Raw genomic sequence first — 54,224 nt, forward strand, 5'->3', positions numbered from 1 at the left:
ATCAAACCGCCTCCAAACAAAGACGACTGAATCACAATCAGCCAATTTTGCAACGATCTCCACAAGGGGGAGGGATACAGGGTGGGGGTCCCGTTCGCAAAAAATGTTCACATCCGGTGCACTCCCTGTGCAAACACGGTGGACAAACTTCCCGAACGTGACCCCGAAACCCACCCAACCGGAACAGACCATGAATCCCCCGAGTCAGCGATTCGGTCCCGGTTCGTTCGGGACTCGTTCCGGTTGCACGCACACCGGCACTCTGGCGAATGACACCACGACACACTATGTGGGGCCGGCATCCCGCCCGGCCATTCACTTGCGCCCACCGCGATGCTAACCGTTCTCGACGACAGTCGGCCGGAAAGGCCCTATTGATTAGATGAACATCCAGCCCCGCCCGTCGCAGCCCCTGATCCTGTCTGGCCGCGACGTGACCGCGATTCTCGGTCCGACCAACACCGGCAAGACCCATCTGGCGATCGAGCGCATGGTGGCGCACGAGACGGGCGTCATCGGCCTGCCGCTGCGGCTGCTTGCGCGCGAGGTCTATGCGCGCGTTTGCGAGAAGGTCGGCGAGAAGAAGGTCGCGCTCATCACCGGCGAGGAGAAGATCGTGCCGCCCGGCGCGCGCTATTCCGTCTGCACGGTCGAGGCGATGCCGCGCGAGACGGACGCCGCCTTCGTCGCCATCGACGAGGTGCAGCTCGCCGCCGACCTCGAGCGCGGCCACATCTTCACCGACCGCATCCTCCATCTGCGTGGCCGTCAGGAAACGCTTTTGCTCGGCGCCGCCACCATGCGCGGCATCCTGGAAAAGCTCCTGCGCGGCGTCTCGGTCGTCACCCGCCCGCGCATGTCGCATCTGGCCTATGCCGGCTCCAAGAAGCTGACCCGCCTGCCGCGCCGCACGGCCATCGTCGCCTTCTCGACCGACGAGGTCTACGCCATCGCCGAGCTGATCCGCCGCCAGCGCGGCGGCGCCGCCGTCGTCCTCGGTGCGCTCTCGCCGCGCACCCGCAATGCCCAGGTCCAGCTCTACCAGTCCGGCGACGTCGACTATCTGATCGCCACAGACGCGATCGGCATGGGCCTGAATCTCGACGTCGACCACGTCGCCTTTGCCCAGAACCGCAAGTTCGACGGCTTCCAGTATCGCGAACTGACCCCGGCCGAGATGGGCCAGATCGCCGGCCGCGCCGGCCGCCATCTGCGCGACGGCACGTTCGGCGTCACCGGCCAGGTCGATCCCCTGCCCGACGAGCTGGTGGAGCGCGTCGAGGCGCACAATTTCGACAGCGTGAAGGTGCTGCAATGGCGCAGCGCCGAGTTCGACTTTTCCTCGCTCGATGCGCTCAAGCGATCGATCGACGCCGTGCCTCCCGTCGAGGGCCTGACGCGCGCGCTGCCGGCGGTCGACGCCAAGGCGCTCGACTTCCTCTCGCGCGACGCGCGCGTGCGCGATCTGGCGAATTCGCCGACGCGCGTCGCCATGCTGTGGGACGCCTGCGCCCTGCCCGATTATCGCCGCATCGCGCCGGCACAGCACGCCGAGCTCATCGGCTCCATGTTCATCGACCTCGCCACAAAAGGTCATGTCGACGCCGACTACATGGCCGAGCAGGTGCGTCGGGCGGATTCGACCGTCGGCGACATAGACGCGCTTTCGCACCGGATCGCCCAGATCCGCACCTGGACTTTCGTTTCGAACCGGCCGGGCTGGCTTGCAGACCCGGTCCACTGGCAGGAAAAAACACGCGATATCGAGGACAGATTGTCCGATGCGCTTCACGAGCGATTGACGAAACGCTTCGTAGACCGCAGGACATCCGTGCTGATGCGGCGCTTAAGAGAAAACAGTATGCTTGAAGCTGAAATCAATCCGACCGGCGAGGTCCTCGTCGAGGGCCACCATGTGGGCGAGCTCCAGGGCTTCCGCTTCACCGCCGACCAGAAGGCGGAAGGCGAGGACGCCAAGGCCGTTCGCACCGCCGCGCAGAAGGCGCTGGCGACCGAGTTCGAATCGCGTGCCGAGCGCTTTTCCGCATCCGCGAACGGCGATTTCGCGCTGACGGCGGATGGCCTCGTGCGCTGGATCGGCGCGCCCGTCGCCACGCTGACGGCCGGCGACGACGCGCTGCGCCCGCGCGCGATCCTGCTTGCCGACGAGCAGTTGACCGGCCCTGCGCGCGACAAGGTCGCCGCCCGCATCGAGCGCTTCGTCAACTACCAGATCGAGACGGCGCTCAAGCCGCTCTTCGATCTCCAGGCCGCCGAGCAGCTTTCCGGCATGGCGCGCGGCATCGCGTTCCAGCTCGTCGAGAATTTCGGCCTCCTGAACCGCCGCGACGTCGCGGAGGACGTTCGCGGTCTCGACCAAGAAGCCCGCGCCGCGCTGCGCCGCCTTGGCGTACGCTTCGGCGCCTTCCACGTCTTCGTGCCTGCGCTGCTCAAGCCCGGCCCGGCCGGCATCGTCACGCTCCTCTGGGCGCTGAGAAATGACGGCAAGGACAAGCCAGGCTTCGGCGACGTCGTCAACGCGCTCGCCTCGGGCCGCACCTCGGTCGTCGTCGACCAGGCGATCGACAAGGAATTCTACCGCCTCGCCGGCTACCGCAATCTCGGCCGCCGCGCCGTCCGCGTCGACATTCTCGAACGCCTCGCCGACCTGATCCGCCCCGCACTCGGCTGGAAGGCCGGCAGCGGCGCCCGCCCCGAAGGCGCGTTCGACGGCAACGCCTTCCTCGTCACCCCGGCGATGATGTCGATCCTCGGCGCGACGTCAGAAGACATGGACGAGATCCTCAAGGGCCTCGGCTATCGCGGTGAGACCAAGCCCGAGGCGGAGGTGAAGGCAAAGCTCGACACGTTCGACGCCGAGGCGCGCGCCAAGGCCGAAAAGGCTCCCGAGACTCCGGAAGCGGCTCCGGCCGAAAGCGCCGATAGCGCTGAAGCCGTGCCGGAAGACGCACAACCGACCGAGGAACCCGCCACCGAGCCGGTCGCCGAAGTCGTAGCGGAACCGGTGGCCGAAGCGCCTGCCGAGCCCGCAGCCGAATCCCCGGCAGAGCCTGCCGCCGAAACCGTCGCCGAACCTGCGACTGAGCCGGCCGTGCAGGAGCCTGCCGCCGGCGAAGAGCCAGAGGCGCCGAAGACCATCACCATCTGGCGGCAGGGCCGCTTCGAGGGCCGTCCGCGCCGCGAGCAGGGCAACCGCAACGAGCGCGGCAACGCCCGCAATCGCGGCGCCGCTCCGGCCGAGGGCGAAGCCCCCGGCGAAAAGCGCGCCTTCCGCGGCAAGCCGCGCGGCGACGCACCCGGCCGTCCGGAGCGTGGTGCCGGCAACGGCCCGCAGCGCGGCCGCGACGAGAGGCAGCGCGGTGGCAAGCCCGGCGGCAAGCGCGATGGCCAAAGGGACGGCAAGCCGTCCGGCGAGCGGCGCTGGGAAGCCCAGCCTCCGCGCGACGCCAAGCCGGCGAAGCTCGACCCGGATTCGCCCTTCGCCAAGCTTGCCGCGCTCAAGGAGCAGTTGAAGAAATAGATGGAAGGAACCGCCCGCCAGCGGATCGACAAATGGCTGTTCTTCGCCCGCGTGGTGAAGTCCCGTTCGCTGGCGGCGAAGCTCGTCCAGGCCGGCAAGGTCCGGCTGAACCGCGAGAAGATCGACCAGGCGGCGCAGGCCGTGAAGCCCGGCGACGTCCTCACCATCTCGCTCGACCGGCGCATCCTCGTCCTGAAGATCCTGCTTCCCGGCAAGCGCCGCGGCCCCTTCGAGGAGGCCCGCACCCTCTACGAGGACCTCTCGCCATCGCCCGAGGCCAAGGCGGCCGCACCGGCGCCCGTCGCCGAGCGCGATCCGGGGTCCGGCCGGCCGACCAAGCGCGAGCGCCGCGAGATCGACCGTTTCGAAGGCCGGGATTGAACCGGAGAAATTCATTCCTCGGCGGCCGGTGCTGGCGCAACGCCCGACCCTTGTCACGGCGTCCCGAACTCGCTACGTGACCAGCCGACAGACTTTGCAGCGCCTTTGGAAGGCCGGAGCCGGCACGTATGACCTACCTCGTCACCGACAATTGCATCAAGTGCAAGTACATGGACTGCATCGAGGTGTGCCCGGTCGACTGCTTCTACGAAGGCGACAACATGCTCGTCATCCATCCCGACGAGTGCATCGATTGCGGCGTCTGCGAGCCGGAATGCCCGGCCGAGGCGATCAAGCCCGACACCGAGCCGGGGCTCGAGAAATGGCTTGAAATCAACACCGAATACGCCCAGAAGTGGCCGAACATCACGGCCAAGAAGGAGCCGCCGGCGGACGCCAAGGAGTTCGACGGCGAAGAGGGCAAGTTAGAGAAATATTTCTCGGCCGAGCCCGGAACGGGCGACTAAATCTGAGAAGCCGGCCGGCACCGGCGACTGAGTCGCCGCTTCTGCCCGATCTGCGGCATCGCGCCGCAGCCGATGCGAATCACGACGCGCCTTAGCGGCGCTGGCGTTGCCCGCCTAGTGCAAATGGTTGATTCTGTCCACATTTTGTGTTACACAATCACGACATGCCGGTGACAAACGTCGATTCATTGCGCAAGCGCACTAATCACTGAAGGGTGGGACAAAATTCGGACCAGGGCGATCTGGGCCGCGCTTCACCCTTTCAGGTGAGTATGGCTCTATCCTTGGCACCCGTGTCCCACTTTCTTGTCCCGACACCATGCTGGCCGGTTTCACCGGCCGTTTCCGGATGACCGGCCCCTTCAGAGGCCGGTATCGCAACAGGGAGTATCGGGCGTATGGCAACCCAGCAAAAGAAATCCGCGGCGCGTAACGGTTTCAAGACCGGTGAGTTCATCGTCTATCCTGCCCACGGCGTGGGCCAGATCGCGACGATCGAGGAACAGGAAGTCGCGGGCCACAAGCTGGAACTCTTCGTCATCGATTTCCAGAAGGACAAGATGCGCCTGAAGGTGCCGGTCGCCAAGGCCGTCTCCATCGGCATGCGCAAGCTGTCCGAGACCGATTACGTCGACCGTGCGCTCAAGGTCGTCCAGGGCCGCGCCCGCGTGAAGCGCACCATGTGGTCGCGCCGCGCGCAGGAATATGACGCGAAGATCAATTCGGGCGACCTGATTTCGATCTCCGAAGTCGTGCGCGACCTCTACCGCGCCGAAAACCAGCCCGAGCAGTCCTATTCCGAGCGCCAGCTCTACGAAGCGGCCCTCGACCGCATGGCCCGCGAGATCGCCGCCGTCAACCGCGTCTCCGACACGGAAGCCGTGCGCCTGATTGAGGTCAATTTGAACAAGGGTCCCAAGCGCGGCGCCAAGGCCGACAATGAAGAGACCGAGACCGAGCAGGAAGAAGCCGCATAAAGCGCTTCCTACCTCGCATCCCACAAAAGACCCGGCCTCGCGCCGGGTCTTTTTGTTTCTCGCCAGGCGCATGATCACGAAAAGCTGAGGGCGCAGATCGCCGCCCATGACGCTCCGCATGGAACCGCAGCGCAGGCGCCGCGTTTGAAACGTGCGCGCAAAAATTCGTGCGCTGCGTCAATACCGGACGGCAGGCAGGGAGGGTTCATGCTGCTCGATGATCCGAAATTTGGTGCGGCTCGTAGAGATTACAAGACCACGCTGCAACATTGGGAGCGGTCCGGCCATGGAAAGTAGCTCAAGAAGTTCGATGATCCGGGCAGCCATGAAGGCACCCTATCTCGCCCGCGAGGAGGAGCTCGAACTGGCGATCCAGTGGAAAGAGAACCGCGACCAGAACGCGCTCCACAAGATCACCACCGCCCACATGCGCCTCGTCATCTCGATGGCCTCCAAGTTCCGCCATTTCGGCCTGTCGATGAGCGACCTGATCCAGGAAGGCCATGTCGGCCTGCTGGAGGCCGCCGCCCGCTTCGAGCCCGACCGCGAGGTCCGTTTCTCCACCTATGCGACCTGGTGGATCAGGGCGTCGATGCAGGACTATATCCTGCGCAACTGGTCGATCGTGCGCGGCGGCACGTCGTCGGCGCAAAAGGCGCTGTTCTTCAACCTGCGTCGCCTGCGCGCCAAGCTGCAGAGCGGCCCCGAAAACCTTTCCAACGCCGATCTCTACCGCCAGGTCTCCGCCGCGCTGGGCGTCAACGAGGCCGACGTCGCGGTCATGGATGCACGCCTTTCCGGCCCCGACACCTCGCTCAACGCGCCGGTGATGGACGATTCCCCCGGTGGGACGGACCGCATGTCCTTCCTTGTCTCCGACGCGCCCCTGCCCGACGAGGTGGCGACCGAGACGATCGACACGGAGCGCCGCAGCCAGTGGCTGTCGGGCGCACTGTCCGCGCTCAATCCACGCGAGTTGAAGATCATCCGCGAGCGCCGACTGCGCGAAGACGGCGCGACGCTCGAATCGCTCGGCGAACGGCTCGGCATTTCCAAGGAGCGCGTGCGTCAGATCGAAAGCCGCGCGATCGAGAAGCTGCGCACCGCCCTCGTCAACGGCAACCCGCACATGGCCGCCAGCGCTTGATCAATTCCTGATTTAGCGGTCGGAGACGATCTTCACCCGGTCACCGACCGAAAGACTGGCGCCCGGCCCGAGCCCGTTGAGCAACTGGAACAGTTCCATCGGCCGGTCCGTTCCGACCATCCGCCCGGCCATCGAGGCGACATTGTCGCCCGCGCCGACTTGAACCACGCGAATGCGCAGCGGCCGAATCTGCGCCTTTTCAGCATCCGACAGCGTCCGGAAGCTCGCCGCGACCGAACCCGCGACGCTCTGCAGATTGTTGCTCGCCAGCGGCGCGGCGGTCAACAGCCGATACACCTGCCGCCCCGAGCGGATCAGCGTCACGTCGAACTGCCAGCCCTCGGCGCGCGCCTCCGCGTTCACCGCCTCGTTGCCGTTGATCGTCGTCTGCCGCACCGATGCCGGGTCGAGCCCCGCCACCCAGCCGGACTGGACGTAGGCCGTCAGCGACTGGCGCGGCTCCACCGTCACGCCGTCGAAACGCACGGCCATGTCGCCCGGCCCCGCGGCGGTGACGGCGGCGGCTGAATTGTCGATGACGAAGCCCTGCGGCACGTCGAAGGAGATGCCGAGGATCGGATGGACGAAGGACGTGCCGCGCACGAAGCCCTCTTCGGGCGTATCGCCGAACAGCATCCCGTCGACCCCGTCGAGGAACAAATTGCGCTCGCGGTTGCCGACGCCCGGCATGCCGAACTGGCGCGCATGGCGGGTGGCGAGGTCGATGCGCTGCGGCGGATTGGGGTGGCTGGCGAGGAAGTCGAGGCTGCGATTGGCGGATGATTCCACCGTGCGCGATTCCGCATAGGCCGCCATCGACTGCAAAAAGCGCGACGCCGCATAAGGGTCGTACCCGGCGCGACCGATCGACTTGATGCCGATCGCGTCGGCCTCGAGTTCCTGGTTGCGCGAGAACTGCGCAAGCCGCAGCTTGCCGCGGATCAGCGCGACCTGCCCACCCGTGTCGCCGCCGCCCAGAACGTCGGAGACGACGCGCGCGGCGAGCACCTCCTCGGCTTCCTTTTGCTGGCGCTGGATGCCGTGATTGGCCGTCACATGCGCCATCTCGTGCGCGACGACGGCTGCGACTTCCGCCGAATCATTGGCGAGCGCGAGCAGCCCGCGCGTCAAATACAGGAACCCGCCCGGCAGCGCGAAGGCATTGATGTTGGGCGAGTTGAGGATGGTGATCTGGTAGGTCTGGTTCGGGTTGTCCGGATCGAGCGTCAGCGAGCCGACAATGCGCGCGATCGAGCGCTCCAGCTTCGGGTCGGAATATTCGCCGCCATAGGTGGCGAGGATGCGCGGATGCTGCTCGCGCGCGATCGCCGCCATGCGGTCGTCTCGCGTCACGCTGTCGACGGTCACCGGATTGGCGGAGGGGCGGAACGCGTCTTCGTTGAGGGAAGCGGCGTCGAACGCCTGGCAGGAGGTCAGCGCCGTCGCCAGCATCAGCGCGATCGCCAGCCGGCCGAGGCTTTTCGGCCCGGCCTTCATGCCAAAATCAGGTTCGATCGCTCGTGCGGCCAGATCGGCCTCCCCACTCTTCGACGGGACTCGGGCGCATGCGGTGGCGCGATGCCGCGCAGACAACAGAATCCTTGAGGAAAGACAAGTCCCCTTCAGCCTCACCGCTCTGTGCCTCGCGAATGTGGTCTTATGCGGGCGTTTTGCCGTCAAACCGCAGGCAGGCGGCCCGCATAGTCGCGGAAAACGGCCGGCGCTCCGGTTCCGAAGAAGCTTTCGGCGGGCCCGTCCGCCGCAATCGCGCCATCGGCAAGAAAGATGATTCGGCCCGCCAGCGCACGCGCATCCTCCGGCTGGTGGCTGACGAAGACGATCGTCATCCCGGTCTTGGCCGCAAGACCACGCACCAGACCCACCATCTCCGCCCGCAGCGCCGGGCCGAGCGAGGCGAAGGGCTCGTCGAGCAGCAGCAGAGGCCGCCGGCGCACCAGCGCGCGGGCAATCGCGACACGCTGCCGCTCGCCGCCGGAAAGCTCGGACGGCAGCCGTTCTTCCTTGCCCCCGAGCCCGACATCGCCCAGCGCCTCGCCGATGTCCGTCCGGTCGTGCGCCGAGAGTTTCAGCGCAGGCGAGCGCCCGAGTCCGACATTCTGCGCGACGGTCAAATGATGGAAGAGATTGTTCTCCTGAAACACCATCGAGACCGGCCGCTTCGCCGGGTCGAGCCCCGTCACGTCCGCGCCGTCGATCAGGATGCGCCCATCCCGCGGCTCCTCGAAGCCGGCGACAAGGTGCAGCAGCGTCGACTTTCCCGATCCGCTTGCCCCCAGCAGCGCGACGACGCTCCCCGCCGCGATATCGAGATCGAAGCGCATCGCCGCCCCGCCCGGATAGGCAAAACGCACCTTGTCGAGTTGCAACCGCGCGCCCGTCATGTCCGTCTTCGCCCAAACCATTCGGCCGCCAGCATGAGGATCAGCGTCAAAAGCGCAAGCATCAGCGCGATACCCGCCGCATCCGCCGTGCGATAGCTGCCCATCCGCGCCAGCAGGAGATAAGGCAGCGTCTGCACCGCATCCGAACCGAACAGCGCGATGACGCCGAGATCGCCAAGCGACAGCGCCATGGCGAAGGCGAAGGCAGTGCCGAGCGGGCGGCGCATCAGCGGCCAGTCGACGAGCCGCAATCGCGAGAACCCGCTCAGGCCCAGCGAGGCCGACAGCCGATCATAGCGCGCCGCCGCCGCATCATGCTCCGGACGAATGACCCTCAGCGCAAATGGCAGCGCCATGACGGCGTTGACCGCCACCACCATCGGCGCCGCCAGCGCCAGCACGTTGCCCGATTGTCGCAGAAGGATGAACCACCCCGCCCCGACGACGATCGGCGGCACGACAAGCACGAAACCCGCGCCCGTATCCATCGCCCGTTCCAGCATCCCGGCCGACCCGCCGCGCCGCGCCGCTTCCATGCGCTGGCGCGCCCGCACGAGCGAGACGGCGAGAAGCAGCGTCCCGCAGGCGGCAAGCGCGGAAAGCTGCAGGCTGGTCATGGTCGCCGCATGAACGGCCGGATCGCCCGCAAGCCGCATCAAATCCGCCCGCAGCCCGGAAATCACGATCGCCGCCATCGGCGCCGCGACGAACAACAGGGCGAGAATGATCGGAACCCCGTCGGCACCCCCCCCGGCCCAGCCGCGCTGCACCGGGCGCCGAGCGGCAATTCCGATCGTCGCATCCGCCACCAGATTGCCGCCCACCCTGCGCAGCGCGAGCACCGCGGCAAGCGTCAGCGCGACCTGCACCGCCACCAGCGCCACCGCCCGCGCCGGGTCGAAATCGAACCGCAGCGCCTGGTAGATTGCGACCTCCAGCGTCGTCGCACGCGGCCCGCCGCCAAGGATCAGGACGATGGTGAACGACGTCACGCACAGCATGAAGACCAGCCCCGTCACACCGGCAAGGCTCGCGCGCAGCACCGGCCATTCGACGAAGCGAAACGTCGCCCACGGCCCGAACCCGAGTTGGCTCGCCAGCCGCCAGCGGTCGTTCGGCACGGTTTCGAGCGCCTGCAGGAGCAGCCGCGTCGCCAGCGGCAGGTTGAAGAAGGCATGCGCGACCAGGATGCCGGACAGTCCATAAATCCCCTGCCACCGCGCGCCCGTCAGCGCGGAGAGCGGCTCGGCCAGCAACCCCGCTCGCCCGAGAAGCGCCAGCACGCCCAACGCCGCGACGATGGCCGGCAGCGCAAGCGGCACGGCGAAGAGCGCCAAAATCAACCGCCTTCCGATGAAATCCGGCCGCCGCGCAAGTGCCCGCGCAACGAAGATGGCAGGGATGACGGAAACGAGCGTCGACAGCGCGGCCTGCCAGAGCGTGAACCGCGCGACGCGCAACAGATAGGGATCGAACGCACCGACCGCGCCGGAAAAATCTCGTCCCGCTTCGACGATGAGGCCGACGAACGCGCCCCCGACGAGGATCGCGATAGCGACGAGGGCGAGAATGCCGGGAAAAAGGCGCGAAGTCATTTCGTTCCGGCAATGTAACGCCCTACGTTGCCCCCCTCTGACCTGCCGGCCATCTCCCCCGCAAGGGGGGAGATCACGCACATCAAAGCCCGCGCGAACGGCTTTTCAGGACGAGCAGGACGCCAACGAGAATGATCTCCCCCCTCGCGGGGGAGATGCCCGGCAGGGCAGAGGGGGGCGCGAAGGAGGTGCCTCATCAAGCAAAGCGTCCGTATGGCACACACGCCCACCCCTACCTGCTCATCACCCCCAACCACTCATCCACCCACGCGCTGCGCTTCCCCGCAATCTCCTCCGCCGGCAATTGCAGCGCGTCCTCCGGCGCCACCGCATCCTCGAACACCGGGTTCAGCGGCTCCGAAGTCGGCCCGGCGGGAAACATCCAGTTGTGCTCCGGAATCGCATCCTGGAACCCCGGCCCCGTCATGAACGCCAAAAACTCCTTCGTCAGCGGGTTCTCCGCCCCCTTCACCGTCGCCGCCGCAACCTCCACCTGCAGATAATGCCCTTCCTCGAAGATCGCCGCCTGATAGCGGTCGGTGCGCTCGGCGATCTGGTGATACGCAGGCGACGTCGTATAGGAGAGCACCATCGGCGCTTCGCCGGAGGTGAAGAGCCCGTAGGCCTCGCTCCAGCCGGGCGTCACGGTCAGCACACGTGCCGACAATTTCTCCCACGCCGCCTCGGCCTCATCGCCATAGACCGCCTTCATCCAGAGCAGCAGGCCGAGGCCCGGCGTCGATGTGCGCGGGTCCTGGATGACGATCTTCTGCTCCGGATCGCCATCGACGAGTTCGGCAAGGCTGGCCGGCGGCGTGTCGATCGCCTCGGTGTCATAGACGAAGGCGAAATAGCCATAGTCGAACGGCACGAACATGTCGTCCGTCCAGCCGCCCGGCACCGAGACGTTCTCCAGCGAAATGCCATGCGGTGCGAACAGCCCGCTTTCCCGCGCCTCATGCGTCAAATTCGTGTCGAGCCCCATCACGATGTCGGCCTCGGTTCCTTCGCCCTCGAGCTTCAGCCGGTTCAACAGCGCGACGCCGTCTGCGGCGGAGACGAAATTCACCGTGCAGCCGCACTCGGCCTCGAATGCGGACTTGACCAGCGGCCCCGGTCCCCATTCGGCGGTGAAGCTCTCATACGTATAGACCGTTAGTGTCTCCTGCGCGGTTGCGGGCAGCGAGATCGCCATGGCGATGGCCAGAACGGGAATGGATTTCATCATGCACCTTCCTTTCAAACATGGGTTGAAGGACAGGCGCTAAAATGGTTCGCGTCTAATCCCTCCGCCGGTACAAACCGGATCAGGTTCTGCGGGTTGGCATTCGCCTCTCAGCCGCATCGCGCGGCACCCCGTTAGAGTGCTTCAACACATAGAATGAGCGACCATCGGGCGCAAGATGCCCGCCTTGGCCGGTAACCATTTCCCGCTTCGATGGCTTTTCCGATCATTCAATCGATTGGAGCACTTGGCGCGGCATTCCGTTTGTCCGACCCATCTGCTATGCGCCATCCCAATCATTTCATCAGGAGAATATGCAAGATGACGGAACGTCTCGAAGACATCGCGCTCGCCATGGTGGCAGACGGCAAGGGCATCCTGGCCGCCGACGAAAGCTCCGGCACGATCAAGAAGCGTTTCGATGCGATCGGCGTGGAGTCGACCGAAGACAGCCGTCGCGACTATCGCGAGCTGATGTTCCGCGCCGACGACGCGATGAAGAACCACATCTCCGGCGTCATCCTCTATGACGAGACGATCCGCCAGAAGGCCGCCGACGGCACCCCGCTCGTCGACATCATCAAGGCTGCCGGCGCCATTCCCGGCATCAAGGTCGATGCCGGCGCCAAGCCGCTCGCCGGCTTCCCGGGCGACACCATCACCGAGGGCCTCGACGGCCTGCGCGAACGCCTCGCCGACTACTACAAGCTCGGCGCACGCTTCGCCAAATGGCGCGCCGTGATCGACATCGACGAGAACGAGAACGTCCCGTCGGCAACCGCCATCGACGCCAACTGCCACGCGCTCGCCCGCTACGCCGCACTTTGCCAGGAAGCCGGCATCGTGCCGATCGTCGAGCCGGAAGTGCTGATGGACGGCACGCACGACATCGACACCTGCTACGAGGTCACCAAGGTCACGCTGCTGCAGCTCTTCTCCGAGCTCTACGCCGCCGACGTCAACCTCGCCGGCACGATCCTCAAGCCGAACATGGTCATTCCCGGCAAGAAGTCCGGCACCAAGGCTTCGCCCGAGGAGGTCGCCGAGAAGACGCTGAAGGTCTTCCGCGAAACCGTCCCCGTCGCCGTTCCCGGCATCGCCTTCCTTTCCGGCGGCCAGTCCGACGAGGAAGCGACCGCCAACCTCAACGCCATGAACGCCGCCGGCCCGCTGCCGTGGAAGCTCACCTTCTCCTACGGCCGCGCCCTCCAGGCCGCCCCGCAGAAGGCCTGGGCCGGCAAAAAGGACAACGTCACTGCGGCCCAGAATGCCTTCGCCCACCGCGCCCGCATGAACGGGCTCGCCGCGCAGGGCAAGTGGTCGCCCGACCTCGAAAAGCAGGGCTGATCGCCAGCGCCTGTCCAGCTTGGGTCCTCTCCCCTTTTGAGGGGGAGAGGTGGCGCGCGAAGCGCGACGGAGTGGGGGCGCGGCGCGGCAATGGACAAAGTGCCGCTTTTTCTTTCCGCCCCCGCGCTTTTATATACGCGCCATGCCCAGCCTTCTCCCCCTCCTCACCTGGCTCGCCTTCCCCGTCTATGTCTGGCAGGGACTCACCGTGCGCCGTCGCATCGTCCGCATGCTGCCGGCTGAAGGCCCGGTCATCCACCACATCGAAGGCACCGGCGAACCCATCAACCTCCTCGTCCTCGGCGATTCATCCGCTGCATCCGTCGGCGTCGAATCCTCCGAACGCGGCCTTGCCGCCCGCATCGCCCACCGCGCGCATGAGGCGACCGGACGGCCGGTCGTCTGGCGCGCCGCCGGCTTCAACTCCGCCACCGCCGGGCGCCTGCGCGACCATGTCGTGCCCAACATGGACCCCGGCCACTGGACGCATCTGGTGCTCACCGTCGGCTCCAACGACGCCAAGAACTTCCACACCGGCGCCCGCTTCAACCGCGAATTCGGCACGCTCCTTTACGCGCTCAGGGCGAAATGGCCCGAGGCGCGCGTCGTCTGGTCGCCGGTCGTCGAAATGTCGCTGATGCCGGCCCTGCCGCCGGCGCTTGGCCGCATCCTCGAAATCCGCGCCGGGCTCATCAACTATTGGGGCCATCGCCTGTGCCTGGAACGCGGCGCCGTGCCCGCCACACGCCTGCCGATCGACGACCCCGTCGCCGGCTTCTCGCTCGACGGCTTCCACGCATCGGAAGCCGGCTACGACCGCTGGGCCGAGCACCTGCTCCCGCTGCTTCTCGATACCCGCATCACCGAAGCCTAACTTGGCCTGATCAATACGGTCAGCATCATCACCGCGATCGCCGCCACCGCGATCTTCCAGAAGTCGCCGCGCCTCTTCAGCCCCGGCAGGCCGAGCGGCTTGATGACCTGAACCACCATGGCGGCGATGAACAGGAACGCCACCACTTTCGTTTGCATCTCGGCTCCTCGCGATTCGACGCCCCCCTCATAGCAGCCCGTCCGACTTTTGCCGAACTGGACACGCCGCGCCTCTCCCGGCTACCAATTCGGGGCCAAGGGAGGAACCGCATGTCGCGCTATCATCAGGTCTACGAATTCTGGAAATCCGACCCGGAAGCCTTCTGGCGCGACGCGGCCAAACTCGTCGACTGGACCCGCGAGCCGCAGAAGATATTCGACCCGTCCGCCGGCATTTACGGCCGCTGGTTCCCCGACGCCGAATGCAACACCTGCTACAACGCCGTCGACCGCCACGTCGAGCGCGGCCGGGCCGACCAGCTCGCTTTGATCCACGACAGCGCCATCACCGGCACGTCGCGCAAATTCACCTATGCCGAGTTCAAGGCCGAGATCGTCGCCCTCGCCGCCGTCTTGTCTGACAACGGCATCGGCAAGGGCGACGTCGTCATCATCTACATGCCGATGGTCGCCGAAGCCGCCATCGCCATGCTCGCCTGCGCCCGCCTCGGCGCGGTCCATTCGGTCGTCTTCGGCGGCTTTGCCGCGCGCGAGCTCGCCACCCGCATCGACGATGCCAAGCCGAAAGCCATCATCACCGCCTCCTGCGGGCTGGAGCCCGGCCGCACGATCGCCTACCAGCCCCTCTATGACGGCGCGATCGACATCGCGAAGCACAAGGTCGAGACCGTCATCGTCCTGCAGCGCGAGCAGCAACCCGCCGCCCTCACCCCCGGCCGCGACATCGACTACGCGTCCACTGTGGCCAAAGCCAAGTCCGACGCCCGCGACGTCCCGTGCGTCACCGTCAAGGCCACCGACCCGCTCTACATCCTCTACACCTCCGGCACGACCGGCCAGCCCAAGGGCGTGCTGCGCGACAATGGCGGCCATCTGGTCGTGCTCGCCTGGTCGATGGAAAACGAGTTCGGCATCCAGCCGGGCGAGGCGTTCTGGGCGGCGTCGGATGTCGGCTGGGTCGTCGGCCATTCCTACATCGTCTACGCCCCGCTCATCCATGGCTGCACCACGATCCTGTTCGAGGGCAAGCCCGTCGGCACGCCCGATGCGGGCACCTATTGGCGCGTGATTTCCGACCATAAGGTCGTCGCCCTCTTCACCGCCCCCACCGCCTTCCGCGCAATCAAGGGGCAGGACCCGAAGGGCGAGTTCATCAGGAAATACGACCTGACGAAATTCCGAACCCTGTTCCTGGCCGGCGAGCGCGCCGATCCCGAAACGATCAAATGGGCGGAAAACCAGCTCGAAAAGCCCGTCATCGACCATTGGTGGCAGACGGAAACCGGCGCGCCGATCACGCAGAACCCGGTCGGCATCGGCGCGCTGCCGGTCAAGTACGGCTCGCCCGGCGTGCCCATGCCCGGCTGGCAGATGGAAATCCTCGACGATTCCGGCCACCCCGTCCCGCGCGGCACGCTCGGCAACGTGGTGGCGAAGCTGCCCCTGCCCCCCGGCAGCCTGCCGACGCTCTGGCACGCCGACGAGCGCTTCAAAAGCGCCTATCTCGCCGAGTTCCCCGGCTACTACAAGACGGCCGACGCCGGCATCATCGACGAGGACGGCTACCTCTTCATCATGGCCCGCACCGACGACATCATCAACGTCGCCGGCCACCGCCTCTCGACCGGCGCGATGGAGGAGGTCCTGTCCGAACACCCCGACGTCGCCGAATGCGCCGTCATCGGGATAGTCGACCAGATGAAGGGTCAGGTGCCATGCGGCTTCATCGTCCTCAACGCCGGCGTCGACCGCCCGGCCGCCGAAATCGAACGCGAAATCATCGCCCTCGTCCGCAACCGCATCGGCGCCATAGCCGCCCTCAAGACCGTCGTCCCGGTCAAACGCCTGCCCAAGACCCGCTCCGGCAAAATCCTGCGCGCGACGATGCAGAAGATCGTGGACAGGGAGGCGTGGACGATGCCGGCGACGATTGATGATCCGGCGATCTTGGAGGAGGTGACAGAGGCGTTAAGGACGCGGGGGGTGATCGGGTAAGATCAAAAAAGACTTAAGCGAGGCAATCAGTCGTCATTACAGGCTCTCAAGCACTAATGAACACAACCTCAGATTCTTTCGAATTGCCTCGGTTTCTCCCTTCTGAGACTTGTCCAATCGCCCCTCCGGCACGCTGTCCTTCATCAACATAACTGTATCTTTGAGACTAACAACTGTTGCTTTATCCAGCTGATCTGCCTTGCTATCAAGCAACTCAAGTAAATGCACTGCGGATCTAAGCGGGTGAACGACCGGCGCACTCTTGTCTTTAATTAGCGTTTCAATATTTTTTGCTGCAGTCAACAATTCGCGCTTGTTCACACTCGATTTCGATCGAGCGTTTTTCATAAAAACGAGTCGTATTTGCTGATCTATTATCTGGTTTTTTGAGTATTCTTGCCCCCTTTTAGAAGCAAGTCCTATAGCGGTGCTCAGATAAGTCTCGGCGCTCGTGAGATCGTCGACCTCCATACGCGCCATCGCATACTGCAACCAGAATTGGTCATTGTCGCGTATTCTTGGAACTTTTGAGAGCCGTTGATATACGGCATTGATTGCAATATCGCCTAAGGCGGGGCGAGAGAATAAGCGCGTCAAAAATCGATAGCGCATCAACTCCTTAAGATTTTCTCGTGCGTCATACCCTCCTCGTGGGTCGTTCGCGCTGTATGCCGTTTCCCGAACAATTTTGGTATAAACTTCAACGATCTGATCGACCTCAAAATCATAATTGTTGAATATGTATGATGCCAGCTCGGTGGAGGTAAATTCATACCAACTATGACGTCCACTCATAAAATCCCCTACGGGGGACGAAAGAACAGCCGTCCTCAGCTCTGCATTATCAATATCCAACCAATCCACAATACGCAGCCAGTCCACATGATTCTGACAGATCGAGTTAATCAGAATTGCGATAAACGCCTTCGAATGTTGTGGGCTCTTTGTAAGAAAGAAGCTAACGATTTCGTCAATTTTTTTACTTAAGCGCGACTCGCGAAATAGCGACAGAACAATGGATCTGTTTTCCGCGCCACATTGCGTTTGCAGAAATCGTATTCGATCCACTGAACTTTCTTCAATTCTCCCTTCCCAAAAGCCCCATCGCTCCAGCAGACGATCCCAGTTGGCCAGTTCAGCCGTGTCGAGACCGTTCAAATCGATCTCTCGATAAGCGCCACCCATATCGTCAATGATACTTGCGTAACTTGCTTCATCGAAGTTTTGGCCAGACGCACAGACTAACATGCTAGTGCTCGGCAACCGCTTTCCGATATACCTTACGACCTTGCGGAACCGAACTAGACTGTCGATTATGAACATCCGCTTTGAAGGCGAAGCCAATAAGACGTCAAGCTCGGCGAAAATTTCGGGCAACTGCGTTTCAATAGAAAAAATCTCAAAGCCGCGTGCATGGCCCTCGAATATCATCTGATTCAAAAATACGGATTTTCCATTTCCGAGATCAGATGTTACAAGAAATCGGTTGACCTTGGCGTTGAATATCGCCTCGATATGGCGCGACCGAACAATGCAATACTCTGGTGTTAAATTAGATTGTCGCTGTTGATTTGCGAAAGCGCTATAGTCAAAATCGCCCGAAAGCAACAATCCGTCTACATCGCTGCTTTCAACTTCTGATTTGGCGGCAACGGGTTCCCGTCTATTTACGAAATTCAGATTTTTCTCATCCCGTCGCAGGGCAGATATGTTTTTTGCGTCCGGGAGGCGCGCGGCAAACCCGTCGACACCTATAGGATAGGGGGTACCAAATTTTTTCAGACGACTCAGCGTAACCATTGTTTCCGATGAACCGCAAATAACGACGGACTTTTCTCTCATGCCGTCTATCGCGAAAAGACGGGTTGCAATTTCGGCATCTCTCAGTGAATAGCCTATGAACACAATGGTACTTGCGCAGTGTATTTCATTCTCAAAGGCCGAATACAGATTGCGATTCTGATTTCGAATCTCGAGATAATTTGATTCTGAAAGCACAATTTGTGGATCGTCTACACCATCTAAAAAATCCGACGCTCGACCGTGAAGATAATACAGCGGACGACGATCCGAGCGCAAATTTCTAACGTCAAAGACTGGTGTAACGACAAGCGGGCCGTGCCCCTTCAAGGCTCTCTCTGCAACGTCATCAAAGTTTGTTGTAAATACCGCGCGCCATGGCATGTTCATCACGCGATAATGCGCATCGCTGGGTATGCAAGCGGTCAACCGATTGATGAGATGGATCACCAGCCGCTGCTTCAGTACTGGGTCATCATTACAGAATTCGGCGAGATCGGTAAGTTGCGCAGTCTTTTCATTCTGCAAACCAGGAAACTCACAAATCTCTGCGCAAAGATCTGCAACACTAGGAACAAGCTTTCCTTGAGCATCAGTCGCTCCCCAAGAAAATCCGGCCCCGACGAAACATATGGCTGAACCGCCGCTAATGTCGTTAATCGCCTCTTCTAAAGCATCTTCAGACATGAGTCCCCCACGTTTCGTTCAAATAGAGACGGGTCACGATCCGCCGTCAATAGGCGAAGTACAACCGGAGCCAATCCACACAAATCTTATCCCCCTCCCCACAACCTCCCCTACAATCCCTCCCATCGCTCTGACGGGAACCGGTCCGGACCGGGATTTGGCAGGGCGGCGGTGGCCTCCCCCTGTGGCGTGGTAAACCACAGGCACGTGAGGGCGCGGGACAGGTCGGCGTGGGCGGCGGGCAATGCCTTCGAGGCAGAAGCGCAAAATCCATGCGGGAAAAGCCGCGGGCGCACCTTGTCAAAGGCGCGTCTGTGACCGGCCGAAGGCGCGACAGACACTGGGCGACGGTCTGCGGATCGCGTTACATTTAGAAATCAGGAAGCGAGACGCAGACCGCCGCCTTCCCGACTTTCTCCTTTGCATGATCCGGCCGATACGGCGCGGTGCCGATGACGCTTGGCTGCCGCGCCTTTTCCCCTTCTCCCCCACCCGCTATAACGCCCCAAAGAAGAAGGATGACGACATGGCACTGGACGGAAAGACGGCGATCGTGACGGGGGCGGCGGGCGGCATCGGCTATGCGATCGCGGAGCGTTTCCTGCGCGAGGGCGCCCGCGTGATGTTCGCCGACATCGACGTCGAGAAGGGCGAGCGCGCCGAGGCCGATCTGCAAAAGCTCGGCGATGCGCGCTTCGTGAAGGCCGACGTGTCGAAGCGGCTCGACGTCCACAACATGGTCGCCGCCACCATCGACGCCTTCGGCGACATCGACGTCCTCGTCAACAATGCCGGCATCGTCCACGGCGCGGAGTTCCTGGAGATTTCCGAGGAGGATTTCGACCGCGTCCTCGCCGTCAACCTGAAGGGCTCGTTCCTGGCGGGGCAGGCGGTCGCCCGCTTCATGGTCGACAAGGTCAATGACGGCAAGCCGGCAGGCAGCATCGTCAACATGTCGTCGATCAACGCCGTCTTCGCGCTGCCCAACCAGGTGCCCTATTCGATCTCCAAGGGCGGCGTGATGCAGTTGACCAAGGTCATGGCGCTGGCGCTCGCGCCCTACGGCATCCGCGTCAACGCCATCGGGCCGGGCTCGATCATGACCGACATGCTGTCGGCCGTGAATGCCGACCCGGCGGCCAAGAACCGCATCCTGTCGCGCACGCCCATGGGCCGCATCGGCGAGCCGTCCGAAATCGCCTCCGTCGCCGCCTTCCTCGCCTCCGACGACGCCTCCTACATCACCGGCCAGACCATCTACGCCGATGGCGGGCGGCTGCCGTTGAACTACACGGTTCCCGTGAAGTAGCTGACAGCTCCTGACACTATGCTGTCAGGAGCCTGGGCGCATGATGGTCCCTCAACGCTCTGCGAGAGGGACCGACATGAGCCATCATCTGCCAAAGAATGCCGCCGTCTGGTTCGAAATCCCGGTCACCGACATGGCGAGGGCGAAAGCCTTCTACGCCACCGTCACCGGCCACGAGCTGGAAGACCAGGAAGGCGCGCCGAACCCGATGGCGAATTTTCCCGTCGCCAACATGCGCGAGGGCGTCGCGGGCCACATCTATCCCGGCAGGCCCGCCGCCCCCGGCACCGGCCCCACCATCCATCTCGCGGTCTTGGACCTCGAAGCCGCGATGGAGCGCGTCGCGTCGAATGGCGGACAGGTCGTCTCGCCCGTGATATCCATACCGGCCGGCCGCTTTTGCTATTGCCTCGATCCCGACGGCAACAGCTTCGGCCTGTTCAGTTGAGGATAAGCCCCGATGCGGCGCGCCGACCGGCTGTTCCAGATCGTGCAATATCTCCGCGGCGGCCGCCTCGTCACCGCGCACATGCTGGCCGAGCGGCTGGAAGTGTCCGACCGCACCATCTACCGCGACATCGCCGACCTCCAGTCGACCGGCGTGCCGATCGATGGCGAGGCGGGCGTCGGCTACATCCTGCGGGAAGGCTTCGACCTTCCCCCGCTGATGTTCACGCGTGACGAGATCGTCGCCCTCGTCGCCGGCGCGCGCATGGTGCGCGCCTTCGGCGGCGCGGCGATGGCGCGCGCGGCCGAGGAGGCGCTGGTCAAGATTTCGGCCGTCCTGCCCGACACTGAGCGCGCCCGCATCGACCGCACCGAAATCCACATGCCGCTCTGGGTCGTCTCGGAGGAAGAGCGCCGGACGATCGACACGCTGGAGCGTGCGGTCGAAGCGCGCCATGTCCTGAAGATCGACTATCGCGACGAGGCCGGCGCCTCGTCCTGCCGCGACATCCGCCCGCTTGGCCTGTGGTTCTGGGGCAAGGTGTGGACCGTCGTCGGCTGGTGCGAACTGCGCGGAGACTTCCGCGCGTTTCGCATCGACCGCATCGCCTCCATCACCTGCGACGGCCGCGTCTTCAAGCATGAGCGCGGCAAGCAGCTCGCCGATTTCTACCGCCAGATGGAGCGCGACGAAGCCGCGCGCGACTGGGCGCATCGACGCTCGCAAAACGCGCCGTGAGCACCTATCTCTTGATCGAAACGATCTGATCTGGAGCAAGGCGCATGAAATCGGGACCCGTTGCATTCCTCTTGTGGCTGTTGGGCCTCGTCGGCTTCTGCGGCCTCCACCGCTTCTACACCGGCCGCATCTGGACCGGCATCCTGTGGCTCCTGACGCTCGGCCTCCTCGGCATCGGCCAGATCATCGACCTCTTCCTGCTGCCCTCGATGGTCCGCGAAGCCAACCTCGAACACCGCGTCGAGACGATGGAGGCGGGGCGGGTTCGGTAGGACTTTTCCTGCAACGATCCCGTGCCTTTGTCGTTGGGTTTTCAAACCGCTCCAACGAAGAAAGGACAGTGATGGCCCTCAATCGGAAACAGGAAGAGCGCGCGCTCGACAAGGACGAGCGCGAACTGGTGGCGAAGTCGCATCATCCCGCCTTGCAGGACCTTGGCGACAAGGAGCTGACCTCGCTGGTCAAGCTCCTTCGCGAGCGGCGCGACAAGGCGAGCGGCGAGGTGCAGCGGCGTCGGCGCGAGATGCGCGGCAAGGCAGCGCCCAAAGGTGCCGAGCCGGCCGCCTCCGCATCCGGCAACAAGGCCAAGCTCGAAGTTCTCGCGACCGCGATGCGGCGGCTGAATTCCGAAGCCGCCCGGCGCGAGCGCATGGCATCGCAGGTCTCGCAGGCCGAATTGTCGCAAAAGGCGCTCAAGCTGAAGAAGAAGGCCGATGGCGACGACGCGCCCGCCAACACGCGCCACGCCCACAAGGGCATGCGCAAGGCGGCGTCGGACCGGCGCCAGAACCTGGTGCGGCCGATGGAACTCGGCCGCCAGCGCAAAGCCGGCGCCGTGGCGCAGGCCAAACGCGACTCGAAATAGTCTCCCCAAACGAAAAAGGGCGCCGCGCGGCGCCCTTTTTGCATGTCGTGACGATGCCGCTCAATAGCGGTTGTCGTCCTCGTCTTCTTCGGGCTGCGTCGACTTCAGCGACGACAGCTTGGCGAAAACGGCATCGGCATCGAGTTCCTGGTCGTCGCGATCCTCGCCCACGTCGAGCGATTCCGTGTCGCGCGCCGGAAGCAGGGTGCCGCCGACGGGTTCGGGCGCCGGCATGCCGCGCGAGGCCTTTTGCACTTCGAGGTCGAGATCGATCTGCGAGCAAAGGCCAAGCGTCACCGGGTCCATCGGCACAAGATTGGCCGCGTTCCAGTGCTTGCGCTCGCGGATCTGCTCGATGGTCGACTTGGTCGTGCCGACGAGGCGCGAAATCTGCGCGTCCTTCAGTTCGGGATGGTTGCGCACCAGCCAGAGGATCGCGTTGGGACGATCCTGGCGCTTGGACACCGGCGTGTAGCGCGGCGTGCGGCGCTTGGATTCGGGAACGCGCACCTTCGGCTCGGCAAGCTTCAGGCGATAGTTGGAATCGGCCTCGCCCTTGGCGATCTCCTCGCGCGAAAGCTGGCCGGTGATGACCGGGTCGAGACCCTTGATGCCCTGCGCCGCTTCGCCATCCGCGATCGCCTTCACTTCGAGCGGATGCAGCGTGCAGAAATGCGCGATCTGGTCGAAGGACAAGGCGGTGTTGTCGACCAGCCAGACGGCGGTGGCCTTGGGCATGAGAAGCGTGTTGGCCATGAGATAAATCCTTCCTGTTCGCCCGCGGTCCCTGCCGCGGGCGGTGGGCAGAGCCACCAATATGGGAAAATCAGGGTTGCATATAAACGCATTTGCGCCCGATCGCAACGCATCGCCGGCGAGGGCACCGATATTGTAAGGTGCGGCGCCAACCCTCTACCAATAGTCAGGACATTGGCGAACGGGAGATGAAATGAGCGGACTTCTCGCGCTTCTCGACGACGTCGCTGCCCTCGCCAAACTTGCCGCCGCCCATGTCGATGACGTCGCCGCGCAGGCCGGACGCGTCAGCGTCAAGGTCGCAGGATCGGTGATCGACGATACGGCCAAGGCCGGCGCAAAATCGCTCGGCGTCGTCATCGACGATACGGCCGTGACGCCGAAGTACGTCCAGCATCTGCCGGCAGCGCGCGAACTGCCGATCGTCTGGAAGATCGCGCGGGGATCGATCTTCAACAAGCTGGTCATCTTGTTGCCTCTCGCACTGCTGCTCGACAATTTCGCGCCATGGCTGATGACGCCGCTCCTGATGCTGGGAGGCGCCTATCTGTGTTTCGAGGGCGCCGAGAAGGTCGCGCATCTCTTCATGGGCCACGAGGACGGCGCGCATGACGAGCCGCACGCGCTCGACGCAGCACGGCTGGAAGAAGAGAGAGTTGCGGGGGCGATCAAGACCGATTTCATCTTGTCGGCCGAGATCATGACCATCGCGCTCGCGGCGATCGAGGCGCAGGGCGTGCTGACGCGGGGCATCGTGCTCGCGCTGGTCGCCATCGGCATCACGGCGCTGGTCTATGGGGCGGTCGCATTGCTGGTGAAGATGGATGATGCCGGGCTGAAGCTTGCCCAGATCGGACGCCTCTCGGCAACGCGCGCCTTCGGCCGATGGCTGGTGAAGGCGATGCCGGGGATCATGACAGCGATATCCACGATCGGAACCGCAGCGATGCTGTGGGTGGGCGGCCAGATCGTCACCCACGGGCTCGAGGTGCTGGGTTTCGGCGGGATCGCCCATGTCATCGAGACGGCAGCGACCGGCGCTGCCCATTTGGTTGGCCTGGCCGACGCGGCGGTGGAGTGGATAGTCGTCGCCGCGTTCGACGGAGTGTTCGGACTGGCACTCGGCCTCGTCCTTTTGCCTATCGTCGGCCGGGTCTTCGTTCCGGCGTTTGCGGCCTTGCGCGGGAAGGGCTGAGCCCCTCCCGCGATCTTCCGTTGGTCAGTCCGCCGACGCGACCAGATCCTCGCTGATCGCATGGTTGACGACGAGCGCGCTTCCATCGCGCACATTGTCGTGAAGATGGATGATGTCCTGGTTGATCAGGCGGATGCAGCCCGACGAGATCGCCTTGCCGATCGACCAGGGCTGATGCGTTCCGTGGACGCGATAGATCGTGTCGCGTCCGCCCTGATGGATATAGAGCGCGCGTGCGCCCATCGGGTTCGTCGCACTCGGGTCCATGCCGCCATTGGCGATCGAATAAGGCTTAAGCTCGGGCTGCCGTTCGACCATCGAATCCGGCGGCGTCCAACGCGGCCAGATGCGCTTGTAGGCGATCACCGCGCGCCCCTCCCAGGAAAAGCCCTGCCGGCCGACGCCGATCCCGTAACGCATGGCGCGGCCATTGGGGCGAACGTGGTAGAGGTATTTCTCGCCTGTCTCGACGACCAGCGTTCCTGGCGTCTCGTCGCTCTGATAGTCGACTTCCTGACGCCACCAGCGCGGCTCCATCTGCGCCACGTCGACGGCCGGAACCTCGAACTGTTCGTCGGGAAGTGCGTCGTACATCAGCGGGCGCACCGGCGGCACGGGTTCGGCCGCGGGGGCCGGAGTCGCGACCTGCGGCCCGGGCGAGGATACGCAGCCCGAAAGCAGGAGAGAGCCGGCGCCCAGCATGAAGGAGCGACGGCCGACGCCTCCGGTCAAGCCGGAAGCGCGAGTATGGATGGTCATGATTGCCTCGAAGGAAGGAAGTAAAGTTCAGCGTGTCAGGCGACCGATGAAATCGGATGCACGCGACGGGTGCGCGCGCGCCTTCGTCCGTCTGCACGATGCTTGAAGGGATTCAGGCGAGATGGGCCGCCAGCTTCGGGGGCCGGTCGATCCCGGCCGGCCGCAGCGGCAGATCGAGCCTGGTTGCGCCGGCGGCAAATTCGGCGCTGCCGCTACCGGCAGGCAGCGTGATGCCGGTCTCGAGGATCGCGACGAGGCCGTAGCAAGGCGGAGCGATGATGCCGTCATGCGGCAGCGCGTCGGGCGCGCTCGCCTGCATGGAGACGGCGATCGGGTGAAGACAGGCACGACCCTGGCTGTCCAGCCAGCCGCCCGCCTGTGCCGGCGCGACAAGCGCGAGGCAGAAGGCGAGGATCACGAGAAGGGGCCGCATGCAGATCATGCCGGTGCCGATAGGGACCGAAAGTGGCGAGAATGGTTCGCCGCCGCCTTCGGACACGATCGTCCGGTTCGATGTCGGGCCGGCGATGACACGCAAGTTGATGCCGCTTTGCGGATGCCGGCTGGATGTTGGCGCGGATATTCTCTAAAGGGAGGCCTCACTCTCACAAGAAAGCCAGCTTTGTCGATCTCCAAGCACCAGAATTTCCAGGACCGCCGCGCTGCGGCTGATGCCGCCAAGAAGGAACTGCTCGAAAAGTTCAAGGCGCGTCCGGCGTCCGATTCGCCCGAAATGCTCGCCAAGCAAGCCGAGCGCGCGCGCATCGCCGCCGAGCGTGAAAAGCGCGCCGCCGAACGCGAACAGGCACGACGCGAAAAGGCCGAGCGCCTGCAGCGCGAGGAAGAAGCGCGCAAGGCCGCCGCCGAAGAAGCGGCGAATGCCGACCGTCTCGCCAAGGAAGAGGCCGACAAGGCCCGCATCGAGCAGGTCATGCAGTACGAGGCGGAGCGCAAGGCAGCGCGCGACGCCCGTTACGCTGCGCGCAAGGCGCGCAAGTAAGCTGACCCGGCTCGCCGCCAGCGGCCCGCGCCCGCCGACATTGCAGCTTTCACATCCGCAACCCGCTCCGGCTTCGCCGGGCGGGCCGCAAGGCCGCGCGCTGACGGATGCGGATTGCCAGAACTGCGGCGCGTGCTGCGCCTACTCGTCCGCCTGGCCGCGATTTTCGACCGAGGACGAAGCCGATCTGGCGCTGCTGCCGCCATCGCTCGTTTCGGCCGATCTCGCCGGCATGGCCTGCAATGGCTCACGCTGCGCGGCGCTTACCGGCGATGTCGGCAGGGCGACGAGTTGCGCCGTCTATGCGATCCGGCCGGTGGTCTGCCGCGAATGCGAACCCGGCGGCGACGATTGCCTGATGGCCCGCCGCGCCTACGGGCTTTGACGGCGGTACGCTTTTTCGCGAATGCCCTTCACGCACAGGCCAGGCTCGCTTAACTTCATGTGAAGACGCGCCAGCTATGAAGCGTGCATGACATTTCGGAGTGCCGGATGAGAGCGGCAACAGCATTTTTCGGAGCCTTGCTGCTGGTGGCAGCCCTGGGCATCGGCTGGTGGTCGCCGGTCGAGCGCACGGAGCCGATTGCGGTCAGCTCCATCCCCAGCACACCGCCGGCCGAATCGGCAGCACCCGGACCGCAGCCTCCCGCTTCGCCCGGAATCGAACCGGTGCGCGAGGAGCCCGTGGAAGTCGCCGCGCCGGAAACCGACGCCGACATCTTCACCACGACCGCCAATGTGCGATTGCGCAGTGGCCCTTCATCCAATTTCGGTATCGTCTGGACGGCACCAGCGGGCACGCGGGTCCGCTCGCTCCAGGTCGACGGCAACTGGCATTTCGTCACCACCGCCGAGTACGAAGGCTGGATCTACAACCGCTACCTCCAGCCGGCGGGCGGCTGACGCGGCTCCTGCCTATTCGCACTGCTGGCGCGGTCCGCCACCATAGGGCTGATAGCTGTTGTCTTCCGGGCGATAGGAGCGATAGCGGTCGAAGCACGATTGTACGTGGCGCGAGGCCGTCTCGACATGGCGCCCGCTCTGGGAGGTCGGCCCCTCGATGGCCGCTTGCGCGACCATCATCGTTTCGCCGGCCTGACCGGACTCGGCATATGGAGACACGCAGGTTTTGCTGCCGCCGCCATAGGGCGTGTAGCTGTTCGTTTCGGGGCGGTAGGAGCGGTAGCGCTGGGCACACCATTGCAGATGCGCGACGGGCAATCCGGCATCCTGCGTCGCGTCGGCCGGCGCCTCGCCGATTGCCGCGGTGACCGTTTCGTCGATCGCCGTCTCCTGACCGGGCCAGGCCGAGGGGTCGGCACTGGCGAGCGTGATCTCCTCACCCGCGCCGGCCTCGGCCGTCATTTCCGGCTCCGGCGGCAGCGGCGCGGCGGCCACCCGCTCCAGATCCTGATTGCCCGGATCGATGGCTCTCGCCTCGGCCGTCCACAAATCCGCGACGTCCTGAGTCGGGCCTGTCTTCACGGCCACCGGCTTGGCGGACAACGTATAGGTCGCCAGCACCGCGCCCCCCGCGAACATGCCCAGCGACAGCGTGAATCCTGCGGCGGCGGCGAGAAGGGGTTTCATCGGGCTCTCCATTCGTTGACCGAAGGAGAATGCGAATCGGCGTGCCCGGGTTCCGATATTTGCCGGGACGCGGGCACGCCGTCGATATCAGCGCGGCTTCGGCCGGGCGGAATCAGGCCACGTCGAGCACGATCTTGCCGACATGATCGCCCTCTTCCATCCGCTCATGCGCGCGCCATGCGTCCTTCAGCGGGAAGATCATGTCCATCACCGGGGCGATCTCGCGCGACGCGAGAAGCGGCCAGATGCGCGCTTCCAGTTCGGACGCGATCTTGGCCTTGAATTCGGTCGTGCGCGGACGCAGCGTCGAGCCGGTATGGGTCAGCCGCTTGACCATCAGCTTGGAATAATTCGCCTCGCCGGTGGCGCCGCTCATCGTGGCGATCTGAACGATGCGGCCGTCGGTGGCGGCAGCGTCGTAATTGCGCCCGACATAGGACCCGCCAACCATGTCGAGGATGACCTCGACACCCTTGCCGCCGGTGATCTCCTTGACCACCGCGACGAAATCCTCCTCGCGATAATTGATCGCCCGCACCGCGCCGAGCGCCTCGCACGCCTCGCATTTTTCTTTCGATCCGGCCGTGACGATGACCTTCGCGCCGAGCTTCGTCGCGATCTGGATCGCCGTCGTGCCGATGCCCGACGAGCCGCCATGGACGAGAAGCGTCTCGCCCGGCTGCAGGCCGCCGCGCTGGAAGACGTTGTGCCAGACGGTGAAGAAGGTTTCCGGGATCGCGGCCGCCTCGGTGAAGGTGAAGCCGTGCGGAATCGGCAGTGCGTTGGTTTCGTGGACGCGGCAATATTCGGCGTAGGCGCCGCCCGGCGTCAACGCCGTAACTGTATCGCCGACCCGCCAGCGCGTGACGCCCGGCCCGACCGCAGCGACTTCGCCCGCCGCCTCGAGGCCCGGCAGGTCGGACGCGTCCGGCGGCGGCGGATAGGCGCCCTTGCGCTGCTGGATATCCGGCCGGTTGACGCCCGCCGCCCTGACGCGGATCAGGATCTCGCCCGCGCGCAATTCGGGAAGCCCGCGCCGTTCGGGCTTCAGGACGAGCGGTCCCCCCGGCTCGGTGATCGCGACAGCGGTCATCTTTTCCGGCAGGGCGTGGCTCATCTCGTACTCCTTCGCGGGGTTTGATCGGCAAGGTCTCCTTATGTAGGCTTAGCGGGTTGCGATCAAACCGGAGAAATGCGCCATGGCCATTTTCGACGACGAATCGATCCGAAAGACGCAAGTCCACGAAATCGGTCAGGACCTGTCGCTGCTGTCCGTCGGCGAACTGGGCGACCGGATCGAGGCATTGCGGGCCGAGATCGCCCGGCTCGAAGCCGATATCGCAGGCAAGAGCTCCACGCGCTCGGCAGCCGAGGCGCTCTTCAGGCGCACGTGACGATGAAGGGCGCGGGCTGATCGCCCTTCGGCGACGGTTTTGCCGATGCGGCTGTCGCACCCGCGCCGTCAAAACGACGTAAAGGGTCTATTGTCCCGGCGCCTCGATGCCGCTTCGAACGCTATGAGATTCGCCTGATGTTCATGTCCTTCCGCCCCGTCCTGTCTCTGCTCTGGGGCACCGCCTTCCTGCTTGCCGGATCGGGCCTGCATGGCCTCATCCTGCCCTTGCGCGGCCAGGCGGAAGGATTTTCGACGACGGCGCTCGGCCTTCTCGGCACCGCCTGGGCGGTCGGCTTCGTCGCCGGCTGCTACATGGCGCCGCGCCTGGTGCGCAAGGTCGGCCATGTGCGCGCCTACGGCGCCTTTGCCGCCACCGCCTCCATCGTCGCGCTGATGACCGGCATCTGGATCAACGAATATGCCTGGATCATCCTGCGCATGTTCACCGGCTTTGCCATGGCCGGCGCGTTCATGGTCATCGAAAGCTGGCTCAACGAACGCTCGTCGAACGAGAATCGCGGCACCGTCTTCGGCCTCTACATGATGGTCACCTACGCCTCGATCATGGCCGGCCAGATGGTCGTCGCCTCGGCCGACATCGGCAACGGCTCGCTGTTCATGATGGCCGGCATCCTGTTCTGCGCCTCCCTGATCCCAACGGCGATCTCCTCGGCGATGGCGCCGAAGCCATTGCAGAGCGTGTCGCTCGACCTGAAGGGCCTCTACCGCAACTCGCCCGTCGCCTCCGCCGCCTGCCTTCTCGTCGGCATCGCCAATGGCGCCTGGGGCACGCTCGGCGCGGTCTATGGTGCGCGGATCGGCATCTCGACCTTCGAGATCGCACTGATGATGAGCCTCGTGGTGCTGGCCGGCGCGCTGGCGCAGATGCCGGTCGGACGCCTGTCGGACCGCATGGACCGGCGCTACGTCCTCGCCGGCGCCGCCGCCGGCTGCGGCGTCATCGCGCTTTTGATCTTCGTCGCCATGCCCCGCTCGGGCGCCGCCGTCCTCGTCATGACGGCGGCCTACGGCATGCTCGCCTACACGCTCTACTCCATCGCCGTCGCCCATGCGAACGACCATGCGAGCCCGGAGGATTTCGTCAAGGTATCGGGCGGGCTGCTGCTGCTTTATGGCTTCGGCACCATGATCGGACCGGTGATCGGTGCGCCGCTGATGGATTACATGCGCCCCGAAAGCCTGTTCCTGGCGACCGCGCTGCCGCATTTCGTACTGGCCGGCTATACGCTGCTGCGCATCTCGCGCCGCGCGCCGGTGGCGAGCGAGGACAAGGAGGCGTTCAAGACGCTGCCCTCCGAACGCGCCGTCACGCCGCAGGCGGTGCTGCTCGATCCGCGCAGCGACATGGACACGGTCGATCAACCCGAAGAGCGGCAGGACGCCGCATGATGAAGGCCGACGCCTTCGCGGCCATCGCCGACGCCAACCGGCGCCATCTGCTGGAGGAATTGCGGCGTGGCCCGAAGACGGTCAACGAACTCGCCGAAGGCCTGCCCGTCTCGCGTCCGGCGGTCTCGCAGCACCTGAAGGCGCTGCGCGATGCCGGTCTCGTCTCGGCCAGGAACGAAGGCACGCGCCGCGTCTACCGCGTCGAGGAAGCGGGCTTCCTGAAACTCAATCTGTGGTTGGACCAGTTCTGGCAGGCGTGAGGCGGGGCCCAAAAACAAAGCCGGCGGCGCTGGCGCCACCGGCAGGTTGCCTCGTCTGATCTGAGCATCGGATCGACCGATGCGCCGAGCGTTTCCGCTCAGTGTCGTGTCGGTTGTGACCGGAGTTTTTCCATTTCGTCCTTCAGGGCCAGCTTTCGCCGCTTCAGGGACGCTATCTCGAGCGGGTCGGCGGAGGGATGCATCATCACCTCGTCGATCCGGCGTTCGATATCGCCGTGTTTGCGCTGGAGTTCCTGTAGATGGGACGCAAGAGACATTCCGGGCTCTCCCTTCCTGGTTCCTCGTTTGCGTGCGTTCCGTCCGGCTCCCGGTTGGAACCGGATATGACAGCACGATGACAGTCTGCCATCGCTTTCAAATGCTGTCGAACATCTCGTAGTAGCATTTGCTGACGATCCGACATGTGTTATGAATCGCGCACGAGGACTGTGCGTCGCGCGGCCTACTCCCGCGAGCGCGCTCGCTTTCTTTAGACGGTGAAAATGTCGGAACAGGATCAGGCGGAGATTCGTCTCGAATTTGCCCGGACCAAGCAGGAACATGCGGATTTCGACGCGGCCATAAATGCCATGATGAAGGTCGGCTGCGACCCGCTCCAGATCCAGCGCATGAAGAAGAAGAAGCTCGCCCTCAAGGACAGGCTGTCCCAGCTCGAGGACGGCATCATCCCCGACATCATCGCCTGACAGGCCTGACGGAGCATCGCCATGGCCGACCAACGCGCCGAAATCGCCATCATCATGGGCAGCCAGTCAGACTGGGCGACGATGCGCCACGCGGCCGAGACGCTCGACGCGCTCGGTCTTGCCCATGATTCGCGGATCGTCTCCGCCCATCGCACGCCTGATCGGCTCTATGATTTCGCCAAGAGCGCGAAGGCGGACGGGTTCAAGGTCATCATCGCCGGTGCCGGCGGCGCGGCACATCTGCCGGGCATGACGGCGGCGATGACGCCGCTGCCGGTCTTCGGCGTGCCGGTCGAATCGAAGGCGCTGTCGGGCCAGGATTCGCTTCTCTCCATCGTCCAGATGCCGGCCGGCATCCCCGTCGGCACGCTTGCCATCGGCAAGGCCGGCGCGGTCAACGCCGCGCTGATGGCCGCAGCCGTGCTCGCCCTTTACGACGACGCCCTCGCCGGGCGGCTCGACGCCTGGCGCGACAAGCAGACGAAGGCCGTCGCCGAACGGCCGAAGGACGAGGCATGAGCGCGCTCGCGCCGGGCTCGACGATCGGCATCATCGGCGGCGGCCAGCTCGGCCGGATGCTGGCGATGGCGGCGGCCCGCCTCGGCTTCCGCACCATCGTGCTCGACCCCGAGGGCGACTGCCCCGCCGCGCAGGTGGCGAACGAGCAGATCGTCGCCGCCTATGACGACGCGCACGGGCTGGCGCGGCTGGGAACGGCGTGCGACGTCGTCACCTACGAATTCGAGAACGTGCCGGTGAACGCCGCGCGCAGTCTGGCCGCCGGCCACGCCGTCTACCCGCCGCCGCGCGCGCTAGAAGTCGCGCAGGACCGGCTGACGGAAAAGGAATTCCTCAACAAGGCCGGTATCCCGACCGCGCCGTTCCGCGCCGTCGACAGCGGCGCCGAACTCGCCGAAGCACTCGACATCATGGGCGGCTCGGGCGTCCTGAAAACGCGGCGCCTCGGCTATGACGGCAAGGGCCAGAAGGTCTTCCGCGACGCCGGCGGCGACCAGACGCACGGCATCTACGAGGGCATGGGCGCCGTGCCGCTGATCCTCGAAGGCTTCGTGCCCTTCGCGACCGAAATCTCCGTCGTCGCCGCGCGCGGCCAGGGCGGGACGAGCCGCGCCTTCGACCCGGCCGAAAACCTCCACCGCGGCGGCATCCTGAAAAGCTCGACCGTGCCGGCCAACGTCGCGCCGCAGACCATCGAGGCCGCCCGCGCTGCCACGCTGCGCATCCTCGACGCGCTCGACTATGTCGGCGTCATCGGCGTCGAGTTCTTCGTCCTCGGCGACGGCTCCGTCATCGCCAACGAAATCGCCCCGCGCGTCCACAATTCCGGCCACTGGACGGAAGCCGCCTGCACCGTCTCCCAATTCGAACAACACATCCGCGCCATCACCGGCCTGCCGCTCGGCGACCCGAAGCGTCATTCGGATTGCGTGATGGAGAATTTGATCGGGGACGAGGTGGGGATGGCGGAAGCGCTGCTCGCGGAGCCGGATCTGGTGCTGCATCTCTATGGGAAGAGCGAAGCCCGGCAGGGGCGGAAGATGGGGCATTTTACGCGGGTGATGGCGCGGGGGTAGAAGGCAGCGGCTGGTTTCGACCCCATTGTTGCCGTTCAGCTCATTCGCCTCGTGACCCGAAAGCTGCCGTCGTGTACTACGTTCAGCGCAGCATCGACCGATCACGGCGATATCATCGGTCACGTAAGTCCGATGCGGAAACCGTCAGAGCCAAACTGGACCTCGGCAGACCGACAGACTGACGATGCTCACTAGGTCCTCCGATCGGCTGCTAGACGCTATGAGCTTGCGGTTGCGCGCGGCCACAGACTTTGATCAGTCGCCCACACCGATCGGCGCGTGGCCGAGCGAGAACGAAATGAGGAATCCGGTCCAGTCGTTGACGATGTGCGCACCCGCTGAAACCCAGAGATTCTTCGTCGTGATGTACGCCAATGTCAGTATCACACGGGCGCTACCGATACCGATGAGCGCTTGCGCCCAGTGCCAGTCGTACGTGGGCAGATGCGCGGCACCGAAGATCAAAGCCGAGACGCCGAGCGCGATGGCGATCGAAGTTGATCGCGCCAGATGCCATTTCGAAAAACACAGCCAGAGAACCGCGAGAAAGGTCACGATGCCTAGCATCTCCTCGCCGATGAGCTGCGGCAGTGTCGGCGCAAGAGCCGCGGCCAGTGCATAGCCCGACATCGAGGACATCAGGTCCACGCGCGGATTAGGGGCGAGTGATCCCACAAGCGATAAGACGAACGCGACAACCATCGAACCGACGAGCGTAGCAAGGCCGAACGCCAGCATCAGCCCAAGGTCCTTGAATCTCACTGGACGAAAGAGCGCGCAGCTTGCCGGGCCTACCACAACCCGCAAGGTCATCAGGGGTATCGACAGAAACAAGAGCGCGGGAATGAAGGTGAAGGGAAAGTCGACCTCGGGGAACTGCGTGAGGGCCAGAAAGGCAACAAGCAGAGCGCCGTGCAGAACCAGCCACCCTGTCCAGCCAATGGCGACCGGCTTGTCATCGTAGAACGGGAAATCACGCCCTGTTCGGTTCATGGCCGTCGTCCGCGCCGCCATAGTTGCGTTACTCGGTATACAGCGTCAGAGAGTAACGTGCGGTCTCATTTCGGCGCGCTGCGTTCCGCATCAGGTAGACGTCGATGACATAGGTGCCAGTCGACGGGATCGTCAACGATGCGGCGTTGCCGCCCATGGATGAATTGTAGAGGGCCGCGTCGGCTCCAGGTGCCGTGACATTGAAATAATTGCTGGAGTTACTCGTATCCAACTGGACACTCAATTTTTGGCCGGCGTTGACGGCCAGCAGATATTGCACGCTTTGGTAGCCGGTTATGGTGCTCTCGATGGTGGGCGGCCGCGGCGGAACTCGGCGTCACGCAAAGCGCGGTCAGCCATCAGTTGCGGCTTCTATCCACGCTGGTCGGCGAGCGCCTTTTGCACAAACAGGGCCGCGGGGTAGCCTTGACCGAAGCGGGGAACCGACTGGCTCGAAAGCTCCAACCGGCATTTTCCGATATTGCGCGATCGGTTGGTGAAGCCATAGGCGGTGCGCGCAACGTCGTGCGGCTCGCGATATGCAGCAGTTTCGGGCCCGGCTGGCTCATTCCGCGCCTGGCAGATTTCTACGCGACCTCTCCTGCTTTCGATCTGCAGCTTTGCATGTACGCGAGCGATCCCGAACTTACCGACAGAGTCGCTGACGCCTTCGTTACGACCTTGCCGGCCGAGAACGGGTTTCATTCCATTTTGCTTTGGCGGGAGACCTTGGTTGCAGTGGCGGCGGCCACTACGGGAGCCGCGCATGCCAGGATTACAACTGACCTTCTGCCAGGGCACCATGGCGATGACTGGAGAGCGTATGACACGCTGTCCGGACGCACGGATGACCCGACCCATCGCTGGATTTTTGCCTCGCACTACCTGTTAGCTCTTGAGATGGCAAAAGCTGGCCTGGGGGCGGCGCTGGTGCCTGATTTCCTTGCCGCTCGTGATCTGGAACTCGGTGTCGTGCGCTTGCTTGACGATGTCGCTCTACCCACGCAGGAGGACTATTATCTGAGCGTGAAAGTGAGCCGACGCAACGAACCTGCGCTGGAAGCGCTGTTCCGTTGGTTCAGGCTGCAGGCTTCCAGGTCGCCGTTGAAAACCGGAGGTTAGGTCATGAACGCTCGTCGCATTGCGATCGCAGGAAGCTTGGTACTGCTGGCAGGAGGCTGCGCGGCCGGAGCCCAATCCATGCAGTCAGGTCCAGTCGGAGCACAGCCGGTGATGGATGAAAGCGTACCAGGGGCGGCGCGCGATGCCTGCCTGCGGAAGGTCTGGCGCACGACCAACAGTTCTGATCTTACAATCCTTGAGATGATCTACTCCGAAGCAAATTCGCAGTTGACGATCGGCGTGGGGCCGACCCTTGCCCCTTGGCAGTGCACCGTGTCGAACCTGGGTGTTGTCACCGCGGTGATGTCCCTGACCGATGAAGGTGCCCTTTGATCACGCCAGCCAGCGCTCCTTGAGCTGGCCTGTTAAAAGCGGCCATCCGCAATGAGCCGGATGACCGCTCAGCGTCAGATTTCAGTTTGCTCAGCGAGGAGCAGTGCGTCCTCGATATCGACACCGAGATATCGAACCGTGTTCTCAATCTTTGAGTGGCCGAGTAAGATTTGGATGGCGCGGATATTGCCCGTGGCTTTGTAGATCATCGACGCTTTGGTGCGACGGAGCGAATGAGTGCCGTACTCCTCTGGACGCAAGCCGATCGCGGTCACCCATTCGTCGACCAGACGCGCATATTGCCTAGTGTTCATATGTTGTGAGTGATTGATCCGGCTTGGGAACGCATAATCATCGACCATGCCGCCACGCCGCTCGAGCCAAGTGAGAAGGCTGGCTCTGACGTCACTCGTGATCTCGAACTGGACTGGACGACTGGTCTTCTGCTGCACCACTATGGCGCGTGTCCTGATCGCTGGTCCGACGACTACATCGCTTATCCTGATCTTGACCAGATCACAGCCACGAAGCTTGCTGTCGATCGCAAGATCGAACAACGCGCGGTCACGTACGCGTCGTTCGCGATCAAGGAAGAACCGAATAGCCCAGATTTGCTTTTGGGTAAACGGTCGCTTGGTGCCTACCTTCTTGCCAGCGTTCCAAGGGACACGCTCGCGGTTGGCGTCATCAAAATCAGAATGGCCCATGTGAGTTCTCCTCGGCCTTGATTGGCCGAAGATGAAACGCGTATAATTTCTGGATATCTGCAGCTTCAGATTAACGGCACAACGATGTCATGAGGCCAAGGGACTATGTCCGCATGGATGGGCCCGCAGCCCGCAAGCGGACAGGCAGAAATCCACCCCTATGCTGTCACCCTTCGTATTGCAGCATCAGCCCGACTCAGGTTGACAGCCCGCCCGCTCCTCCGCTATGAGCCAGCGCGACGATTTCAGGCGCGTCCTCGTGGCGCGTCGTGTCATTTGACGCCCGATCAAGGGCAATAAGAAAAACGGGCAGACCGATGAAGATCAAGAACTCGCTCAAGGCGCTCAAGGGCCGTCACCGCGAAAACCGCCTCGTGCGTCGCAAGGGCCGCGTCTACATCATCAACAAGTCCAACCCGCGCTTCAAGGCGCGTCAGGGCTGATCGCAGGCGGTCCCGTTCGGGACTGCGATCGATGACGTCCGAGGCGGCGCTCGCCGCCTCACGGACAATTCAGTTTGACGTTCCGCATGTCGGGCATACCATGCCTTGCATGCGGAACGTTTTGCCATGCGCGCTCGCGATTCTCCTTCTCACCGGCTCCGCCCAGGCGGCCGAACCGGCAGAAGAGGCCGCAGCCCCCGCCGTCGAGCGCTCCGAAAAAGCCTCCATCGACGAGCTGTTCCACGATCTGAAGCGCAGCGGCAACGAAGCGGCGGCAGCGCGCATCGCCAGCCGCATCCAGCGCGAATGGACCCGCTCGGGCAGCCGCTCGATCGACCTTTTGATGCAATGGGCCGCAGCCGCCATGCAGGCGCGCAAGTTCGACGCCGCGCTCGACCTTCTCGACCAGGTGGTGACGCTCTCGCCCGATTATGCCGAGGGCTGGAACCGGCGCGCCACCGTCCATTTCATGATGGATAATTACGCGCTCTCCATGTCGGACATCGACCGCACGCTGCGGCTCGAACCGCGCCATTTCGGCGCGCTGGCCGGCATGGCGCAGATCCTGCAGCGCTCGGGCCGCAAGGAACCGGCCTTGAAGGCCTATGAGCGCGTGCTAGATGTCTATCCGATGATGCGCAACGCGCAGGAGCAGGTCGGCACGCTCGCCGACGAGCTGACCGGCGAAGGCATCTGAGCCATCGAGCTTTTCCGCAGCCGCGCGACTCACCGAGGTCCCCGCCCCGCATGAACCTCCTGACCGCCGCCGCGGCTTTCCTGATCGCCCTGATCCTGGTCTTCGTCGGCGTCACCCGCGTCGGCGCGTGGCTGATCGAGCGGCGCAACCCGCCGATCGGCACCTTCACCACGGTCAACGAAACGCGGATGCACCATCTGCACCTTCGGCCCGAGGGCGAGGCCGACCTGCCGCCGGTGCTCTTCATCCACGGCGCGAGCGGAAACCTGCTCGACCAGATGATCCCGGTGCGCGGTGCGCTGGAAGGCCGCGCCGAACTCCTGTTCCTCGACCGGCCGGGACATGGCTGGTCGGAGCGCGGGCCGGGCAACAACGAGACGCCGTTCGGCCAGGCGGCGACCATCGCCGCGCTGATGGACGAACTCGACATCGAAGACGCCATCATCGTCGCGCACTCGTTCGGCGCGGCGGTGGCGACGTCGCTGGCGCTCGACCATCCGCAAAAGGTGCGCGGGCTCGTTCTGCTGGCGCCGGCAAGCCATCCCTGGCCGGGCGGCGAGACGTCCTGGTATTACGATCTGGCGGCACGGCCGCTCCTCGGCCGGCTGTTCGTCGAGACGCTGGCGCTGCCCGGTGCCTGGAGCCGCATGCGCGGCGCCTCGCAATGCGTCTTCTCGCCCAACGCCTTGTCCGAAACCTACATCGACGAGGCCGCCATCCAGCTTCTCATGCGCCCCGCCACCTTCCGCGCCAACGCCATCGACGTCGCGGGGCTCTATGCCCATGCGGAGATCGCCGCGCCGCGCTATGGCGAAATCGATGCTCCGACCATCGTCGTTTCGGGTGACCGCGACACCGTCGTCTTCGAGGAAATCCACGCCGCCGGGCTGATCCGCGACATCCCGCGCGCCGAGGGCGTCTGGGTGCGCAATCTCGGCCACAAGCCCGACTGGGTGGCGCCCGAACTGACCGTCGCGGCGATCGAGAAGCTGGGCGGCCGCGACGTCGACCTCCAGGCGCTGTCGCTGACCGTGCAGGACCGCATCGCGGGCGACGCGTTCAATGTCGAGACCTGCGCGGACCCCGGCACGCCGCAGGCGGCGCCCGCCACTTAACGGATTCTTCTCGCTTTGTGGTCCAGCGTCATTTGACGGGGCAAATTCGGTCGAGACGGGGCATGACGGGCGAAGAGGACAAGGATGGCGCGCGCGGCGACCTTTGGGCGCATGCGATCGACCGTGCGGGGCTCGGCGTCTGGGACGCCGATCTGGCCACCGGCGGCTGCTACTATTCGCCGAGCTGGTCGCGGATGCTGGGCTATGAGCCCGGCGAGCTGCCCGACGACCCGGACCTTTGGCTGACGCTGCTGCATCCCGACGACTACGACCAGGCGGTCGCCAGCGGTGACCACCACGTCGCCGGGCTGACCGAACGCATCGACACGGAAATGCGCCTGCGCCACAAGGACGGGCACTGGGTCTGGGTGCTCGACCGCGGTGGAACCGTCGCCTGGGACGCGTCGGGCAAGCCACGCCGCGTCGTCGGGGTGCAGACCGACATTACGCGGCGCAAGCAGGCCGAGGACGGCCTCGCCCAGATCAACGCCCGGTTCCGGCTCGCGCTCGCGGCCAGCGGCACCGGCATCTGGCACCATGATTTCGAGACCCGCACCAGCTTCTGGGACGCGCGCACACACGGCATCTTCGGGCTGCCGGCGATCGACGGGGAAGTATCGCTCGATCAATGGAGCTCGCAGCTCCATCCGCAGGATCGCAAGCGGGCCGAGCGCGAGCACATGATGCCGCGCGAGACCGGCGAGACCGTGCAACTGCGCTACCGCATGATCCGCGCCGACGGCGAAATCCGCCATCTGGAGACACTGGTCTGCTTCGTCGCGGAATTTGGCGGGGCCGGCCAGTTCGTCGGCACGGTGCGCGACGTTACCGAAGCATGCCTGCGCGAAGAGGCGCTCGCCCGCGCCGCCCGGCACGACCAGCTCACCGGCCTGTTGAACCGCAGCGCCTTCGACGTCAAGCTAGCCCGCGCGCTGGAATCCGCTGCCGAACGGCATTTCGCGATCCACTATCTCGACCTCGACTACTTCAAGGCGCTCAACGACTTTGCCGGCCATGCGGCCGGCGACCGCGCCTTGCAGATCATCGGTGGCATCATCGCCGATGCCCTGCCCGACGGCGCGATAGCGGCGCGGCTGGGCGGCGACGAATTCGCCATCATCTGCCCGGTCAATTCCGGCGAGGACCCGGCGACCCTCGCACGCGAAATCCTCGACCGCATCGCCGGCACCAGTTTCGGCGAAGATGCCGGCTCGCCCAAGCTCGGCGCCAGCATCGGCTACGCCCTGATCTGCGACGCCTCGATCTCGCAGGCCGACGCGCTCGCCCGCGCCGACGACGCCTGCTATGCCGCCAAGGCCTCCGGCCGCAATCGTTGCGTCGCGTTCGGCGAGGGCGCCGGCGCATCGACGTCGGGCCTGACAGCGGCCCGCATCCTGTCGGAAACGATCGACGCGATGGAGAACAGCCGGCTTCTGCTCTATGGCCAGCAGATCCACATTCTCGGCGAACCGTGGAGCGCCTCGCACCGCTGCGAGGTGCTGGCCCGCCTGCAGGACCGCAATGGCAGGCTGATCCCGCCCGCCGCCTTCATTCCCGCCGCCGAACGCTTCGGCATGGCGGCGCGGCTCGACCGATGGATCGTCCGCACCGCGCTGGAGCGCCACGGCCACGCCATGCGCGGCCCGGGACAGCTCGTCCTGGGCTTCAACCTGTCGGCACAGACGCTGAGCGATCCTGGCCTGTGGGAATTCGTCGACCGCGAGGTCGAGGCGGCGCAGGTGAGCCATTCCAACCTCGTCTTCGAAATCACGGAAACGGCGGCGGTCACCAATTTCCAGGCCGCCGAGCGCTTCGTCCACGCCGCGCGCGAGCGCCATTGCCGCGTCAGCCTCGACGATTTCGGCTCGGGCTTGAGCTCGTTCGACTATCTGCGCCGCTTTCCCGTCGACAGCATCAAGATAAATGGCGATTTCGTCGAAAATCTCGCCGGCTCCGCCTTCGACCAGGCGATCGTGCGCGCCATCAACGATGTCGCCAAGGCGATCGGGCTGACGGTGGTGGCCGAGAAGATCGAGGACGACGAAACGCTGGCGCTGCTGTGCGGCCTTGGAATCAGATACGGGCAGGGTTTCTTCCTGCACCGTCCCGAGCCGCTGGAGGGCATCGTGGCGAATCTGCGCCACGGCCGCGCCGCGATGTAAAAAAGGCCGCGGTCGTCCGCGGCCTTCCGTCATCCGGCGTTAGGGGGGCCCTATCAGGCCATGCCGAGGGCGTTCATGTAGAGTTCGACCAGCGCCTCTTCTTCCTGGCGCTCGTTCGGGTCCTTCTTGCGCAGGCGGATGATGGTGCGGATCGCCTTGGTGTCGTAGCCTGATCCCCCCTGCTCGAAAAGTGTAGCCTCAAACGAACAGGGGGCGGGACGGGGAGCTAATCAAATAGCAAGCGCCGGCCCGCCCCCGGGTCCAGTTGGCGAACGGACCCCACCGCTTGCGGTGGGGCTTTCTCAGCCGTGGATTGATCGAGAACGATCCAGCGCCGAGAGAAACATTCTGGAGAGGTGAGAAAAGCTGAGGCGCTTGATGCCTGCTTTCCGAGGATGACCGAAAATGGGCCGGCGGGAACCAAGCTCGCCGCAGCAGATGAGTTCCGTGCATTACGGTATAGACGATGACAGAGGTTAGCGCCCAGAACGGGGACATGACGCCGCCCTCTTTGGGAGTGTCACCGCAGCACTTTTGCACCCCAAGCTTGCTTCTCAGGTTTCAGCGCTTTCGACGACCGCATTAGAGGCGGACGGAACCTCCGCCCAGCTTTTGTCGGCGAGGTGAGCTGAGCACGAGGGCGGTTACAGCTGAATTCTTGCTCGAGGGCCAAATCGCCTGGCTTCGTGCGGCGAGGAGGCGACGCCATTCAAGTAGCTAGATATGACGAGGCCGGCTCTAGCGGAATAGGCCTTCATTCGTACTCGCAGCTAATTTTCTCATAGACAATTAGCCTGCGCGCATCTCATGTTGTGAGGTTGTTATATTGATTTTCTAATAGTATTCTTCTCCGGAAACTTAGTATTGATTTTCTTTTCTATTGCTATCTGAAATAATAAGCGTTAAGGACGTCTATCACTTCGATAGAGGTCGACATGGTAAGGACTTGGGAGAGAGCATTCTCGATCGTATGCGTGCCTTTGGCCATTGACGGCGCAAAGAGCCAGAAGAGACAGCTGATCGCGAATGTCCCGTTGATCTTCTTGACGATCGACGGCCAGCCGTACTTTCCGCAGGTCCTGAACAAGTATCTCGTTAACGGCGCGCATCGAGGCTTTTCACTAACGACCTTGACCAGAGACGCCCGAAGCTTGGGAAGGCTTCATGAATTTCAAGTCAACGCTGCGCCGGGAGCTATAGCGGATCGGGCGTCGGCAATGCGCGTCCTGTCAAGATTCGCTGCTTTTCGTACGTTGCCGCAAAGCGAAGAAGACCTTGCCGACATCTGCCCCTGGGAACGCGCCAGCCCGGAAGTCGCCAAAATGGAACTGCACGCAATTGAGAAATTTGCGCGGTATCAAAAGGTCCATCATCCGAATGACCGGCTGCTTTTCGATGGCATCGTTGACGCTTCGCTCGCGGGTCCACCAAGCCCGTATGGCTATCGTCCCGATCGGCTGTTGGCACATTTGGATATCGTCGATCGTCTCAATGACAAGAACGTCCTAAACTCAGGAGCCGGCAGGCATTTCGGCACGCATCTGACTGCTAAGCGCAAACAAGGAGGTCGGCTCCGCGGCACGACTTCCCTAAATGCCGGGCAGATCGACGCGATCATCGAAAATGAGAAAAACCTGACGTTCCGTGCGCTATGGATACTGCTTGCATTCGGCGGGGTTCGCCTGAGCGAGGGACTGACACTCTTCGTCCAAGACGTACTTCCCGGTCATATGAGCTCGACATTTGGCGATGTCGAAATGGGCGGACTGCCATTTGTTATTTTGGCACATCCGACTTTGTGCGGCTACAACGGCGACGCTTCGCATTTCTCAGAAAAAAGAATAGATTATCTCTATAGAGCATACAAATTGTCGCCACGCCTGCATCAAAAGAAAAAGAAACGCGCCGGGCACAAGGGATTTTTGTATTTCTCTCCCCTTGTACTTTCTTGGGTGTATTGGGTCAAAGATTCGCGTGCAATGGAGTTCGCGACTCTAGTCCAAACCATGTTGCTCAAGCGAATTTCATTCGGCGTTACCAAGCGACATCCGTATTTGTACGTCAATTCGGTTGACGGTGAACCGCTGTCGATTGGTGCCTGCGAAAAGGCCTTTGCCCGAGCAATCAAGCGGGTCGGCATATCGCCCTCGCTGCCCGGCGCTTCAATCCATGGCCTTCGGCACTTCTACAAGTGGTACGCCGACAAAAAGCTGAAGATGTCCCGATCAGATCAACAAATCATGATGCGTTACGTTCGCGAAGACAGCCTGGACGACTACGGTCGCCGGGCATCCGAGTGCAACGCAACGCTGAAATCAGCAATGGCGAGGCTTGCAAATGGTTGAGTATCAGTCGGAACGGAACTTGCGACGGTCCGACAGCGGCACCGGCACCTACGTCAACGCGTCGGAAACAGCTGTCATGATCCGAGTTCCAAGCCCCAAAGAACTCAACAGCCTGCTTAACCGATTCATGAAGACTCTCACTTCTGAGATTCTCACGCTATTTTCGATGCCGTTTGAGGAGTACAAAGGCAAATATGGCGGTCAGCAACTGCGGTCAGAGCAAGATGGTGAGCGGCAAGGAATCGCGTACGGTCTGATTGCGGATGGTGGGCTTAACAACTTTGTTAACGTGAATCGACCTGCCGTTTCGAAAATCCTCGCCGGGCGGCGTGCTGAATTTTCGGCAGCAGGCCGACGCGGACCAGCCAAGTTGTCGTCGGCGGCCCAGATATACGAAATGCCCCTAATGGAACAGGTACAGATTGTCGAGAAGCTTGTCACAGACAGCAAATCGATCGACGATTACCTGCGCTTCGCACAGACTGGAACGTTCGGTTGGGCGAAATTAAAGAGCGATGTCAGGAGTGTCACTGACGTCGGAGGTTATCTTGCTCAGCTTGAGCGGGAGCTTGCCGATTGCCTTTTCGAGCAGCAAGCGACCGGAAAAGACGGAAAATCCGGTCGCGGCACCGGACGAGAGTACGGACCTTCATGGTTTGCGATGTACTTGGCATCGCAGGGCATCTGGGCGTTGCCTGCAAAGTTTTTGGGTCCTATCCGAAACCTTCTACCACCGCGCCTGATGCCGGTAGTATTGCGCTCCCTTATGCCTTCGCGTCATCGGGCTTTGGTTGACCAGGTCATCGGTCTTCAGGAGCTATCCCGCCACACAAGTGCGACGATGGTGTTAAATTGCTTAGCCATCTCGCAGATCTCGAGCAACGTCTGGCAGCATGACGATTTCGATCCCGAGCCCCTAATGCGCTTGAAGGAATGGACGCAGCACTCGGGCTCACAAATACACTCGTCATCGGTTAATGCTCTTTACCGTCTCGCCATGGACCATTTCTGCTTGGACATCGCACATGATAAGTTTGCTCCGTTCTTCACGATGCAGAAGCGTTTGGCAAAATCGGGTGCGAAAGCATACGATTGGGTCTTCAACCCTAAACCGCGCAATACGCAGTTGGCCGAACGGTGCCTTGGACGACCGGTTACTGAAGTGGAGGATCACGTCAGGGATTGGGCCGAACAACTTCGAGAGTTACTGCCCTTGGTACGAAAGAAAGCGCTGCGATCGACAGTTAACAACTCGAATCCGTGGCTAATATACATTCAGTCTTTGCCGCTCGATGCTGCGCCGAAGACATTCAGAGATATAAACCGCAGGTCACACGTCAACGATTTTCTCGAAGGTGAGGGCGGTACTTTCGTACATTTCCTAGCCAAGCATTTCTCAGAGCATGCACGCAACATCTGTCGCGAAGCCATCAAGGAAATGCGCGACTTGTGGTCCATCGCCGCCCGCCGCGACGGCTTTGCAGCAGATCTTACTAATCCTTTCGATCCGACAATCGACCAGATCGTGCCACCGAAGCCCAAGTCAAATCACACCCACCGACCTGCTCTGAGCTTAGAGGCTTGGAGAATTCTCATCGAAGAGAACCGAAAGGACAACTACGCTTTTGCGCGAAATTTGGATCGGAATAGCCACTGGATCAAATTGAAGGATCCCACTACCGGGCGCATGAAGAGACTATTCTGGCCCGCCGTTCCGATCGCGCTCGATGTCATCTTGCATTTCGGCACTCGGAACAAAAACACCCGATTCCTCGATAGTGGGGAGGGAGATGAGTACCTGATAGACATCAAAAACCTTGATCGTCTAGCCAATCCCCTTGAAACGGCAACCAAAGACCGAAGCGAGGGATGCTTAAGAATTTATGATATGGGGCACGATGACGACAAGGTGCTCGGTATTTTCATCAACACTAACAAAACGGGAGGTGTCATCCCAGTCCCGTTCATACCAGAGCGGCTCGCTGCGTCCCTTGTGCAACTGCGCGATCTGCAAATGAAGTACAACCCTCTGAAGCGTCTCGTGCTTGCGCGCCAATCTGACACGACCGACGACTATGTAGATGAAACTCTCTTCGAACTGGTCGCACCGCTGTTCCGCTGGCCCGATGATCCTTTGCAGATGCCAATATCCGAGAGCCGCCTGTTAACCTATTTCAAGGCGCTCTTGAAGCACTGCCAGCCGATCGTCAACGAGAAGCTGGGTTATGATTATCCCTTGTTCGCCGACGACAAGGCCTTTTTTGACCTTCACTCGATGCGGGCCTCGCTCATCACGCTGCTCTATGAGGCCGGTGCTGATGAAGACGTAATCGTTGCCCTAGCCGGGCATGCCTCGCCCCAAATGTCCCGATATTACCGTGTCCTCCGACTAAGGAGGGTGCGTGAGACACTAATCGCAGGGTACGAACGGCTCGAAAACGAAGAAATCGCTATCGGGAAGGGTCGCGAACTCGAGAAATTGGCCGAAAGCGCCGTCTTTCCCGATGACGAGATTCAGCGTACCGGCGTCGAATTGGTCATGTCATCAGATTACCGCTCCGGTCATCACATACTTTTCATGCACGGGTTATGTCCGGTTATGAACTGCATGGAAGGCGGTAACCGCATCGCCGGAAGTAAGTACGCCCCGGTCTGGAGACCAAATGCATGCTCAAAGTGTCGGTACCGGATAACTGGCCCGCACTTCATTGAAGGGCTTCGTGCGCGAGCCAACATGCTGATGTACGAATACCACTCAACCTTGAACAAAATGGCCGATCTTGGAAAGAAGATTGAGGAGAAGGAGCGCTTAACCGGTGAGCGTTCAGTCGAACTACGGCGCATCAGAGATAGAGACTTGCTGTTGCAACACAATCTAAAGGAGGAATGGGAGTCTGAACTAAAGGTCATTCGCATTTGCGAGGGCTTAATAAAGCGTGCGGAAGAGCAGCACTCGTCTGCCTCGAACTTGGTCCTGCCGATGAATGCAGATTTTGATCGAGATACTGCAATTTCCTGTCTAGAGGTTGTTCATGAATTCGAGCTGATGCACGCCATGATGGTTGACACGGTGATCATGCCGAGTTCGATCATGGATTTGCCGTCAGACGTTGAACTCCGTTGGAAGAGCTGGATACGCGAGTTTGCCAATTCGCAGGGTTATCCCGTCGCTTCAAGACTGTCGGAAAGCGAAAGCGATTCCTACATTCGGGTGGGAAACGCGATCGTGGAGCAGCAGTGGGCACCAGAAGAGCTCGAGAAGCTTGTCCGAGGGCTGATGACGCTCGAGGGGGATCAGGTGGTGCATGAGTCCCTCTCCAGGCTGGCACATGGCTGAGGCCTCCAAAACTCAACTGGATGCCGAACGGCTCTTTAAGAAGCTCCATGACGATGCAAGTCGCGGGGGCGGTGAGCGCCAGATCGGCACTCTGAAAAGGTTGGAAGCAGCCTGTACAGCTTTGATTTCCGGTGAAGCATACCGAGTGGCCCAGACCATGGGCACTGACGAACCATCCTGGATGCCACCCCTGCGGAAACTGAATTCCCGCATGATCGAAGCCTATATACGCTTGCGCCAGAGATCGGAGGGCCTTGGATCTACGTGGACAGGCCCCACAGCAGTCACCATTCGAAAGAACCCTGAATTTCAGCGCTACGTCAAACTGCGCGAAGCAGAACTGGCGGTCGGACGGGTCAAGACACGTTCAGATCGTGCGGCGCTGGTGGAGAGAGCGCTCAATTCTATTCGAGACGAGAATTCACGATCGTTCCTGAGACTGAGGCTTGAAGAGTGGCGAATGGCTGCAGAAGAACTTTCCATCCTGAAACAGGCCATCCAGAACCTTCCCGCAATTTCCTCAACCGCCCTGTTTTCAGATGATCAGCGTCAGGAAGAAATCGTTGATCGCTCGTTGCTGAGGAACTTGTGTGCCAGACTGGATGACGACCGCGTCCTCGATCTTTTCGATTTGGAGAACCGGAATGGCCGCATCATCCAGCAAGCCGGCGCGGGAATGGATTTAATATATCCAGAAGAGTTGGCTGCACTTCGCCAAGTTTCCGGACTCGGTTAGCAGATACCTTTGTTGATCCAGACTTGAGACTTGGTGGCGCGATCGCCGATAAACAAGCACAAAATAATCGCTGCTGAGAGTATTGTCGTCTATCGGATTGAATCGCGGGAGCTTCAAAGCTTGTTATCGCCTATCGGCAGCGCTTCCATCCCGGACCGCTTAACTGTCTACGTTTCAACATCTCGCGAGAAATGAAAATGGATGCCAATACGGAAGCACTGATACTGCAGCAACAAGCTACGGACAAATTTTTGAATAGCTGGTACTCGGCCGTTAGCACCCTCTCCGCGTCGCCCCGTACCGACGGGCGAGGTGTGCTGGTGGATGAGACCGGTTTGTCCGGGAGGTTGCGAGAAGCTGAGATAGCGATCGACCAAGCTAGAAAAGCAATTGCACTGTTCCGCTCGGCCCCTCGGCACCATCTCGATGATGAGGAAGATGACGAGTTATAGGTCGGTCACCGCCCATCCAGCTGCTTGCGCCGCATCGCTTCCGGCCATAAGGCGGTGCCGTCCTAGCGACTGATTTGGACCAGCTGAACAGCTACTTTACACCGACGGTGGGCCGTCCACCGGGGGGCGTACGCCAATCATTTTTTTTCCAGTTTTCGCCCAGATGTGGACAGTCCGTAGATGATGCGGTGGACGGCTCTCCTCCCTCCCTGCGGTATGATCGCGGGATTAGAGCTGGAGGAGCACCATGACGAGCAACATCACGACAATCGGTCTGGATATCGCGAAGTATTTCAGGTCCACGCAGTGGATTCTGCTGGCGAGGTTGTCGTTCGTCAGAAACTTACGCGAGTGCGTGTGCTCACCTTCTTTGAGAGCCTGCCGCGATGCCTGGTGGGGATCGAGGCCGGCAGCTCTTCGCATTATTGGGCTCGCGAGCTGATCGCACGCGGTCGTGATATGCGGCTGCTGCCGGCACAGTACGTAAGCCCTATCTGAAGCGACAGAAGAATGCTGCAGCCGACGCAGAGGCGAACTGTGAGGCCGTGACGACCCACCATGCGCTTTGTGCCGGTTAAGTCGCCCGAGCAGGAAAGTGTGATGATGCTGCACCGAGTCCGGTTGATGCTGAACCGTCAGTGCACTCGCGCGGCTCCAGGAAGCCCGGGAAGTAGGAGCCCTTCCTGAGCTTGGGAATGCGCAGCTCGACGGTGCCGGCGCGCGTCTCCCAGTCCCAGTCGCGGTAGCCATTGCGCTGGGCCGTCCTGAGTGGCGACTTCTCGCCCCAGGCAGCGCCAGTGGCCGCGCCCACCTCCATCTCCATCAGCCGCTCGACGGCGAAGCCGATCATCTCGCGCAAGAGATCGGCATCCGCGCTCTTCTCCACGAGCGCGCGCAGGTTCATCATGTCGTCGGTCATCGGTGGTCCTTTCGGATAGGGGTTGGTGTCGATAACCAGACCCTACCGGAAAGCGCCGATGACCACTGCGCTCCCCAGCTACACCATGCCCAGGGACGTCACCTCGATTTTCGACCGGTCTATTACTGGGCTGGCTTCGGACTTCGGCAATGGGGTTGGGAGCGGAATGGCGGCTTACAAGAGAAAAATTGTGTAAGCGGACTATGGCTGGGCCAATCTACTGGGCAACTGCGCTAGCGCCGCGACGCGAAGATCAGCGTCCGCTGTGAGAAGTCGGATAGCTCTGCATCGCTGATCGCAGCGGTCTGCCAGGCCGGGTTGGAGTCGTGGTGAAACCGATTGGCGTAGTTGAGCAACAGTCTGAGTTCGGCGATATCAGCCGTCGAGAGTATTTCGTTAGGCCCACCGACGCGCTGGTCGCATATCCCAATGAACGGTCCAAGAAGCGTACCCGGCGGAAACTGCTCCGGATACGCCACACGCATGAACGATTCCAGTATCGGCCTTAAGGACTGTGCTACCTCGCGTTCCCGTGCGGGATTGGCAACCTGTAGGTACCCTCGGACGAGTTCATGGCGCTTGTCGTGCTCGGAAATACTGTCGCTACGAACATCCCAAACGGTGATTTCAGAGCCGACCGCTGCCCTGTTGATCCTCAGGGCGACGGAACCGTTTCTGTCAGCCCGCTCCCAAAGGCTGCACAAGAAGGGCTTTGAATGTGAGAGCACAATCACCTGGCGAACCCTTGCGGCTAACGCCATGATTTCCTCGCGGGTTCGCAAAGTGCGATGGTCGTCAAGGCTTGTCATCGGATCGTCTATTACGACGATCTTGTTCGCCAAATTCGGGTCCTGTTCCAGCGATGCGAAAAAGAAAGCGAGGGCGAGCGTATTTCGATCTCCCGCGCTTAGGGTGTTTCTGAAGGACGGGCCTGCGTCGGCCGTGACATCCACATTCTGCTGATTGATGACGACGACGTAGGATACCGACGAACCCGACCTGTTGTTGACCGACTGCACTTCCCCCAGGCGAAACGACGCGCCAAAACGGCGCAGGTAGTCGTTGATCGCCGCCTCAAATGCAGGGAAAATCTGCTGCCGATACTGGTCGAGGGCTGCGCGGGCCTGCGCTCGCAGCGCCTCGGTTGCCTTTTTCGCCGCCTTCTCTGTCAGATAGTTCGCACAGTGAGGCGATACTTCCGGCTCGAATCGCGCTTTCTGCGCATTCAGTTTGGCGAGGTCGGTGCGCAATGCAGAAAGGTCGTCTGCGGCAGCTTGCTCTTTGACAACGTCCAGCCGGGCGTTGGCACCGACCAGACGCTCGGAAAGCGCCGCCACCTCGGCGACGCACGCTCGATAGTCTTGGATAGACTGCCGTGTTTCCTGTGTGAGCGTCATCGCTTCCAAGGGCGAAGCGGCCTTTGCGCGAAGCTGTTCGAGGACTGCCTCGCGGGCGGCATTCCACTGCCGGGCTACTGCCGCAGTATCGATGTCGATTGCCGGCAGCTCTGCGAAGTCCTTCCAGAACTCATGCGCCTGCGCGGCTGTACGCACGTCCCGCTCGAAGGCGGTAGGTATGTCACCGCCATGGGCATCGCGGACGCCGATTCCGGTCTGCCGTATGGTGGCCTTTAGATCCTCATACGCTTGGCTGAAATAAGCGCGGTAGTGAGCGATCAGGTCGGAACCCGCGAGGCCTTGGGCGCAGAACGGGCAGACCTCCCCTTCGTATCCTTCCGAGGCGGGCGCAATAAGCGCCATGCCCTCGGATACCCAGTTTTCACCGCCACGCCCCAGCTTGCCGATGTGGCTGCGCACACGCTCGGCGGCCGCGGCTTCAAGATCGGCAAGAGTGCGCCTCAGGACGCCATCGATGCCGTCAATGTCGAAATCCGGGAGGCGGATCGCCTGAAATCCCGGTCGTTGCCGTATCGCATCGGCCGATCTGGCCGCAGCCAGCCGTCGCTCCGCTTCCTGAATCTTCCGGTCTATCTCCGCGTCAGCTTCGAGATCGCAGAAGGCGTCAACCTTGTAAGGGCCAAGGGCACCGGGAGGTATCGCTTCGGCGAGCTGGCGCAGGGCAACGTTGTGTTCCTCGATTCGGGCAACATGCCCCTGCAGCGCGTCGCTGAGCGCAACGCCCTGCGCCCCCAGGATCAGCTCATGCAGTTTTTGGCGGTGCGCCGTTTGAAGTTCGATTCCAGAACAGACATTTGCTGATACGAAAGCATCATCGAAGATCGCAACATCGGGCAGCGGGTGTGACCAAGCCCCGTTCTGGAAAACGGCGGCTCCTCCGGCGTGGCGAAACACCACGTGTGGCGGATGCTGTGCGCCGAGGCGGTGGCGCTCGAGAACAAGCCTGGGATTGCCGGTCGCTAAAGACCGCAGCACCGCCGCCAGTGTGGTCTTGCCGCGAGCGTTTTCGCCGTAGATCAAGGTGAAAGGCGAGAGCGCCGTCTGCGCCGGAGGGTTGAGATTATCGAATTGGCCGACATTCCTTAGAAGTTGAATATGGTCGATCATACCGGCAGCGTCCCCCACAAAGCACCGAGTCAGTCTAATAATAATTGCCTAGAAGTGCACCAAATAGGCAAGGGTGATCCGCAGGATGTTGGAGCACACAAATAATTCGTAGTCTTACGTGCTTTTCAGAACTTGGGTCCACTGGCTTTCCCAGTGTCAAGTTCTGCAGAGCCGTCGGTCCGCTCCCAGTGTCAACTTGCAGCGCGCGACAGTATCCAACTTAACGGCTCGAGTGGGGTCGCTTCCTGCCTAACCGCTTCCTGCGTCCCCTTCGTGAGCTGCGAACGGCTAATCTGGGGTGGTTTCCTGTCAGTCGGCTTTCAAGCTGGACTGCCCTGAAAGCTGACAGTTCCGGTATCGGTAAGCGTGACACCGCGACTTGCATCCGACCTAGCCCCTTGTTCTCAACCTTCCGGCTCTGAAACTTTCTCGCTCATTAGCTCGTATCTGCGCGGTCAAACGAAAGGGAGAAAATTCCATGAACCTTATCAAGATTGCACTCGTCACCGCGATTGCCGCCGTGCCGGCAGTGGCCCACGCCGACCACCTCAACATCGACGTCGAAGGGGCAACGATCGAAGGCAATTCGGTGGTCTTCCCGGCAGTCAAGATCGACAAGGACGGCTACGTGGTGATCCATGCGGTCGAGAGCGGCGAAGCCGTCATCCCGGCGTCGATCGGACATACGGCCGTGCCTGCTGGAGACAGCGAAAACGTTTCCGTCGAGATCGAAGGCGGAGCGATGGAAGGCACCGATTACGTTGCGATGATCCACTACGAGACCAACGACAACGACACATATGATTTCGCCGAGGGCATGACGGACGTCGACACGCCCGGAATGCGTCCGGACAACACGGCCTACGCGCTGCCCTTCAAAGTCGGCGGCATGTAAGTCATCCGGAGCGGGCACCCTGCGGTGTCCGCTCCGTTCCCTGCCAGCGGGTTAGTCGCCGGTCTTAGTTGCCACTGTTTCCGCGATAGAACCGGAGCAACTGGGCATTGAAGGCGACGATGATGGTGCTGAGCGACATGAAGACCGCCCCGACGGCGGGCGTCATCAAGAACCCGGTGCCGAAGGTGATCCCGGCCGCCATCGGAATGGCGACCGCGTTGTATCCTGTCGCCCAGATGAGATTTTGAACCATCTTCCGATAGGTGGCTCGGGACAGCCCGAGTATCGCGGCGACGTCCCTCGGGTCGCTGCGCACGAGGACGACGTCCGCGGACTCGACGGCCACATCCGTTCCAGCTCCGATTGCGATGCCGAGATCGGCTTCGACCAGCGCGGGCGCGTCGTTCACACCGTCACCGACCATCGCGACCCGTCGACCGTCGCGCCTGAGCGAGGCGATCTTTGCCGCTTTCTGGTCCGGCAAGACTTCGGCGTAATACTCCTCGATCCCAAGTTCGGCCGAAACCGAATGCGCGACGCCTTCAGCGTCCCCGGTCAGCATGATGGGCCGGATGCCCAGAGATCGAAGTTGCCGTATCGCTTGCGCCGATTCCGGCCGTACGACATCGGCCATGGCGAACAGGGCGCTCGGCACGCCGTCGACGGCGAGAACGACGACCGTCTTGCCCTTTGCCTCCAGAGCGGCCAAAGCCGGGTGGCTAACGCCGTGTCCGTTGCGTTCCAGATGGCCGGGACTTGCGATGACGATCTCTCTTCCCCCGACATTCGCTGCGATGCCTTCGCCCGTGATGTTCAGCACGTCGTCTGAGCGTGGGATCGACAGGCCTCGCTCGCGCGCGGTCGTGACGATGCCGTGCGCGATGGGGTGTTCCGATCGGCTTTCGACCGAAGCCGCAAGCGCGAGGGCTTCATCTTCAGTAATGGACGTCAGAGGAACGATATCGCTGACGCCGAACCGGCCTTCGGTCAACGTGCCGGTCTTGTCGAAGACGACCGCGTCGAGATTGCGGGCCCGCTCGAAGGCCGCCCGATCCCGTATCAGAAGACCGTTGCCGGCACTGAGGGAGGTGCTGACCGCGACGACCAATGGAACGGCCAGCCCCAGCGCATGCGGACAGGCGATCACCATGACGGTCACCATCCGTTCGATCGCGAACTCCCAACTCTGGCCGACCAGAGTCCAGTAGCCGAACGAGGCAAAGCCCACCGTGAGGGCGATATAGGTAAGCCAACCAGCGGCGCGGTTGGCGATGTCCTGGCTGCGTGAGCGGCTGGCCTGGGCCTTCCTCACCATGTCGATGACCTGCGCGAGGTAGGTCGCGCCGCCGGTCGCCGTAACCTCGATCGTTACCGCACCCGCGCCGTTGATCGCCCCTCCGATCGCAACGTCGCCTGCCCGCTTCGGCACGGGAAGGGACTCGCCCGTCAGCATCGATTCATTGAAAGAGGATACGCCTTCGACGAGCCGCCCGTCGACCGGCACCTTCCCTCCCGGGCGGACCAGTACCCTGTCGCCCGGCGACAAGCTGCTGATGGGGACTTCCCGTCCGGTGCCATCGGCATCCATTCGGGTGGCGGTGTCAGGCAAGAGCCTGACCAGCGCTTCGAGCGCGCGCGACGCGCCCAAGACTGACCGCATCTCCAGCCAGTGACCGAGCAGCATGATCGTGATCAGCGTCGCCAGTTCCCAGTAGAACGACATGCCGGGGACGCCGAAGGTGACGGCAGCCGAATAGAAATAGGCGACGGAGATTGCCATGGCGACGAGGGTCATCATTCCCGGCCGTCCGCTGCGCAGTTCCCGAGCGAAGCCCGACAAAAACGGCCAGCCGCCGTAGAGATAGACTGCCGTCGACAACAGGAACAGGATTGCGCCATCGCCCGGGAACGCAGACGTCGCTCCCAAGCCCATCCAGTGCCGGATCATTGGAGACAGGAAGAGGATCGGTAGCGTCAGCAGCAAAGATACCCAAAAGCGGCGGCGGAAATCATCAACCATCATCCCGTGGCCAGCATGATCGTGTCCGGTGGTCGCGGCGGCGACAGCCTGTTCCGGCGGCCGATCTTTAGTGTGTTGATCGTCGTCATGTTTCGCGTGGGTATGATCGGAAACCATGGCTGGTCCTTCCGCGAAGTTCGTGCAACTTCGTGAGCGTGCCCCTTACCGCCGCTGGAAGGTCAAGGCGTGAATTTTCGCGTATCATCGTGCATCGGCATCTCGGCAGGCCCCGATGCTTGTCCGAGGTTCGGCCATCAGTGCTCGAACCGTCCGGACAATCCGTCGATGATCGGACAGTCCGGCCGTGCGTCGCCGTGACAATTGTCGACGAGATGGCCGAGCATCAACCGCAGCCCCGTCAATTCCTCGATTTTTCGGTCGATCTCGGCAAGCTTCTCCTTGGCGATCGCCTTGACGTCGGAACTGGCGCGCTCGCGGTCGGAATAGAGCGAAAGCAGCTCCCTGCACTCCTCAACCGAGAAACCGAGGCCCCTGGCCCTTTGCAGGAAGCGGAGCCGATGGACGTCCTCCGTCGAATAGTCCCGGTATCCGTTCAAGGCACGATCCGCCGTCAGAAGACCGATCTCCTCATAGTATCTGATCGTCTTCGACGGCAGGCCCGACTGGCGCGAAGCGGCTCCGATGTTGATTGCTTGGTTCCCTGGCAAGATCGTGGGATCGAACGATGGTCCTTCCAGCAGATGGAAGCTCAAGCACAAAGATGCGGCACAAGGCTTCCGCGCGGCATTCGGGCCGCGCGGAAGGGGGACGAGTTAGT

The 54,224-nt window shown here is 62.7% G+C and carries 54 protein-coding genes, 3 pseudogenes and 1 riboswitch (1 of these 58 running past the window's edge); of the genes and pseudogenes, 36 read left to right on the forward strand and 21 right to left on the reverse strand.

Going from position 1 to position 54,224, the window contains the following annotated elements; translation table 11 throughout:
• The first annotated feature begins 382 nt into the window (after window positions 1-382).
• The 5 genes from ACT6QU_RS09955 (at window position 383) to ACT6QU_RS09975 (ending at window position 6,513) form a co-directional block, all read left to right on the forward strand.
• A complete protein-coding gene (locus ACT6QU_RS09955; protein ID WP_444836605.1) occupies window positions 383-3,541 on the forward strand; it encodes a helicase-related protein in 3,159 nt (1,052 codons plus the stop codon).
• Window positions 3,542-3,922 (forward strand): RNA-binding S4 domain-containing protein, encoded by a 381-nt coding sequence (locus tag ACT6QU_RS09960; protein WP_444565969.1) that lies wholly within the window; start codon window positions 3,542-3,544, stop codon window positions 3,920-3,922.
• A gap of 128 nt (window positions 3,923-4,050) precedes the next feature.
• On the forward strand, window positions 4,051-4,389 hold the full coding sequence (fdxA, locus tag ACT6QU_RS09965; RefSeq protein ID WP_444565970.1) for a ferredoxin FdxA: 339 nt from the start codon (window positions 4,051-4,053) through the stop codon (window positions 4,387-4,389).
• A 398-nt stretch (window positions 4,390-4,787) separates the two neighbouring features.
• Window positions 4,788-5,366 carry a CarD family transcriptional regulator gene (locus ACT6QU_RS09970; RefSeq protein WP_024587270.1) on the forward strand — a complete coding sequence of 193 codons (579 nt, stop codon included), beginning with the start codon at window positions 4,788-4,790 and terminating at the stop codon, window positions 5,364-5,366.
• A gap of 286 nt (window positions 5,367-5,652) precedes the next feature.
• Window positions 5,653-6,513, forward strand: a complete 861-nt coding sequence (locus tag ACT6QU_RS09975) for an RNA polymerase factor sigma-32 (protein ID WP_444565971.1) — start codon at window positions 5,653-5,655, stop codon at window positions 6,511-6,513.
• Window positions 6,514-6,525: 12 nt separating this feature from the next.
• Here the strand turns inward: ACT6QU_RS09975 and ACT6QU_RS09980 are convergent, their stop codons facing one another.
• From ACT6QU_RS09980 to thiB, 4 genes are all read right to left on the reverse strand, one after another.
• Window positions 6,526-8,010 carry a M48 family metalloprotease gene (locus ACT6QU_RS09980; protein ID WP_444565972.1) on the reverse strand — a complete coding sequence of 495 codons (1,485 nt, stop codon included), beginning with the start codon at window positions 8,008-8,010 and terminating at the stop codon, window positions 6,526-6,528.
• Window positions 8,011-8,189: 179 nt separating this feature from the next.
• Window positions 8,190-8,936, reverse strand: coding sequence for a thiamine ABC transporter ATP-binding protein (thiQ, locus tag ACT6QU_RS09985; RefSeq protein ID WP_444565973.1), 747 nt, complete (start codon window positions 8,934-8,936; stop codon window positions 8,190-8,192).
• Window positions 8,912-10,510 carry a thiamine/thiamine pyrophosphate ABC transporter permease gene (gene thiP, locus ACT6QU_RS09990; protein WP_444565974.1) on the reverse strand — a complete coding sequence of 533 codons (1,599 nt, stop codon included), beginning with the start codon at window positions 10,508-10,510 and terminating at the stop codon, window positions 8,912-8,914. The genes thiQ and thiP overlap by 25 nt, the downstream gene beginning before the upstream one ends.
• 232 nt (window positions 10,511-10,742) lie before the next feature.
• Entirely contained in the window at window positions 10,743-11,738 is a 996-nt protein-coding gene (gene thiB, locus ACT6QU_RS09995) for a thiamine ABC transporter substrate binding subunit (RefSeq protein WP_444836875.1), read from the reverse strand.
• A 39-nt stretch (window positions 11,739-11,777) separates the two neighbouring features.
• Window positions 11,778-11,879, reverse strand: a riboswitch (TPP riboswitch).
• Window positions 11,880-12,056: 177 nt separating this feature from the next.
• On the opposite strand from thiB, the gene ACT6QU_RS10000 reads away from it, so the two are divergent.
• Together ACT6QU_RS10000 and ACT6QU_RS10005 are read left to right on the forward strand one after the other, a co-directional pair.
• Window positions 12,057-13,082 (forward strand): class I fructose-bisphosphate aldolase, encoded by a 1,026-nt coding sequence (locus ACT6QU_RS10000; RefSeq protein WP_444565609.1) that lies wholly within the window; start codon window positions 12,057-12,059, stop codon window positions 13,080-13,082.
• A 142-nt stretch (window positions 13,083-13,224) separates the two neighbouring features.
• Complete coding sequence (locus tag ACT6QU_RS10005) at window positions 13,225-13,956, forward strand: SGNH/GDSL hydrolase family protein (RefSeq protein WP_444565610.1); 732 nt, start codon at window positions 13,225-13,227, stop codon at window positions 13,954-13,956.
• On the opposite strand, the gene ACT6QU_RS10010 is transcribed toward ACT6QU_RS10005, so the two are convergent.
• Entirely contained in the window at window positions 13,953-14,114 is a 162-nt protein-coding gene (locus tag ACT6QU_RS10010) for a hypothetical protein (RefSeq protein ID WP_444565611.1), read from the reverse strand. The genes ACT6QU_RS10005 and ACT6QU_RS10010 overlap by 4 nt on opposite strands.
• A gap of 111 nt (window positions 14,115-14,225) precedes the next feature.
• Here ACT6QU_RS10010 and ACT6QU_RS10015 point away from each other — a divergent pair, with 111 nt between their 5' ends.
• Window positions 14,226-16,130 carry a propionyl-CoA synthetase gene (locus ACT6QU_RS10015; RefSeq protein WP_444565612.1) on the forward strand — a complete coding sequence of 635 codons (1,905 nt, stop codon included), beginning with the start codon at window positions 14,226-14,228 and terminating at the stop codon, window positions 16,128-16,130.
• Between the two features lie 36 nt (window positions 16,131-16,166).
• Here the strand turns inward: ACT6QU_RS10015 and ACT6QU_RS10020 are convergent, their stop codons facing one another.
• Entirely contained in the window at window positions 16,167-18,617 is a 2,451-nt protein-coding gene (locus ACT6QU_RS10020) for an SIR2 family NAD-dependent protein deacylase (RefSeq protein ID WP_444565613.1), read from the reverse strand.
• 526 nt (window positions 18,618-19,143) lie between these two features.
• Between ACT6QU_RS10020 and ACT6QU_RS10025 the strand changes: the two genes are divergently transcribed.
• The 5 genes from ACT6QU_RS10025 (at window position 19,144) to ACT6QU_RS10045 (ending at window position 21,977) form a co-directional block, all read left to right on the forward strand.
• On the forward strand, window positions 19,144-19,926 hold the full coding sequence (locus ACT6QU_RS10025) for an SDR family NAD(P)-dependent oxidoreductase (protein WP_444565614.1): 783 nt from the start codon (window positions 19,144-19,146) through the stop codon (window positions 19,924-19,926).
• A 76-nt stretch (window positions 19,927-20,002) separates the two neighbouring features.
• The gene (locus ACT6QU_RS10030) at window positions 20,003-20,374 is read left to right on the forward strand and encodes a VOC family protein (protein WP_444565615.1); all 372 of its coding nucleotides are present in this window, start codon (window positions 20,003-20,005) and stop codon (window positions 20,372-20,374) included.
• 12 nt (window positions 20,375-20,386) lie between these two features.
• Window positions 20,387-21,112, forward strand: coding sequence for a helix-turn-helix transcriptional regulator (locus tag ACT6QU_RS10035; RefSeq protein ID WP_444836606.1), 726 nt, complete (start codon window positions 20,387-20,389; stop codon window positions 21,110-21,112).
• 44 nt (window positions 21,113-21,156) lie between these two features.
• Window positions 21,157-21,384 (forward strand): NINE protein, encoded by a 228-nt coding sequence (locus tag ACT6QU_RS10040; protein ID WP_024587286.1) that lies wholly within the window; start codon window positions 21,157-21,159, stop codon window positions 21,382-21,384.
• A 71-nt stretch (window positions 21,385-21,455) separates the two neighbouring features.
• Window positions 21,456-21,977, forward strand: coding sequence for a hypothetical protein (locus tag ACT6QU_RS10045; RefSeq protein WP_024587287.1), 522 nt, complete (start codon window positions 21,456-21,458; stop codon window positions 21,975-21,977).
• A 60-nt stretch (window positions 21,978-22,037) separates the two neighbouring features.
• Here the strand turns inward: ACT6QU_RS10045 and ACT6QU_RS10050 are convergent, their stop codons facing one another.
• Window positions 22,038-22,733, reverse strand: coding sequence for a DUF1013 domain-containing protein (locus tag ACT6QU_RS10050; protein ID WP_444565617.1), 696 nt, complete (start codon window positions 22,731-22,733; stop codon window positions 22,038-22,040).
• 193 nt (window positions 22,734-22,926) lie between these two features.
• On the opposite strand from ACT6QU_RS10050, the gene ACT6QU_RS10055 reads away from it, so the two are divergent.
• Window positions 22,927-23,928, forward strand: a complete 1,002-nt coding sequence (locus ACT6QU_RS10055) for a DUF808 domain-containing protein (protein WP_444565618.1) — start codon at window positions 22,927-22,929, stop codon at window positions 23,926-23,928.
• Between the two features lie 24 nt (window positions 23,929-23,952).
• Here the strand turns inward: ACT6QU_RS10055 and ACT6QU_RS10060 are convergent, their stop codons facing one another.
• Together ACT6QU_RS10060 and ACT6QU_RS10065 are read right to left on the reverse strand one after the other, a co-directional pair.
• Window positions 23,953-24,687 (reverse strand): L,D-transpeptidase, encoded by a 735-nt coding sequence (locus tag ACT6QU_RS10060; protein ID WP_444565619.1) that lies wholly within the window; start codon window positions 24,685-24,687, stop codon window positions 23,953-23,955.
• Window positions 24,688-24,799: 112 nt separating this feature from the next.
• A complete protein-coding gene (locus ACT6QU_RS10065) occupies window positions 24,800-25,120 on the reverse strand; it encodes a hypothetical protein (RefSeq protein ID WP_444565620.1) in 321 nt (106 codons plus the stop codon).
• Between ACT6QU_RS10065 and ACT6QU_RS10070 the strand changes: the two genes are divergently transcribed.
• The 4 genes from ACT6QU_RS10070 to ACT6QU_RS10085 all read left to right on the forward strand — a co-directional run bounded on the left by ACT6QU_RS10070 (window position 25,119) and on the right by ACT6QU_RS10085 (window position 26,590).
• The gene (locus ACT6QU_RS10070) at window positions 25,119-25,277 is read left to right on the forward strand and encodes a hypothetical protein (protein ID WP_444565621.1); all 159 of its coding nucleotides are present in this window, start codon (window positions 25,119-25,121) and stop codon (window positions 25,275-25,277) included. The genes ACT6QU_RS10065 and ACT6QU_RS10070 overlap by 2 nt on opposite strands.
• 32 nt (window positions 25,278-25,309) lie before the next feature.
• Complete coding sequence (locus tag ACT6QU_RS10075) at window positions 25,310-25,687, forward strand: DUF6481 family protein (protein ID WP_024587292.1); 378 nt, start codon at window positions 25,310-25,312, stop codon at window positions 25,685-25,687.
• Window positions 25,688-25,727: 40 nt separating this feature from the next.
• Window positions 25,728-26,072, forward strand: coding sequence for a YkgJ family cysteine cluster protein (locus ACT6QU_RS10080; protein ID WP_444565622.1), 345 nt, complete (start codon window positions 25,728-25,730; stop codon window positions 26,070-26,072).
• A gap of 107 nt (window positions 26,073-26,179) precedes the next feature.
• Window positions 26,180-26,590 carry an SH3 domain-containing protein gene (locus ACT6QU_RS10085; protein WP_444565623.1) on the forward strand — a complete coding sequence of 137 codons (411 nt, stop codon included), beginning with the start codon at window positions 26,180-26,182 and terminating at the stop codon, window positions 26,588-26,590.
• Window positions 26,591-26,602: 12 nt separating this feature from the next.
• On the opposite strand, the gene ACT6QU_RS10090 is transcribed toward ACT6QU_RS10085, so the two are convergent.
• Together ACT6QU_RS10090 and ACT6QU_RS10095 are read right to left on the reverse strand one after the other, a co-directional pair.
• Entirely contained in the window at window positions 26,603-27,277 is a 675-nt protein-coding gene (locus ACT6QU_RS10090; protein WP_444565624.1) for a BA14K family protein, read from the reverse strand.
• A gap of 112 nt (window positions 27,278-27,389) precedes the next feature.
• A complete protein-coding gene (locus ACT6QU_RS10095) occupies window positions 27,390-28,394 on the reverse strand; it encodes an NAD(P)H-quinone oxidoreductase (RefSeq protein WP_444565625.1) in 1,005 nt (334 codons plus the stop codon).
• A gap of 82 nt (window positions 28,395-28,476) precedes the next feature.
• Between ACT6QU_RS10095 and ACT6QU_RS10100 the strand changes: the two genes are divergently transcribed.
• From ACT6QU_RS10100 to ACT6QU_RS10110, 3 genes are all read left to right on the forward strand, one after another.
• Window positions 28,477-28,671, forward strand: coding sequence for a DUF1192 domain-containing protein (locus ACT6QU_RS10100; RefSeq protein WP_444565626.1), 195 nt, complete (start codon window positions 28,477-28,479; stop codon window positions 28,669-28,671).
• Window positions 28,672-28,808: 137 nt separating this feature from the next.
• Window positions 28,809-30,083, forward strand: coding sequence for an MFS transporter (locus tag ACT6QU_RS10105; RefSeq protein ID WP_444565627.1), 1,275 nt, complete (start codon window positions 28,809-28,811; stop codon window positions 30,081-30,083).
• Window positions 30,080-30,343: an ArsR/SmtB family transcription factor gene (locus tag ACT6QU_RS10110; RefSeq protein WP_444565628.1), complete on the forward strand. Its 264-nt coding sequence runs from the start codon at window positions 30,080-30,082 to the stop codon at window positions 30,341-30,343. Before ACT6QU_RS10105 ends, ACT6QU_RS10110 begins: the two co-directional genes overlap by 4 nt.
• Window positions 30,344-30,441: 98 nt before the next feature.
• On the opposite strand, the gene ACT6QU_RS10115 is transcribed toward ACT6QU_RS10110, so the two are convergent.
• The gene (locus tag ACT6QU_RS10115) at window positions 30,442-30,621 is read right to left on the reverse strand and encodes a YdcH family protein (RefSeq protein ID WP_444565629.1); all 180 of its coding nucleotides are present in this window, start codon (window positions 30,619-30,621) and stop codon (window positions 30,442-30,444) included.
• A 225-nt stretch (window positions 30,622-30,846) separates the two neighbouring features.
• Between ACT6QU_RS10115 and ACT6QU_RS10120 the strand changes: the two genes are divergently transcribed.
• Genes ACT6QU_RS10120 through ACT6QU_RS10130 form a run of 3 tightly spaced genes read left to right on the forward strand, consistent with a single transcriptional unit; the run spans window position 30,847 to window position 32,645 of the window.
• Window positions 30,847-31,050: a YdcH family protein gene (locus ACT6QU_RS10120; protein WP_024587301.1), complete on the forward strand. Its 204-nt coding sequence runs from the start codon at window positions 30,847-30,849 to the stop codon at window positions 31,048-31,050.
• 21 nt (window positions 31,051-31,071) lie between these two features.
• A complete protein-coding gene (gene purE / locus ACT6QU_RS10125) occupies window positions 31,072-31,569 on the forward strand; it encodes a 5-(carboxyamino)imidazole ribonucleotide mutase (protein ID WP_444565630.1) in 498 nt (165 codons plus the stop codon).
• Window positions 31,566-32,645 (forward strand): 5-(carboxyamino)imidazole ribonucleotide synthase, encoded by a 1,080-nt coding sequence (locus ACT6QU_RS10130; protein ID WP_444565631.1) that lies wholly within the window; start codon window positions 31,566-31,568, stop codon window positions 32,643-32,645. Before purE ends, ACT6QU_RS10130 begins: the two co-directional genes overlap by 4 nt.
• A gap of 255 nt (window positions 32,646-32,900) precedes the next feature.
• Here ACT6QU_RS10130 and ACT6QU_RS10135 read toward each other — a convergent pair whose 3' ends face one another.
• Window positions 32,901-33,638, reverse strand: a complete 738-nt coding sequence (locus ACT6QU_RS10135; protein ID WP_444565632.1) for a lysostaphin resistance A-like protein — start codon at window positions 33,636-33,638, stop codon at window positions 32,901-32,903.
• 28 nt (window positions 33,639-33,666) lie between these two features.
• Window positions 33,667-33,918, reverse strand: a complete 252-nt coding sequence (locus ACT6QU_RS10140; RefSeq protein WP_444565633.1) for a hypothetical protein — start codon at window positions 33,916-33,918, stop codon at window positions 33,667-33,669.
• Between ACT6QU_RS10140 and ACT6QU_RS10145 the strand changes: the two genes are divergently transcribed.
• Window positions 33,912-34,760 carry a LysR family transcriptional regulator gene (locus ACT6QU_RS10145; RefSeq protein ID WP_444565639.1) on the forward strand — a complete coding sequence of 283 codons (849 nt, stop codon included), beginning with the start codon at window positions 33,912-33,914 and terminating at the stop codon, window positions 34,758-34,760. The two genes, ACT6QU_RS10140 and ACT6QU_RS10145, sit on opposite strands and share 7 nt — an antisense overlap.
• A gap of 3 nt (window positions 34,761-34,763) precedes the next feature.
• Window positions 34,764-35,093, forward strand: a complete 330-nt coding sequence (locus ACT6QU_RS10150) for a hypothetical protein (protein ID WP_444565634.1) — start codon at window positions 34,764-34,766, stop codon at window positions 35,091-35,093.
• 74 nt (window positions 35,094-35,167) lie between these two features.
• Here ACT6QU_RS10150 and ACT6QU_RS10155 read toward each other — a convergent pair whose 3' ends face one another.
• A complete protein-coding gene (locus ACT6QU_RS10155) occupies window positions 35,168-35,800 on the reverse strand; it encodes a tyrosine-type recombinase/integrase (protein WP_444565635.1) in 633 nt (210 codons plus the stop codon).
• Between the two features lie 317 nt (window positions 35,801-36,117).
• Here ACT6QU_RS10155 and ykgO point away from each other — a divergent pair, with 317 nt between their 5' ends.
• From ykgO to ACT6QU_RS10175, 4 genes are all read left to right on the forward strand, one after another.
• Window positions 36,118-36,243: a type B 50S ribosomal protein L36 gene (ykgO, locus tag ACT6QU_RS10160; RefSeq protein WP_024587305.1), complete on the forward strand. Its 126-nt coding sequence runs from the start codon at window positions 36,118-36,120 to the stop codon at window positions 36,241-36,243.
• 100 nt (window positions 36,244-36,343) lie between these two features.
• Window positions 36,344-36,940 carry a tetratricopeptide repeat protein gene (locus tag ACT6QU_RS10165; RefSeq protein ID WP_444565640.1) on the forward strand — a complete coding sequence of 199 codons (597 nt, stop codon included), beginning with the start codon at window positions 36,344-36,346 and terminating at the stop codon, window positions 36,938-36,940.
• 50 nt (window positions 36,941-36,990) lie between these two features.
• A complete protein-coding gene (locus ACT6QU_RS10170; RefSeq protein ID WP_444565636.1) occupies window positions 36,991-38,055 on the forward strand; it encodes an alpha/beta fold hydrolase in 1,065 nt (354 codons plus the stop codon).
• A gap of 62 nt (window positions 38,056-38,117) precedes the next feature.
• Window positions 38,118-40,217: an EAL domain-containing protein gene (locus tag ACT6QU_RS10175; RefSeq protein WP_444565637.1), complete on the forward strand. Its 2,100-nt coding sequence runs from the start codon at window positions 38,118-38,120 to the stop codon at window positions 40,215-40,217.
• 53 nt (window positions 40,218-40,270) lie between these two features.
• Here ACT6QU_RS10175 and ACT6QU_RS10180 read toward each other — a convergent pair.
• Window positions 40,271-40,402: pseudogene (locus ACT6QU_RS10180) on the reverse strand (DUF2312 domain-containing protein); the annotation flags it as partial.
• Window positions 40,403-41,152: 750 nt separating this feature from the next.
• Between ACT6QU_RS10180 and ACT6QU_RS10185 the strand changes: the two are divergent.
• The 5 genes and pseudogenes from ACT6QU_RS10185 to ACT6QU_RS10205 form a co-directional block, all read left to right on the forward strand.
• Complete coding sequence (locus ACT6QU_RS10185) at window positions 41,153-42,562, forward strand: hypothetical protein (protein ID WP_444836607.1); 1,410 nt, start codon at window positions 41,153-41,155, stop codon at window positions 42,560-42,562.
• Window positions 42,555-45,899 carry a VPA1269 family protein gene (locus tag ACT6QU_RS10190; RefSeq protein WP_444836608.1) on the forward strand — a complete coding sequence of 1,115 codons (3,345 nt, stop codon included), beginning with the start codon at window positions 42,555-42,557 and terminating at the stop codon, window positions 45,897-45,899. Before ACT6QU_RS10185 ends, ACT6QU_RS10190 begins: the two co-directional genes overlap by 8 nt.
• Entirely contained in the window at window positions 45,892-46,635 is a 744-nt protein-coding gene (locus ACT6QU_RS10195) for a hypothetical protein (protein ID WP_444836609.1), read from the forward strand. The genes ACT6QU_RS10190 and ACT6QU_RS10195 overlap by 8 nt, the downstream gene beginning before the upstream one ends.
• Window positions 46,636-46,832: 197 nt before the next feature.
• Window positions 46,833-47,087, forward strand: a complete 255-nt coding sequence (locus ACT6QU_RS10200) for a hypothetical protein (RefSeq protein ID WP_444836610.1) — start codon at window positions 46,833-46,835, stop codon at window positions 47,085-47,087.
• Between the two features lie 247 nt (window positions 47,088-47,334).
• A pseudogene (locus ACT6QU_RS10205) lies at window positions 47,335-47,732 on the forward strand (IS110 family transposase); the annotation flags it as partial.
• Here the strand turns inward: ACT6QU_RS10205 and ACT6QU_RS10210 are convergent.
• Together ACT6QU_RS10210 and ACT6QU_RS10215 are read right to left on the reverse strand one after the other, a co-directional pair.
• Window positions 47,722-48,006: pseudogene (locus ACT6QU_RS10210) on the reverse strand (transposase); the annotation flags it as partial. The pseudogenes ACT6QU_RS10205 and ACT6QU_RS10210 sit on opposite strands and share 11 nt — an antisense overlap.
• A 233-nt stretch (window positions 48,007-48,239) precedes the next feature.
• Entirely contained in the window at window positions 48,240-50,531 is a 2,292-nt protein-coding gene (locus tag ACT6QU_RS10215) for an AAA family ATPase (RefSeq protein WP_444836611.1), read from the reverse strand.
• A 478-nt stretch (window positions 50,532-51,009) separates the two neighbouring features.
• On the opposite strand from ACT6QU_RS10215, the gene ACT6QU_RS10220 reads away from it, so the two are divergent.
• Complete coding sequence (locus ACT6QU_RS10220; protein ID WP_444836612.1) at window positions 51,010-51,426, forward strand: DUF7282 domain-containing protein; 417 nt, start codon at window positions 51,010-51,012, stop codon at window positions 51,424-51,426.
• A 64-nt stretch (window positions 51,427-51,490) separates the two neighbouring features.
• Here the strand turns inward: ACT6QU_RS10220 and ACT6QU_RS10225 are convergent, their stop codons facing one another.
• The 3 genes from ACT6QU_RS10225 to copM all read right to left on the reverse strand — a co-directional run.
• Window positions 51,491-53,563 carry a heavy metal translocating P-type ATPase gene (locus ACT6QU_RS10225; protein ID WP_444836613.1) on the reverse strand — a complete coding sequence of 691 codons (2,073 nt, stop codon included), beginning with the start codon at window positions 53,561-53,563 and terminating at the stop codon, window positions 51,491-51,493.
• A gap of 137 nt (window positions 53,564-53,700) precedes the next feature.
• On the reverse strand, window positions 53,701-54,096 hold the full coding sequence (gene cueR, locus ACT6QU_RS10230) for a Cu(I)-responsive transcriptional regulator (protein ID WP_024587370.1): 396 nt from the start codon (window positions 54,094-54,096) through the stop codon (window positions 53,701-53,703).
• 123 nt (window positions 54,097-54,219) lie between these two features.
• On the reverse strand, window positions 54,220-54,224 hold the end of the coding sequence (gene copM, locus ACT6QU_RS10235; protein ID WP_444836614.1) for a CopM family metallochaperone. 595 nt of this gene lie beyond the right edge of the window; 5 of the gene's 600 nt are visible here — the last part of the coding sequence; its start codon lies beyond the right edge, outside the window; the stop codon is at window positions 54,220-54,222.

Source organism: Aliihoeflea sp. (assembly GCF_052435475.1).
Lineage (GTDB): Bacteria > Pseudomonadota > Alphaproteobacteria > Rhizobiales > Rhizobiaceae > Aliihoeflea.

What these genes read in the sequence shown, in the direction of transcription:
- ACT6QU_RS09955 (WP_444836605.1), top strand. Translation starts at nt 383, where the DNA reads ATGAACATCCAGCCCCGCCCGTCGCAGCCCCTGATCCTGTCTGGCCGC.
- ACT6QU_RS09960 (WP_444565969.1), top strand. Translation starts at nt 3,542, where the DNA reads ATGGAAGGAACCGCCCGCCAGCGGATCGACAAATGGCTGTTCTTCGCC.
- fdxA (WP_444565970.1), top strand. Translation starts at nt 4,051, where the DNA reads ATGACCTACCTCGTCACCGACAATTGCATCAAGTGCAAGTACATGGAC.
- ACT6QU_RS09970 (WP_024587270.1), top strand. Translation starts at nt 4,788, where the DNA reads ATGGCAACCCAGCAAAAGAAATCCGCGGCGCGTAACGGTTTCAAGACC.
- ACT6QU_RS09975 (WP_444565971.1), top strand. Translation starts at nt 5,653, where the DNA reads ATGGAAAGTAGCTCAAGAAGTTCGATGATCCGGGCAGCCATGAAGGCA.
- ACT6QU_RS09980 (WP_444565972.1), bottom strand. Translation starts at nt 8,010, where the DNA reads ATGAAGGCCGGGCCGAAAAGCCTCGGCCGGCTGGCGATCGCGCTGATG.
- thiQ (WP_444565973.1), bottom strand. Translation starts at nt 8,936, where the DNA reads ATGGTTTGGGCGAAGACGGACATGACGGGCGCGCGGTTGCAACTCGAC.
- thiP (WP_444565974.1), bottom strand. Translation starts at nt 10,510, where the DNA reads ATGACTTCGCGCCTTTTTCCCGGCATTCTCGCCCTCGTCGCTATCGCG.
- thiB (WP_444836875.1), bottom strand. Translation starts at nt 11,738, where the DNA reads ATGATGAAATCCATTCCCGTTCTGGCCATCGCCATGGCGATCTCGCTG.
- ACT6QU_RS10000 (WP_444565609.1), top strand. Translation starts at nt 12,057, where the DNA reads ATGACGGAACGTCTCGAAGACATCGCGCTCGCCATGGTGGCAGACGGC.
- ACT6QU_RS10005 (WP_444565610.1), top strand. Translation starts at nt 13,225, where the DNA reads ATGCCCAGCCTTCTCCCCCTCCTCACCTGGCTCGCCTTCCCCGTCTAT.
- ACT6QU_RS10010 (WP_444565611.1), bottom strand. Translation starts at nt 14,114, where the DNA reads ATGCAAACGAAAGTGGTGGCGTTCCTGTTCATCGCCGCCATGGTGGTT.
- ACT6QU_RS10015 (WP_444565612.1), top strand. Translation starts at nt 14,226, where the DNA reads ATGTCGCGCTATCATCAGGTCTACGAATTCTGGAAATCCGACCCGGAA.
- ACT6QU_RS10020 (WP_444565613.1), bottom strand. Translation starts at nt 18,617, where the DNA reads ATGTCTGAAGATGCTTTAGAAGAGGCGATTAACGACATTAGCGGCGGT.
- ACT6QU_RS10025 (WP_444565614.1), top strand. Translation starts at nt 19,144, where the DNA reads ATGGCACTGGACGGAAAGACGGCGATCGTGACGGGGGCGGCGGGCGGC.
- ACT6QU_RS10030 (WP_444565615.1), top strand. Translation starts at nt 20,003, where the DNA reads ATGAGCCATCATCTGCCAAAGAATGCCGCCGTCTGGTTCGAAATCCCG.
- ACT6QU_RS10035 (WP_444836606.1), top strand. Translation starts at nt 20,387, where the DNA reads ATGCGGCGCGCCGACCGGCTGTTCCAGATCGTGCAATATCTCCGCGGC.
- ACT6QU_RS10040 (WP_024587286.1), top strand. Translation starts at nt 21,157, where the DNA reads ATGAAATCGGGACCCGTTGCATTCCTCTTGTGGCTGTTGGGCCTCGTC.
- ACT6QU_RS10045 (WP_024587287.1), top strand. Translation starts at nt 21,456, where the DNA reads ATGGCCCTCAATCGGAAACAGGAAGAGCGCGCGCTCGACAAGGACGAG.
- ACT6QU_RS10050 (WP_444565617.1), bottom strand. Translation starts at nt 22,733, where the DNA reads ATGGCCAACACGCTTCTCATGCCCAAGGCCACCGCCGTCTGGCTGGTC.
- ACT6QU_RS10055 (WP_444565618.1), top strand. Translation starts at nt 22,927, where the DNA reads ATGAGCGGACTTCTCGCGCTTCTCGACGACGTCGCTGCCCTCGCCAAA.
- ACT6QU_RS10060 (WP_444565619.1), bottom strand. Translation starts at nt 24,687, where the DNA reads ATGACCATCCATACTCGCGCTTCCGGCTTGACCGGAGGCGTCGGCCGT.
- ACT6QU_RS10070 (WP_444565621.1), top strand. Translation starts at nt 25,119, where the DNA reads ATGCAGATCATGCCGGTGCCGATAGGGACCGAAAGTGGCGAGAATGGT.
- ACT6QU_RS10065 (WP_444565620.1), bottom strand. Translation starts at nt 25,120, where the DNA reads ATGCGGCCCCTTCTCGTGATCCTCGCCTTCTGCCTCGCGCTTGTCGCG.
- ACT6QU_RS10085 (WP_444565623.1), top strand. Translation starts at nt 26,180, where the DNA reads ATGAGAGCGGCAACAGCATTTTTCGGAGCCTTGCTGCTGGTGGCAGCC.
- ACT6QU_RS10090 (WP_444565624.1), bottom strand. Translation starts at nt 27,277, where the DNA reads ATGAAACCCCTTCTCGCCGCCGCCGCAGGATTCACGCTGTCGCTGGGC.
- ACT6QU_RS10095 (WP_444565625.1), bottom strand. Translation starts at nt 28,394, where the DNA reads ATGAGCCACGCCCTGCCGGAAAAGATGACCGCTGTCGCGATCACCGAG.
- ACT6QU_RS10100 (WP_444565626.1), top strand. Translation starts at nt 28,477, where the DNA reads ATGGCCATTTTCGACGACGAATCGATCCGAAAGACGCAAGTCCACGAA.
- ACT6QU_RS10105 (WP_444565627.1), top strand. Translation starts at nt 28,809, where the DNA reads ATGTTCATGTCCTTCCGCCCCGTCCTGTCTCTGCTCTGGGGCACCGCC.
- ACT6QU_RS10110 (WP_444565628.1), top strand. Translation starts at nt 30,080, where the DNA reads ATGATGAAGGCCGACGCCTTCGCGGCCATCGCCGACGCCAACCGGCGC.
- ACT6QU_RS10115 (WP_444565629.1), bottom strand. Translation starts at nt 30,621, where the DNA reads ATGTCTCTTGCGTCCCATCTACAGGAACTCCAGCGCAAACACGGCGAT.
- ACT6QU_RS10120 (WP_024587301.1), top strand. Translation starts at nt 30,847, where the DNA reads ATGTCGGAACAGGATCAGGCGGAGATTCGTCTCGAATTTGCCCGGACC.
- purE (WP_444565630.1), top strand. Translation starts at nt 31,072, where the DNA reads ATGGCCGACCAACGCGCCGAAATCGCCATCATCATGGGCAGCCAGTCA.
- ACT6QU_RS10130 (WP_444565631.1), top strand. Translation starts at nt 31,566, where the DNA reads ATGAGCGCGCTCGCGCCGGGCTCGACGATCGGCATCATCGGCGGCGGC.
- ACT6QU_RS10135 (WP_444565632.1), bottom strand. Translation starts at nt 33,638, where the DNA reads ATGAACCGAACAGGGCGTGATTTCCCGTTCTACGATGACAAGCCGGTC.
- ACT6QU_RS10150 (WP_444565634.1), top strand. Translation starts at nt 34,764, where the DNA reads ATGAACGCTCGTCGCATTGCGATCGCAGGAAGCTTGGTACTGCTGGCA.
- ACT6QU_RS10155 (WP_444565635.1), bottom strand. Translation starts at nt 35,800, where the DNA reads ATGGGCCATTCTGATTTTGATGACGCCAACCGCGAGCGTGTCCCTTGG.
- ykgO (WP_024587305.1), top strand. Translation starts at nt 36,118, where the DNA reads ATGAAGATCAAGAACTCGCTCAAGGCGCTCAAGGGCCGTCACCGCGAA.
- ACT6QU_RS10165 (WP_444565640.1), top strand. Translation starts at nt 36,344, where the DNA reads ATGCCTTGCATGCGGAACGTTTTGCCATGCGCGCTCGCGATTCTCCTT.
- ACT6QU_RS10170 (WP_444565636.1), top strand. Translation starts at nt 36,991, where the DNA reads ATGAACCTCCTGACCGCCGCCGCGGCTTTCCTGATCGCCCTGATCCTG.
- ACT6QU_RS10175 (WP_444565637.1), top strand. Translation starts at nt 38,118, where the DNA reads ATGACGGGCGAAGAGGACAAGGATGGCGCGCGCGGCGACCTTTGGGCG.
- ACT6QU_RS10185 (WP_444836607.1), top strand. Translation starts at nt 41,153, where the DNA reads ATGGTAAGGACTTGGGAGAGAGCATTCTCGATCGTATGCGTGCCTTTG.
- ACT6QU_RS10190 (WP_444836608.1), top strand. Translation starts at nt 42,555, where the DNA reads ATGGTTGAGTATCAGTCGGAACGGAACTTGCGACGGTCCGACAGCGGC.
- ACT6QU_RS10195 (WP_444836609.1), top strand. Translation starts at nt 45,892, where the DNA reads ATGGCTGAGGCCTCCAAAACTCAACTGGATGCCGAACGGCTCTTTAAG.
- ACT6QU_RS10200 (WP_444836610.1), top strand. Translation starts at nt 46,833, where the DNA reads ATGGATGCCAATACGGAAGCACTGATACTGCAGCAACAAGCTACGGAC.
- ACT6QU_RS10215 (WP_444836611.1), bottom strand. Translation starts at nt 50,531, where the DNA reads ATGATCGACCATATTCAACTTCTAAGGAATGTCGGCCAATTCGATAAT.
- ACT6QU_RS10220 (WP_444836612.1), top strand. Translation starts at nt 51,010, where the DNA reads ATGAACCTTATCAAGATTGCACTCGTCACCGCGATTGCCGCCGTGCCG.
- ACT6QU_RS10225 (WP_444836613.1), bottom strand. Translation starts at nt 53,563, where the DNA reads ATGGTTTCCGATCATACCCACGCGAAACATGACGACGATCAACACACT.